54 protein-coding genes, 2 tRNA genes and 1 pseudogene (2 of these 57 cut by a window edge) are annotated in these 56,461 nt (G+C 61.1%); 39 read left to right on the top strand and 18 right to left on the bottom strand.

Annotation, left to right across the window (positions count from 1 at the left end):
• The 5 genes from LRC39_RS20945 to nirK form a co-directional block, all read right to left on the bottom strand.
• On the bottom strand, nt 1–1,269 hold the 5' portion of the coding sequence (locus LRC39_RS20945; protein WP_346295527.1) for an MBL fold metallo-hydrolase. Its footprint begins 372 nt before the window's first position; 1,269 of the gene's 1,641 nt are visible here — the first part of the coding sequence; its start codon is at nt 1,267–1,269; its stop codon lies beyond the left edge, outside the window.
• Entirely contained in the window at nt 1,266–2,177 is a 912-nt protein-coding gene (locus tag LRC39_RS20940; protein WP_346295526.1) for a ribose-phosphate pyrophosphokinase, read from the bottom strand. Before LRC39_RS20940 ends, LRC39_RS20945 begins: the two co-directional genes overlap by 4 nt.
• A complete protein-coding gene (locus LRC39_RS20935) occupies nt 2,174–3,718 on the bottom strand; it encodes a thymidine phosphorylase family protein (protein WP_346295525.1) in 1,545 nt (514 codons plus the stop codon). Before LRC39_RS20935 ends, LRC39_RS20940 begins: the two co-directional genes overlap by 4 nt.
• A 149-nt stretch (nt 3,719–3,867) precedes the next feature.
• Nucleotides 3,868–4,749, bottom strand: a complete 882-nt coding sequence (locus LRC39_RS20930) for an SUMF1/EgtB/PvdO family nonheme iron enzyme (protein WP_346295524.1) — start codon at nt 4,747–4,749, stop codon at nt 3,868–3,870.
• Between the two features lie 151 nt (nt 4,750–4,900).
• Entirely contained in the window at nt 4,901–6,013 is a 1,113-nt protein-coding gene (gene nirK / locus LRC39_RS20925) for a copper-containing nitrite reductase (protein WP_346295523.1), read from the bottom strand.
• A gap of 237 nt (nt 6,014–6,250) precedes the next feature.
• Here nirK and LRC39_RS20920 point away from each other — a divergent pair, with 237 nt between their 5' ends.
• Entirely contained in the window at nt 6,251–6,475 is a 225-nt protein-coding gene (locus tag LRC39_RS20920) for a DUF1858 domain-containing protein (RefSeq protein ID WP_164573251.1), read from the top strand.
• On the opposite strand, the gene LRC39_RS20915 is transcribed toward LRC39_RS20920, so the two are convergent.
• The 4 genes and pseudogenes from LRC39_RS20915 to LRC39_RS20900 all read right to left on the bottom strand — a co-directional run bounded on the left by LRC39_RS20915 (nt 6,448) and on the right by LRC39_RS20900 (nt 11,805).
• Nucleotides 6,448–7,158 (bottom strand): Crp/Fnr family transcriptional regulator, encoded by a 711-nt coding sequence (locus LRC39_RS20915; protein WP_107356749.1) that lies wholly within the window; start codon nt 7,156–7,158, stop codon nt 6,448–6,450. The two genes, LRC39_RS20920 and LRC39_RS20915, sit on opposite strands and share 28 nt — an antisense overlap.
• A gap of 83 nt (nt 7,159–7,241) precedes the next feature.
• Nucleotides 7,242–7,645 (bottom strand): annotated as a pseudogene (locus tag LRC39_RS20910) (type II toxin-antitoxin system VapC family toxin).
• Entirely contained in the window at nt 7,642–7,893 is a 252-nt protein-coding gene (locus tag LRC39_RS20905) for a type II toxin-antitoxin system VapB family antitoxin (RefSeq protein ID WP_011159676.1), read from the bottom strand. Before LRC39_RS20905 ends, LRC39_RS20910 begins: the two are co-directional and overlap by 4 nt.
• Nucleotides 7,894–8,217: 324 nt before the next feature.
• A complete protein-coding gene (locus tag LRC39_RS20900; protein WP_346295522.1) occupies nt 8,218–11,805 on the bottom strand; it encodes a PAS domain-containing protein in 3,588 nt (1,195 codons plus the stop codon).
• A 324-nt stretch (nt 11,806–12,129) separates the two neighbouring features.
• Between LRC39_RS20900 and LRC39_RS20895 the strand changes: the two genes are divergently transcribed.
• From LRC39_RS20895 to LRC39_RS20860, 8 genes are all read left to right on the top strand, one after another.
• Nucleotides 12,130–12,513 carry a phasin gene (locus LRC39_RS20895; protein WP_107345756.1) on the top strand — a complete coding sequence of 128 codons (384 nt, stop codon included), beginning with the start codon at nt 12,130–12,132 and terminating at the stop codon, nt 12,511–12,513.
• Nucleotides 12,514–12,737: 224 nt separating this feature from the next.
• Nucleotides 12,738–13,169, top strand: a complete 432-nt coding sequence (locus LRC39_RS20890) for a phasin (protein WP_011159672.1) — start codon at nt 12,738–12,740, stop codon at nt 13,167–13,169.
• 175 nt (nt 13,170–13,344) lie between these two features.
• Nucleotides 13,345–13,421, top strand: a tRNA-His gene (locus tag LRC39_RS20885).
• Between the two features lie 235 nt (nt 13,422–13,656).
• Entirely contained in the window at nt 13,657–14,469 is an 813-nt protein-coding gene (gene cpaB, locus LRC39_RS20880) for a Flp pilus assembly protein CpaB (RefSeq protein WP_346295521.1), read from the top strand.
• Between the two features lie 222 nt (nt 14,470–14,691).
• Complete coding sequence (locus tag LRC39_RS20875; RefSeq protein ID WP_107356741.1) at nt 14,692–14,922, top strand: hypothetical protein; 231 nt, start codon at nt 14,692–14,694, stop codon at nt 14,920–14,922.
• Nucleotides 14,923–15,077: 155 nt separating this feature from the next.
• Nucleotides 15,078–15,410, top strand: coding sequence for a hypothetical protein (locus LRC39_RS20870; RefSeq protein WP_346295520.1), 333 nt, complete (start codon nt 15,078–15,080; stop codon nt 15,408–15,410).
• Nucleotides 15,411–15,503: 93 nt separating this feature from the next.
• On the top strand, nt 15,504–15,881 hold the full coding sequence (locus LRC39_RS20865; RefSeq protein WP_346295519.1) for a hypothetical protein: 378 nt from the start codon (nt 15,504–15,506) through the stop codon (nt 15,879–15,881).
• Nucleotides 15,882–16,091: 210 nt separating this feature from the next.
• Nucleotides 16,092–16,766: a ParA family protein gene (locus LRC39_RS20860; protein ID WP_107356738.1), complete on the top strand. Its 675-nt coding sequence runs from the start codon at nt 16,092–16,094 to the stop codon at nt 16,764–16,766.
• Between the two features lie 316 nt (nt 16,767–17,082).
• Here LRC39_RS20860 and LRC39_RS20855 read toward each other — a convergent pair whose 3' ends face one another.
• Both LRC39_RS20855 and trxB read right to left on the bottom strand, forming a co-directional pair.
• Complete coding sequence (locus tag LRC39_RS20855; protein WP_012497402.1) at nt 17,083–18,006, bottom strand: LysR family transcriptional regulator; 924 nt, start codon at nt 18,004–18,006, stop codon at nt 17,083–17,085.
• Between the two features lie 8 nt (nt 18,007–18,014).
• A complete protein-coding gene (gene trxB / locus LRC39_RS20850; RefSeq protein ID WP_107356737.1) occupies nt 18,015–18,980 on the bottom strand; it encodes a thioredoxin-disulfide reductase in 966 nt (321 codons plus the stop codon).
• Between the two features lie 256 nt (nt 18,981–19,236).
• Here trxB and LRC39_RS20845 point away from each other — a divergent pair, with 256 nt between their 5' ends.
• The gene (locus LRC39_RS20845; RefSeq protein WP_011159609.1) at nt 19,237–19,719 is read left to right on the top strand and encodes an Lrp/AsnC family transcriptional regulator; all 483 of its coding nucleotides are present in this window, start codon (nt 19,237–19,239) and stop codon (nt 19,717–19,719) included.
• 36 nt (nt 19,720–19,755) lie between these two features.
• On the opposite strand, the gene LRC39_RS20840 is transcribed toward LRC39_RS20845, so the two are convergent.
• The 4 genes from LRC39_RS20840 to LRC39_RS20825 all read right to left on the bottom strand — a co-directional run bounded on the left by LRC39_RS20840 (nt 19,756) and on the right by LRC39_RS20825 (nt 24,627).
• Nucleotides 19,756–20,166, bottom strand: coding sequence for a DoxX family protein (locus LRC39_RS20840; protein WP_346295518.1), 411 nt, complete (start codon nt 20,164–20,166; stop codon nt 19,756–19,758).
• 181 nt (nt 20,167–20,347) lie between these two features.
• Nucleotides 20,348–20,824 carry a transcription elongation factor GreA gene (gene greA, locus LRC39_RS20835; RefSeq protein WP_011159607.1) on the bottom strand — a complete coding sequence of 159 codons (477 nt, stop codon included), beginning with the start codon at nt 20,822–20,824 and terminating at the stop codon, nt 20,348–20,350.
• A gap of 223 nt (nt 20,825–21,047) precedes the next feature.
• Nucleotides 21,048–24,377 (bottom strand): carbamoyl-phosphate synthase large subunit, encoded by a 3,330-nt coding sequence (gene carB / locus LRC39_RS20830; protein ID WP_346295517.1) that lies wholly within the window; start codon nt 24,375–24,377, stop codon nt 21,048–21,050.
• Nucleotides 24,378–24,552: 175 nt separating this feature from the next.
• Nucleotides 24,553–24,627 (bottom strand) — tRNA-OTHER (locus LRC39_RS20825).
• Between the two features lie 298 nt (nt 24,628–24,925).
• Between LRC39_RS20825 and msrA the strand changes: the two genes are divergently transcribed.
• The 3 genes from msrA to LRC39_RS20810 all read left to right on the top strand — a co-directional run bounded on the left by msrA (nt 24,926) and on the right by LRC39_RS20810 (nt 26,559).
• Nucleotides 24,926–25,636 (top strand): peptide-methionine (S)-S-oxide reductase MsrA, encoded by a 711-nt coding sequence (gene msrA / locus LRC39_RS20820; RefSeq protein ID WP_346295516.1) that lies wholly within the window; start codon nt 24,926–24,928, stop codon nt 25,634–25,636.
• A gap of 29 nt (nt 25,637–25,665) precedes the next feature.
• Nucleotides 25,666–26,082, top strand: a complete 417-nt coding sequence (gene msrB / locus LRC39_RS20815) for a peptide-methionine (R)-S-oxide reductase MsrB (RefSeq protein WP_346295515.1) — start codon at nt 25,666–25,668, stop codon at nt 26,080–26,082.
• A gap of 231 nt (nt 26,083–26,313) precedes the next feature.
• Nucleotides 26,314–26,559: a hypothetical protein gene (locus LRC39_RS20810; RefSeq protein ID WP_107345744.1), complete on the top strand. Its 246-nt coding sequence runs from the start codon at nt 26,314–26,316 to the stop codon at nt 26,557–26,559.
• A 33-nt stretch (nt 26,560–26,592) separates the two neighbouring features.
• Here LRC39_RS20810 and LRC39_RS20805 read toward each other — a convergent pair whose 3' ends face one another.
• Entirely contained in the window at nt 26,593–26,916 is a 324-nt protein-coding gene (locus LRC39_RS20805) for a hypothetical protein (RefSeq protein WP_346295514.1), read from the bottom strand.
• 285 nt (nt 26,917–27,201) lie between these two features.
• Here LRC39_RS20805 and LRC39_RS20800 point away from each other — a divergent pair, with 285 nt between their 5' ends.
• The 26 genes from LRC39_RS20800 (at nt 27,202) to LRC39_RS20675 (ending at nt 54,255) form a co-directional block, all read left to right on the top strand.
• Nucleotides 27,202–28,206: a GDP-mannose 4,6-dehydratase gene (locus LRC39_RS20800; RefSeq protein ID WP_346295513.1), complete on the top strand. Its 1,005-nt coding sequence runs from the start codon at nt 27,202–27,204 to the stop codon at nt 28,204–28,206.
• 194 nt (nt 28,207–28,400) lie between these two features.
• Entirely contained in the window at nt 28,401–29,543 is a 1,143-nt protein-coding gene (locus LRC39_RS20795; RefSeq protein WP_430624906.1) for a glycosyltransferase, read from the top strand.
• 185 nt (nt 29,544–29,728) lie between these two features.
• Nucleotides 29,729–30,619: an NAD-dependent epimerase/dehydratase family protein gene (locus tag LRC39_RS20790; RefSeq protein WP_346295512.1), complete on the top strand. Its 891-nt coding sequence runs from the start codon at nt 29,729–29,731 to the stop codon at nt 30,617–30,619.
• 7 nt (nt 30,620–30,626) lie between these two features.
• Entirely contained in the window at nt 30,627–31,454 is an 828-nt protein-coding gene (locus tag LRC39_RS20785; protein WP_346295511.1) for an ABC transporter permease, read from the top strand.
• Nucleotides 31,454–32,776: an ABC transporter ATP-binding protein gene (locus tag LRC39_RS20780; protein ID WP_346295510.1), complete on the top strand. Its 1,323-nt coding sequence runs from the start codon at nt 31,454–31,456 to the stop codon at nt 32,774–32,776. Before LRC39_RS20785 ends, LRC39_RS20780 begins: the two co-directional genes overlap by 1 nt.
• Nucleotides 32,773–33,903 (top strand): FkbM family methyltransferase, encoded by a 1,131-nt coding sequence (locus tag LRC39_RS20775; RefSeq protein WP_346295509.1) that lies wholly within the window; start codon nt 32,773–32,775, stop codon nt 33,901–33,903. The genes LRC39_RS20780 and LRC39_RS20775 overlap by 4 nt, the downstream gene beginning before the upstream one ends.
• Nucleotides 33,903–34,802 carry a glycosyltransferase family 2 protein gene (locus LRC39_RS20770; RefSeq protein WP_346295508.1) on the top strand — a complete coding sequence of 300 codons (900 nt, stop codon included), beginning with the start codon at nt 33,903–33,905 and terminating at the stop codon, nt 34,800–34,802. Before LRC39_RS20775 ends, LRC39_RS20770 begins: the two co-directional genes overlap by 1 nt.
• 28 nt (nt 34,803–34,830) lie before the next feature.
• Nucleotides 34,831–36,735 carry an asparagine synthase (glutamine-hydrolyzing) gene (gene asnB / locus LRC39_RS20765; RefSeq protein ID WP_346295507.1) on the top strand — a complete coding sequence of 635 codons (1,905 nt, stop codon included), beginning with the start codon at nt 34,831–34,833 and terminating at the stop codon, nt 36,733–36,735.
• A 40-nt stretch (nt 36,736–36,775) separates the two neighbouring features.
• Nucleotides 36,776–38,347 carry a hypothetical protein gene (locus LRC39_RS20760; protein ID WP_346295506.1) on the top strand — a complete coding sequence of 524 codons (1,572 nt, stop codon included), beginning with the start codon at nt 36,776–36,778 and terminating at the stop codon, nt 38,345–38,347.
• 299 nt (nt 38,348–38,646) lie between these two features.
• Nucleotides 38,647–39,396 carry a class I SAM-dependent methyltransferase gene (locus LRC39_RS20755; RefSeq protein ID WP_346295505.1) on the top strand — a complete coding sequence of 250 codons (750 nt, stop codon included), beginning with the start codon at nt 38,647–38,649 and terminating at the stop codon, nt 39,394–39,396.
• 9 nt (nt 39,397–39,405) lie between these two features.
• A complete protein-coding gene (locus LRC39_RS20750; protein WP_346295504.1) occupies nt 39,406–40,083 on the top strand; it encodes an acetyltransferase in 678 nt (225 codons plus the stop codon).
• Nucleotides 40,084–40,088: 5 nt separating this feature from the next.
• Nucleotides 40,089–41,015, top strand: coding sequence for a glucosyl hydrolase (locus LRC39_RS20745; RefSeq protein ID WP_346295503.1), 927 nt, complete (start codon nt 40,089–40,091; stop codon nt 41,013–41,015).
• Complete coding sequence (locus tag LRC39_RS20740) at nt 41,012–41,971, top strand: GNAT family N-acetyltransferase (protein WP_346295502.1); 960 nt, start codon at nt 41,012–41,014, stop codon at nt 41,969–41,971. The genes LRC39_RS20745 and LRC39_RS20740 overlap by 4 nt, the downstream gene beginning before the upstream one ends.
• Nucleotides 41,968–42,894 (top strand): glycosyltransferase family 2 protein, encoded by a 927-nt coding sequence (locus LRC39_RS20735; protein WP_164570948.1) that lies wholly within the window; start codon nt 41,968–41,970, stop codon nt 42,892–42,894. Before LRC39_RS20740 ends, LRC39_RS20735 begins: the two co-directional genes overlap by 4 nt.
• On the top strand, nt 42,881–43,273 hold the full coding sequence (locus tag LRC39_RS20730) for a GtrA family protein (RefSeq protein ID WP_346295501.1): 393 nt from the start codon (nt 42,881–42,883) through the stop codon (nt 43,271–43,273). The genes LRC39_RS20735 and LRC39_RS20730 overlap by 14 nt, the downstream gene beginning before the upstream one ends.
• On the top strand, nt 43,260–43,682 hold the full coding sequence (locus LRC39_RS20725; RefSeq protein ID WP_346295500.1) for a sugar 3,4-ketoisomerase: 423 nt from the start codon (nt 43,260–43,262) through the stop codon (nt 43,680–43,682). Before LRC39_RS20730 ends, LRC39_RS20725 begins: the two co-directional genes overlap by 14 nt.
• Entirely contained in the window at nt 43,679–44,776 is a 1,098-nt protein-coding gene (locus LRC39_RS20720; RefSeq protein ID WP_346295499.1) for a DegT/DnrJ/EryC1/StrS family aminotransferase, read from the top strand. Before LRC39_RS20725 ends, LRC39_RS20720 begins: the two co-directional genes overlap by 4 nt.
• Complete coding sequence (locus LRC39_RS20715) at nt 44,763–45,779, top strand: FkbM family methyltransferase (RefSeq protein WP_164570944.1); 1,017 nt, start codon at nt 44,763–44,765, stop codon at nt 45,777–45,779. Before LRC39_RS20720 ends, LRC39_RS20715 begins: the two co-directional genes overlap by 14 nt.
• Before the next feature lie 11 nt (nt 45,780–45,790).
• Entirely contained in the window at nt 45,791–46,735 is a 945-nt protein-coding gene (locus tag LRC39_RS20710; RefSeq protein WP_346295498.1) for a glycosyltransferase, read from the top strand.
• Nucleotides 46,732–47,949, top strand: coding sequence for a hypothetical protein (locus tag LRC39_RS20705; RefSeq protein ID WP_346295497.1), 1,218 nt, complete (start codon nt 46,732–46,734; stop codon nt 47,947–47,949). The genes LRC39_RS20710 and LRC39_RS20705 overlap by 4 nt, the downstream gene beginning before the upstream one ends.
• Nucleotides 47,950–48,050: 101 nt before the next feature.
• Nucleotides 48,051–48,821, top strand: coding sequence for a glucose-1-phosphate cytidylyltransferase (rfbF, locus tag LRC39_RS20700; RefSeq protein ID WP_346295496.1), 771 nt, complete (start codon nt 48,051–48,053; stop codon nt 48,819–48,821).
• Nucleotides 48,818–49,894 (top strand): CDP-glucose 4,6-dehydratase, encoded by a 1,077-nt coding sequence (gene rfbG / locus LRC39_RS20695; RefSeq protein ID WP_430624905.1) that lies wholly within the window; start codon nt 48,818–48,820, stop codon nt 49,892–49,894. Before rfbF ends, rfbG begins: the two co-directional genes overlap by 4 nt.
• Nucleotides 49,895–49,899: 5 nt before the next feature.
• On the top strand, nt 49,900–51,255 hold the full coding sequence (gene rfbH, locus LRC39_RS20690; protein ID WP_346295495.1) for a lipopolysaccharide biosynthesis protein RfbH: 1,356 nt from the start codon (nt 49,900–49,902) through the stop codon (nt 51,253–51,255).
• 107 nt (nt 51,256–51,362) lie between these two features.
• Nucleotides 51,363–52,445 carry a GDP-mannose 4,6-dehydratase gene (gene gmd, locus LRC39_RS20685; protein ID WP_430624950.1) on the top strand — a complete coding sequence of 361 codons (1,083 nt, stop codon included), beginning with the start codon at nt 51,363–51,365 and terminating at the stop codon, nt 52,443–52,445.
• Between the two features lie 4 nt (nt 52,446–52,449).
• The gene (locus LRC39_RS20680; protein ID WP_346295493.1) at nt 52,450–53,421 is read left to right on the top strand and encodes a GDP-L-fucose synthase family protein; all 972 of its coding nucleotides are present in this window, start codon (nt 52,450–52,452) and stop codon (nt 53,419–53,421) included.
• A 72-nt stretch (nt 53,422–53,493) separates the two neighbouring features.
• Nucleotides 53,494–54,255: a glycosyltransferase family 2 protein gene (locus LRC39_RS20675; protein WP_346295492.1), complete on the top strand. Its 762-nt coding sequence runs from the start codon at nt 53,494–53,496 to the stop codon at nt 54,253–54,255.
• Between the two features lie 48 nt (nt 54,256–54,303).
• Here the strand turns inward: LRC39_RS20675 and LRC39_RS20670 are convergent, their stop codons facing one another.
• Both LRC39_RS20670 and LRC39_RS20665 read right to left on the bottom strand, forming a co-directional pair.
• Nucleotides 54,304–55,146 (bottom strand): ABC transporter ATP-binding protein, encoded by an 843-nt coding sequence (locus tag LRC39_RS20670; protein WP_346295491.1) that lies wholly within the window; start codon nt 55,144–55,146, stop codon nt 54,304–54,306.
• A 254-nt stretch (nt 55,147–55,400) separates the two neighbouring features.
• A protein-coding gene (locus tag LRC39_RS20665; protein ID WP_346295490.1) for an ABC transporter substrate-binding protein crosses the window boundary here: on the bottom strand, nt 55,401–56,461 show its 3' portion. 220 nt of this gene lie beyond the right edge of the window; only the last 1,061 of its 1,281 coding nucleotides appear in the window; the start codon falls outside the window, past its right edge; it ends in the stop codon at nt 55,401–55,403.

The raw sequence follows: 56,461 nt of genomic DNA, 5'->3' as shown, positions 1-56,461 counted from the left end.
TCGCCGTTCGGTGATCCAGCGCGTCAGCTCGCCGGCGTCGGCGTGGCCGGAGTAATCATCGATGCGGCGGATCTTGGCCTTGACGCGGACTTCCTCGCCCATGATCCGCACCGCCTTGGCGCCTTCTTCGAGGAAGCGGCCGAGCGTGCCGTTGGCCTGATAACCGACCAGCAGCACGGTGCCGGTGGAGCGGCACAGCCAGCGCTTGAGATGATGGCGGATGCGGCCGGCGTCGCACATGCCGCTGGCGGCGATGATGATGTGGAAGCCGTTCAGCTTGGCGATCGACTTGCTCTCTTCCACCGTCTCGGTGAAGCGCAGATGCGGCGAGGCCAGCAGCCGCTCCACATCGACGTCTTCGTCGAGATCGGCAGCGTGGCGGCGGAACACTTCGGTGGCGCGGATCGCCAGCGGCGAATCCAGGAAGATCGGCGCGCTCGGGATCGTTCCCTTTTCCATCAGGTCGATCAGATCGACGATCAGCTCCTGGGTGCGCTCGACCGCGAATGCCGGAATCACCAGCGCGCCGCGCGCCGCCGCGGCGGCGTTGACTTCAGCAGCCAGGCGCTCGTGGCGGAGCTTCGGCGAGGTCGGCTCGCGCACGCGGTCGCCATAGGTCGACTCGCAGATCACGTAGTCGAAATGCGCCGGCGCTTCCGGATCGGGCTGCAGCAGCTTGCCGTCGGGGCCGATATCGCCGGAGGCGAGCAGCCGCAGCGCTGATGACGAGCGGCCTTCGCCGTCGATCTCGATTTCGATCGAGGCCGAGCCGAGCAGGTGACCGGCGTTCCAGAACCGCGCGCGCACACCGGGGAGGACGGTGATCCAGCTCTGATAATCGACCGGATAGAACGACGACAGCGTCGCGATCGCGTCGGCTTGGGTGTAGATCGGGCTGACTTCGGGCTTGCCGCGCGCGGCGTTGCGGCGGTTCAGCATGATCACTTCGGACTCCTGGATGCTGCCGGCGTCGGGCAGCATGTAGGAGCACAGATCGATGGTGCCGCGGGTCGCAAGGATTCGTCCCTTGAAGCCCTCGCGCACCAGCTTCGGCAGCAGGCCGCAGTGATCGATATGGGCGTGCGTCAGCAACACCGCGTCGATCTCCGACGGGCGGAACGGAAACGCGCCGTAGTTCAGCTCCTTCAGCGTCTTGTGGCCCTGGAACAGGCCGCAATCGACCAGGAAGCGTTTGCCATTGGTCTCGAACAGATAGCAGGAGCCGGTGACGGTTCGCGCAGCGCCGCAGAATCGGATGGTAACGCTCATGCGCGGGTCTCCTGATTGGTCGTGCCGATCTCGGCTCGCAGCGCCTCGACGAACAGATCGTCGAGCGTGATTGCGTTGGTCGGGTGCGGCACGGTGTGGGTGGAGCGGATGGTGCGGATGCCGGCGGCGGCGAAGTCGCGCAGCATCGCCGGGGGAAACAGCGCGTGGGTGATCACCGCGTCGACAGACGTTGCGCCGGCGCCGAGCAGCGCGCGGGTGCAGGCGATCAGCGTGCCGCCGGAGGAGACGATGTCATCGACCAGCAGTGCCGGCCGACCCGCTATGGAGCTTGCATCAGGGAACGTGATCTCGACAGATCGGTCGCCGTGCCGGATCTTCTGCGCCACCGCGGATCGTGTGCCGATCAGCTTGGCGAGCGCATCGACCCATTGTTGCGACTCGGAATCCGGTCCGACCACCACGGTGTCAGGATCGAGCGTGCCGCGCAGCGCTGCGGCAATCGCCGGCATCGCCGACAGCTCGTCCGCGGCGATGCCGGGGAAGACGTCGCCGAGCCGCGGCGTGCGATGCAGATGCGGATCGACGGTGATGACGCGGTCGACCAGCCCTGCGAGCAGCCGCCCCATCGCCGTCTGGCTGATCGCGTCGCCGGGATGGAATGCCACGTCCTGGCGCATGTAGCAGAGATACGGCGCCAGCAGCACCAGCCGTCTGCAGCCTTCGCGGCGCAGCGCTTCGGCGGCGAACAGGATGGTCACCAGCTTATCGTTGGGCAGGTCGAGCGGCAGATACAGGATCGTGGTCGCCGCCTCCGGGCCAACATTGACGGCGATCTCGCCGTCCGGAAAGCGGTGCTGCGTGATCAGATGCGCCGGCACGCCGAGCCGCGCCGCGAGCCGAATGGCATCGTCCGCCGCCGAGTCCAGATAGCGCAGGGCGACGCTCACGATACCAGGTCCACGTCGGCCGGGGTGTGGTGGTTGATCGCGAAGCCGGACTCCGCCTGTGCGGCGGCCAGCGCCAGATCGAATTCGGCGCGGTCGGACGCATACACGCGATACAGCGGTTCGCCCTTTTCGACCCGGTCGCCGATCTTCTTGAACAGATCGATGCCGGCGCCCTTGGCGACCGGCGCGCCGGCGCTGCGGGCGAGACGATTGATCCGCAGACAGTCGATGCCGTTGACCACGCCATCAGCGGCCGCCAGCACGTCGGCAGCATAGCTGCCGAGTTCGGCCGGACACGGCGAAGGCCCCTGCGCGTCGATGATCTGCTGCATCTTCTTCAGCGCCGCTCCGCTGTCGAGCAGCTCCTTGGCGCGGGCATAGCCGGCGCCGCCGCGCAGCTTCGGATCGTACTCCAAAAGATGCGCGGCGAGCCGCAGCGATTTCTCGCGCAGGTCGGCCGGTGCGCCGGGCTCGTTGCCGAGCACCGCCATGACGTCGCGGGCTTCCAGCACGGGACCGATGCCGCGGCCGATCGGCTGACGGCCGTCGGTGGTGACCACCTCGACGCCGATCCCGAAATGATCGCCGACGAATTCGAACAGCTTGCGCAGCCGCATCGCCTCGTTGGCGCTGGCGACCTTGGCGGAGGGGCCGACCGGGAAGTCGATCAGTAGCCGGGTCGAGCCGGCGGCGAGCTTCTTCGACATGATCGAGGCGACCATCTGCTCGGGCGTGTCGAGGCTGAGCGGACGTTCGACTGAGATCAGGATGTCGTCGGCCGGCGACAGGTTGACGTGGCCGCCCCACACCAGGCAGCCGCCGCAGGAATGCACCACCTCTTTCATCTGCTCGACGTCGAGATCGACCCTTGCCAGCAGCTCCATGGTGTCGGCGGTGCCGGCCGGCGAGGTGATGGCGCGCGACGAGGTCTTCGGAATCATCAGCCCGTGCGCGGCGACGATCGGCACCACGATCATGGTGGTGCGGTTGCCGGGAATGCCGCCGATGCAGTGCTTGTCGACGACGATTGGATTGTCCCATTTCAGCTTCGTGCCGACCGACGCCATCGCGCCGACCAGCGCCAGCAGCTCGTCGGTCGAGGTGAAGCGCGCGGCGCTGATCAGGAACGCGGCGATCTCCATGTCGGAGTAACGGAAGTGCGCGAGGTCGTCGACGATCGCGGTGATCTCGGCGGCCGATAGCGTGTGGCCCTGGATCTTGGCGCGCACCGCATCGAGGCTGGCGGGCGACCGTGCCGGCGTCACCGACACCGCACTGCCGACCGGCTCATTGAAGCGGCGGAACGCAGGCTCCGACAGGCCGAGTTCGTCGGGGCCGATCATCGCGTCGTCGTCGGTGATCATCAGCGTCGCCAGCAGCACCTTGGAGTTGATGCGCAGTTCGACGCGGCTGAAGCCGCGAAACACTTCGGGGCGCAGGGCGCGCGAGCGGCGGGAAAGCACCGCGACGTTTTCGCGGCCGGTATCGAGGCTGATCCGCCGGATGGTCAGCGGCGGGCGGGAGAGATCGGGAGCATTCAAAATAGCGCAACTCCGCGCATCGGCCGGGCGGCCTTCAGGAGCGCGTGGCGAAGCGGCGGGCGCCGGGACACGCGATGGCCGAGGCTAGAAGCTCGGCCCGCGGGTCTATTTGATGCGTATCAATGTCCTGCGCGGCCTTGGGTCGCGGTTCAAATCCCGGCCGATGCCATCGCGCGGCCCAGGTGCTCGCGCAGCCGCGCCAGCGGTCCATCCTGTTCGCGCACCAGGCGAAAACCGAGGTGGATCGGTGGCAGGCCGGCCGAGCAGCCGCCGGCTTTGGCGTCGCGAATGAAATCGGAGACGTAGGCGCGGTGCAGCCCTTCGGCGATCCGCACGCCGCAATTGGCGGTCTGCGCCTGCGGCCGGCCGGCGGCGTCGATCGCGGTGCGATCGAAACAGGTGGTTGTCCATTCCCAGACGTTGCCGGACAGATCAAGCAGTCCGCGCTCGTTGGCGCCGAAGCCACCAAAGCTGCGCAAGCTGGCCGACAGATCGTCACGATCGGATTCGCGCTCATAGCGCGCGATCCACCGTACCGACGGATCGTCGCTGTCCGAGGCCAGCCCGTCATCCTTGAACTTGCTGCCGGCCGCAAACGCCCATTCGGCGTCGGTCGGCAGCCGGTAGTGTGCGCCGGTCTTGCGCGACAGCCAGTCGGCGTAGGTGGTGGCGTCCTGCCAGGATACCTGCACGGCAGGCCGGTCGGCGCGAACCGCGGTGTTGGCCCGCATCGGATGGCAGGCGCCATCGTCGACGCAGAGTTGATAGTCCACCGTGCTGACCTGATGCAGCATGATCGACAGCGGACGATCGAACTGCAGCTTGGTCTGCGGCGCCTCGATCTGCCGGCCATCGCGGGTGAATTCGCCGGGCAGCCGGTAGTCCATCGCGCCCGGAGCGATCTCGACCATCGCCTGCTGTCCGTCGAGCGCCGCGTCGCCGTGGCCGATCACCAGCGGCGTCACCGCCAACGGCGTGGCGAAGCCGGCGAGGGCAGCGAGGGCGATCTGGGCTTTGAAGGCGAGCAGCATGGCAGCAACCAGGTCATCTGTCCGTCATTGCGAGGAGCGAAGCGACGAAGCAATCCAGCTCCGATCGCTGGACTGGATTGCTCGCTTCGCTCGCAATGACGGGTGGGACGAGAGGGACCCGCGCGGACGCGGATCCCGGGGGCGGAGGTGATTAGTTCGTCGGACCGCCCGGGATCGGGCCGGGTGCGCTGACCTGCTTCATCAGGTCGTCGTTCCACTTGCCGTCGACCTTGAAATGCGCGGTGGCGCCGAGCTCGATCGCTTCGATCAGGTTGTGGTTGAGGTAGGCGTAAACGCCCGGCTGCTTGAAGGTGTAGAGCGCAGCACCGGCGGAACCGCCGCGAATGAACCAGGTCTCCAGGTTGGTCTCCGGCGGATTGGCGAACTTGCCGGTCTCCCAGACGTAGTCGCCGTGACCGCCGATCAGGTGCGGGCGGGTGTCGCGGTTGGCCTGCGAATGCACGATCAGCACGGTCTCGCCGACCTTGGCGGGCATCGCGTTCTTGCCGGTCAGCGCTCCGACCTTGCCGTTGAACACCACGTGGGTCGGGATCAGCTTGCGCATCACCTCGGCGGTGTCGATGTAGGATTCGGCCGGCGACGCATAGGCCTTGTATTTGCCGTTCTGGTCCTTCGGCACGTACATGTCCTGCTCGCCGATGTAATAGACCCGGTCGTAGCGCAGCGGCTTGCCGTTCCGATCCTTCAGGCCGTCACGCGGCAGCACCATGATGGCGCCGTTCATGCCGGAAACGACGTGCCACGGGATCATGTTGCCGCCGGGGGCGCAGTGATACACGAATACGCCGGAGCGATCGGCCTTGAAGCGCAGCACCACCTGTTCGCCGGGATTGATCAGCGTCAGCGCGCCGCCGCCGAGTGCGCCGGTCGAGGCGTGGAAGTCGATGTTGTGCGGCATGGTGTTGCTGGCGGGATTGACCAGCGTCAGTTCGACATAGTCGCCCTCATGCACCACCATCAACGGTCCGGGCATCGAACCGTTGAAGGTCATCGCCTGGAATTTGGTGCCGTCTTCGTCGATCACCACTTCTTTTTCCTGCACCACCATCTTGAACTCGACGACCTTGGGTCCATCCTTGGTGGCCTGCTGATGCGCGTGCACGAACGGCGGTGCGACCAGTTCGACCTTCTGGCGCGGCAGCTTCGAGACATCGTCTTCAGCGGCGGCCGCTGCCACGGTCGGCGCGCTGAGTAACAGTGCGGTGACGGCGGCGCTCAGCAGAGTATCTCGGCGGGTCATCATGGTAGAGGTCCTTGCGGCTGGATTGAAACTCGGCTGGCGCAACCATGCTCCTGCCGCGCCACCGCTGTTTGTCCCAGCACAAGCTCGCAGATGAATACCTTTCAACTACGGGCTCACCCGCATCCGTCATTCGTCGGATGTGACAACTACGAGGTGTAGGAACCCGCCGAAACGTTGTTGCGCGACAAAGAACGCCGCCGCCCCGGGCCTCAGCATGGCGGGTCAACGGAGACGACAATGTCGATTGACCGCACCCTCGTAGTCGAAGACGTGATGCGCCGATGGCCGGCGACGATCCGGGTGTTCCTGGATTTCAAGCTCGCCTGCGTCGGCTGCCCGATCGCGACGTTTCACACGATCGAGGATTCCTGCCACGAGCATGGCATCGCCGAGGCGCCGTTTCTCGCGGCGCTGCGCGAAGCGGTGGCGCAGTCTCAGGAGGTCTTGTCGTCGGGCGCCTGATCGGCCAGCACCACGAGCTGATGTGGCTCGCGCAGCACGATCTTCTGCCGGCCGCTTTCGATCAGGCCCTTTTGCTCCCAGCCCGACAACAGCCGGCTGACGGTGTGCAGCGTGGTGCCGGTCATCTGTGCGATGTCCTGCCGGCTGATCGGGAAGTCGATCTGCACCCCGTTTTCGACCTTGCGGCCGCTCTGCTTGGCGAGCCGCAGCAGCGCATGGGCGACGCGCTGCTCGACCTGCTGGGTCGACATCTCCACCACCCGGGAATGCGTCTCCTGCAGCCGGCCGCCGACGGTGCGCAGCGTGTTGGTGGCGAGCGCCGGATACTGCTCGACCAGCCGCGGCCAGGCCGCGGTCGGCCAGGCCAGCACGATCGAATCGTCGACCGCGGTGGCGGTCGCCGGATAGCGGTTGAGCCCGATCGCCATCGCCACGCCCAGCGTCTCGCCGGGCGCGACATAGCGCACCACGATCTGCTCGCCGGCCGGCGTCACCTTGCTGGCGCGGACGTGGCCGTGCAGCAGCACGAAGAACGAATGGGCGTCCTCGCCCTGCTCGAACACGTGGCCGTTCTTGGGAACCCGGATCGACCGCGCCTCGAGCAGCACGGCGTCGAGCTCCGCCGGGCTCAGCCCTGCAAACAGCGGCAGTTTCGCAACCACGGAAGTGTCGATCGTCGCCATCGAGGCTCTCGCGCCAGGGTTCGGTCCGCGCCAGCTAAATCGCGATTGACGGCGGGGGGCAAGGGGGAAGTCCAGGGAGAGATCTACGCGACAAGCGGAATATCGGTCAGCGGAAAGTCGTTGCCCTTGCACAGCAGGGGGCATTCAAAGCTTTGGCCAGCGCATAGGCGAAGCAATCTCCGTAGTTGAGAGCTGCTTTGTGGCCGGTCCCTTTCCCGAACCGCACATGCGCCGAACGCGCGTATCCGGCCTGCTCGGTGGTCACGGGCTCGATCCGGATGCGGGCCGCCGCGATGAAGTCATCAAGCCATCGTTCGGCTTTGGCCGGCTGAATGTCCTTTAGTCCACGAAGAACGATCGCGGCCTCCAGCAAATTGCCCGAGGATAGAACCGGTTGGTCGTCGGCGGCGATGAGCCGCGCAAACTGGGCTGCCTCTGGTTCCTCGCGAAAGATCGCAATGATCGCCGACGTGTCGATGACGATCACGTGGGCAATCCGTTCTCATCGTAGCCGAGAATCTCGTCTGGAGTTCTCCCGGTGTCAGGCAATGCGGCGTACCGGCCTCCGATTTTCAGCAGTCGTTGCGCGATCTGGTCGGTTTGGCGGCGACGATGCTCGCGTGCGAGCTGTTCGCGCAGCGCATTGGTCACCGCCGCAGTGAGGCTCTCCCCGGTCATGCGGGCCAGCTCTGTCGCTAACTGATGAGCCTCGTCGTTCTTGATGTTGAGATGCATGCGATCTCCGACTGGTAGAAAAATAGCATTTGTCTACCGCGCCCTGTAATTTGGTCTGGCGGGAGGCGCTTGACAAGGGGGGTGTCTAAGGGACGATATTCCTAATGCCGCATCCCGCGTCGAAAGGCGTTCCACGACGGTTCTCTCCGGCGATCCGGCGAGGACGGCCGCGGCCACTGATACCAAGGTCGCGCCTTTCGGCGCTCCGCCGCCCTCGGCCTGGTTGCCGCCGGGAGGTCCCCAGACCCGGTCACTCACGCAATCATTTGCGGGTAACGCTTCCGCATGCCCGGAGCGATCCTCCGCGCGCGACGTCAAATCAGCTCACACCGCCGCAGGCGTGTGGGCGAACACCACTTCGATCAGCGTGCCGGATTGCGGCGCGCTCTTGATGTGGAAGGTGGCGCGGTTGGCTTCGACCAGCGCCTTGGTCAGCGACAGGCTGACGCCGGCGGCTTCGGTACGGTCGCTCGGCGTGCGGAACGGCTGCAATGCGGCGGCGAGTTCGTCGTCGTTGAGACGGCTGCCGGTGTCGCGGACGCGCAGCACCACCTCGCCGGCATCGCTGAGCGCGGTCGAGACGATCACCTGTCCGCCGGCATTGGCCAGATGGATCGAGGTACTGATCAGGTTCATGACGATCTGGCGCAGCGCCTGTGCGTCGGCCACCACCGTCGGCAGCGAATGCGCCAGCGAGGTCCGGATGATGATGCGCTCGCGGTTGGCGCGCGGCTGCATCACCGCGACGCTCTGTTCGACCAGCTCATTGAGGTTGATGCTGGCGAAGGCGAGATCGAGCTTGCCGGTCTCGATCCGCGACAAATCGAGCAGATCGTCGACGATGCCGATGACGCGTTCGCCCGAAGCGCGGATGTCCTTCAGGTAATCGACGTAGCGCTCGTTGCCGAGCGGGCCGAACCGCTCCTCGATCATCACTTCGGCAAAGCCGATAATGGCGTTGAGCGGCGCCCGTATCTCGTGGCTGAGCCGCGCCAGCACATCCGCCTTGGCGCCGGCGGCGCGTTCGGCGAGCCGCTTGGCCTGGCTCAGTTCGGTCTCGGTGCGCTGCACCTGCGACAGATCGCGGAACACGGCGAAGAAATTCGGCCCGTCGGCGCGGGTCCGGCCGATCGTCATGGTGAGCGGAAACAGCCCGCCTTCGCGCACCTGGCCGAGCGCTTCGAGCCCGTGGTCGAGCACGCTCTGGGCGCGGCCGCTCTTGATGCTGTCCAAGTAATCGAGCACGGCGGCGCGGCTTTCCGGCGCGAACAGCTCGATCAGATTGTGCTGCGCCAGCGCGTCACCGTCGTAGCCGAACAGCGCTTCGGCGCTGCGGTTGGCGGCGCTGATCTGGCCGGCTTCGTCGAACATCAGCACGCCTTCGGCGGTGGTGTCGAGAATCGCGCCGAGTTCTTCGGCGTTCGCGGCGCCGACCACCGAGGGCGCATCCTCGAGGGCAGTCGCCGGCGCGAACGGCAATTCGGGCACCGCGGTCGGTGCAGGGGCGGGCGAGCAGATCAGCGCCAGCGCCTGATCGCCGTCCCAGGCGATCGTGAACAGTCGCGCTTCGGTCGGGGCTGCGTCACCACCTTGTGCGGCGGTGATGGTGATCGGTGTGCCGGTCTCCGAACTGCTGCTGGAATCGCCGACACCGGAGTCGACATACAGCGCATCGAGGCCGCCGGCCTCTTCGAGCGCGGCGACGCTCGGAAAGCCCATCCGCGTCAGGAATGCGGAGTTTGCATAGAGCAGACGGTCGAGCCGATAGATCAGCACGCCGACCGGCATCAGATCGAGCAGCAGGCGGTCGCGCGCGCTGACGCCGCTCGCCGGCGTGGGTGCCGGCGCGAGCCACTCGGCGCGCGGGGCCTCCGGCGTTTCGGCCGGTGCTGCTTCCTGTTCTGGCGCAACTTCGTCGTCGGCAATCGATGGAGCATCGGCGGTCGGCGGAGTCTCGCTTGCGAGCCGGGCTGCCAGTTGCTGCGCCAGTTCGTGGAAGGCGCTGTTCTCGCCCGGGGTCAGCGACGGCGCACGCGCGTCGTTGGCGGCGCGGAACGGCAGGACGTTTTTCGGGGTATCCACGGGCGTGTCCAAGGGGTTCAGGAGCGGGTCCAGAGCAGGGGCTTGGTCTGAAGCGGGGGTGTGCGGCGCGCGATCGGCCGACAGCGGCTGCGGCCGCGGCGGCGGTTCGTTCGAGCCGTGCCGGCGGAGCGCCGCGAGATAATCGAGCGCGGCGAGATCGCGGCAGACGCCGAAGCCGCGATAGCCGGCAAAGGCGCCGCCCTGATCTTGCACCGGCAGACCGGACATTTCGATCGGCAGCCGCAGCGCGGCGCCGTCAGCCGGCCATTGCAGCGTGATGCCGCTCCAGGTGTGGCGGGTGGCAAGTGCGGCCGCGACGAGACCTTCCGGATCGAGCCTGAGCCGGTCCGCGACTTCGCTCCAGCGCTCCCCGAGATTGGCGGCGGTATGCGGGCCGATCAGGCGGAGAAATTCGTCGGAGGCGATCGCCAGCCGGTCGGCCAGATCGATCTGCCAGACGAAGCGCAGCGGATGCCGGCGCGGCGCAGGCAGTTCGGGCGGCGTGTCGATGGCGGGTGCAGCGTCGGTTGCCGCCGGCTCTGCAGCGGCCTGCTCGGGTGCCGCGGATTGTTCGGTGGCCGGCTGCTGGTCGGTCTCGACGACGTCCGGTTCTGCCGGCTCGTCGGCGACGGCCTCGATGTAAGGCGAGGGCTCATGCGTCGTTGCAGGCGCGACAGGCTCTTCGACCGGGACCACCTCGGCGGCGGGCTGTTCGACAGGAGCAGCCGGCGGCGGCGGCGAAGGCGGCGCGTTGCTATCGACACTGTCCACCTGCGGTTGGGGTGCTGCAGGCTGCGCCTCGGCAGCAGGTGCGACGTCGTCGAGCAGCGTGAATTCGGCAGGCGCTTCGCTCAGGATCGCGAAGGTCTCGTAGTCGGGCTCAACCGCTGCCGCCGCGGTTTCGGCCGGCTGCTGATCCGATGCGGGTTCTGGAATACTCTCCTGTTCGACGGGCGGCTGCGACGCGCTGGACTCGTCGTTTGCTTCCGGCGCAACCGCGATCGGCTTTGCCACAGGCTCAGCAGCCTGCGGAGCTTCGACAGTCGGCTCCGTCTGCGTGGCCGGCTCAACCGGCGCCTCAACGGCCGTCGGATGCCGGGCTTCAAGCTGCGGTTCTGAATCAGGCCGAGGCTGCGGTTCTGAAGAATGAGCTTTCTGCTGCGGAGCAGGCTCCGTGATGGTGCCCGGCGCCAGCAGCGCAATCAGGCCAACATCCGCGCCGCTGCCGACCCGCTGCAGCACCAGATGGCCAAATCCGATCGGCGTCTCGGCGCGGCCGAGCCGCAGCGCGTCGGCGCGCGCCTGGTCGAGACCAGCCTCACTCAGATTGCGGAAGCCGAGCAACGTGCGCGCGGCGGCGCTGGAGCCGACGAACAGGCCGTCGCTGGCAAAAGCTGCGATCGGGGTATCGACGCCTTCGACCAGGCCGCGCAGCCGGTCGATCAGCGGCATCGGGCGGCCGATTGATTCTGCCGCGGCGATCAGAACGCCGGCGCTGCCATCGGCGAAAAAGAGCCGGGTGCAGGCGCAGGTCACCAGCGCGCCGAGCGGGGCGCCGAAGCCGCGCAGTCGTTCGAGCCGCGTCGCGCCGTTCTGCGGCAGCTTGGCGGCGAGCTGCGCGACCTGACGGCGATGCGGATCGGCGGGACGGAAGCTGCGGCCGGCGAGCTCGGCGGCATTGGCCGCGCCGAACAGCCGGGCGGCGACTGGGTTCGCCCAGAGCACGCGGCTGCCGTCGGTCGACCACAGCCACGCCGGCAACGTCCGGGTCGCGTGCACCGCGAGCCGGGGATCGTCGACCCCTCGCAATTGAAAGTCCCAGTTCGTCATCGCTACTCGTACGCTCGGCTCGCCAGCGGTTGCGCCTGTGGCCGACAGAGCGCGGGGCCTGAGAACCTTAACAATTCATTATCGCCAGCGGCTCCCGTTAGGTCCACGTTTGCGATGAAGCTATCCCGTCTTAAGCGCCGATAACCTTAATTTGGCCACGCCTGAGGACCTGGAAAGCCCTGATCGCGTTGGAAGGTTGCAAAACCATGACGATCGGTCACGATGCGCTAGTCGACATCCGCCGGTCACACCGGCGATGCGATAGGTCGGTAAGGTCTTCGGCGCCGGGTCGAGCAGCGGCGTAACAGGCGGAAGGAGCTGACGATGGATCAGGAAGAGCGTGATCGGTTCGAGATTCCCAAGGAAATGCGCTCGATGGCCGAGGCCGGGTTCGATCAGGCCCGCAAGGCGTTCGAGCACATGCTGTCCAGCGCCCAGCAGACTGCCGCCACCATCGAAGATCGCGGCGCCGCCGCCCGAGCCAATGCCAAAGAGATCACCGGCCGCGCCGTCAGCTTCGCCGAGCGCAACGTTCATGCGGCGCTCGACTACGCCCAGCAGCTCGTCCACGCCAAGGACCTTGGCGACGTGATGCGGGTGCACACCGAATACGTTCAGTCGCAGATGAAAGCGCTCGCCGAGCAGGCCAGCGAGCTCGGCCAAGTCGTCACCAAGGCGGCTCAGGACGTGGCCAAGCCGAAGAGCTGAGCCTTTACGTCCTAATCGGCCCGGCGGGGCACCGGCCCCGCCCACCACGCCCATGGCGCGAAATGTGGCAGTGCAATGCAATTCTATGTTGCATTGCACAATTTCTGTGGTATTTTGTAACGAATGGACGGCCTCGGTCGTCCCGGCTCGGCGTCCAGCCTGAAGATTGCGCAGGCCGCTCGCGCGGGTCACTTCGATTTGCCCCACCAGCGAAGGATGCCCCTATGGCCGACTCGAGCGATCCGTTTTCCACCGTGCTGCCGTTCCAGCTTCCGGAGCAGGTCCGCGCCTTCGCCGAAAAGGGCGTGTCGCAGGCCCGCGAAAGCTACGCCAAGCTGAAGGACGTCGCCGAGACCCAGAACGGCACCATCGAGGCGGTTTTCACCTCGGCCAGCAAGGGCGCGACCGATTATTCGACCAAGGTGTTCGACTTCGTGAAGACCAACACCAGCGCCAGCTTCGACTTCGCGCAGAGCCTGATCGGCGCCAAGACCCTGCCGGACGTGATGGAATTGTGGACCTCCCACGCCAAGAAGCAGATCGAGACGCTGACCGCGCAGACCAAAGAACTCACCGAGCTGACCCAGAAGGTCGCCGCCGAGACGGTCGAGCCGATCAAGGCCAACGCTTCGAAGATCTTCAAGCCGGCCGCCTGATCCGGCCCGGTTTTCAACGTTTTCAGGGCCCGGGCCATGCGCCCGGGCTTTGTCGTTGGAAGGTTGTTGTCGACAGCACCCCCGACATTGGTTTTGCAGCCGATCACGGACTTGCCAAAGCGCGGCGTTGCACCTAGTTTCCGCCCGTTCGCGGGCCACCTCGGCCGCGCCGGATGCAGTTGTAGCTCAGTTGGTTAGAGCGCCTGTCTGTGGAACAGGAGGTCGGTGGTTCGAGCCCACCCAACTGTACCACTCCTAAAATCTCTCTTTTCAGATCGATCAGCCGAACAGCCGCCGAAAAATCGTCGAGCGGGCCCAACGCGCTTGGCGCCTGCGTCCAAGACGGCGTGTGCAGGCCCGCGGCTGTGCGCGCACTCCCATAATACCGTTTCGGGGAGATTCTTCGTATTCACCTTAACTCTATCTTGATGCGCCTCGACCTAAGATTGCGACAAGTTGCGTTGAGTTTAGTAACCGGAGTTTGCGGATGCGCCTGAGTAAGCCGCGCATTGTCGTTTTGGGCATTGCTCTCGCCGCCGGCGCTGCTGCCGCGTTCCTGGCGAGCAGTTCGGACTCGGAGCGACCCCGCCAGGTCGCGGAGCCGACTCCCCAGCTGCAGACCGTCGATGTTCTCGTCGCGAAATCGAATATCGCGCTTGGACAGCTCGTCACCCCTTCGGATGTCCGCTGGCAGAGCTGGCCGGCCGACAGCGCCAGCGAGCACTTTCTCCGCCGCGACAAGATGCCCAACACCGAAGCCTTTCTGGCCGGGACAATCGCGCGCTCGCCCTTCGTTGCCGGCGAGCCGATCCGCGAAGTCAAACTGGTGAAGCCTAATGGCTCCGGCTTCATGGCGGCGATCCTGCCGACCGGCATGCGCGCCGTCTCGACGGAGATTTCGCCGGAAACCAGCGCCGGCGGCTTCATTCTTCCCAACGACAAAGTCGACGTGATCCTGACCAAGCGTGACAAGAGCTCCGACATTCCCGGCGCCAAGGACACGGTGACGTCGACGACGATCCTGACCAATGTGCGCGTGCTCGCGATCGACCAGCTGCCCAAGGAGCGGGAAGGGCAGAATAACGTGATCGGCAAGACGGCGACCCTCGAGCTCACAGGCGATCAAGCCGAGGTGCTGACACGGGCCCGGCAGTCCGGCACGCTGTCGCTCGCGCTGCGCAGCATGGCGGATGCCCGGCTTGTGGCCGAGGCATCGGATCAAGGCGACAAGCAGATCACCGTGTACAAAGGCACGGACAAAGAGCTCTACAGCTGCGCGCCTCTCTGCGAACGCCGGTGAGCCTTCCAAGAACCTCCACGAGGCGGTGAGCCTACCAAGGTGGACCGTCCCGCCTTGCCGGCGCTGCGCGGCGACTGAATTAGCCCAAAACCACCTGCCGAGATCGTCCCCCGGCCGGCCGCTTGCTGAGCGGGCGGTCGCCATCGCGTTGCGGTCTTCTGTTCGGAACGGAATGGCGGACGGTCACGTTGCTTGAAGCGAAACAAAGCGCGGGGAGCCGGCATGACCGACCGGGAATTGAGCGATCAGGCGATCGCCGTGTTGGTGGATGTGGCCCGGACAGCCGGCCGCGACCTCAATGCAGGCCAGCGGCTCGAACTCGACCGGCTGGTTTCGGATGGCCTGGTGGCCGTCAGTCATTCCGGCGATCCGGCCGGGCAGCGTCATTATCGTCTCACCGTGGCGGGGCAAACCGCTTTGGACCAACGCGGCGTCGGCGCCAACGAAGCTTAGCGTCCAGCCTCTTAGCGTCCGGCCTTGTCGCGCAGAGCCGGCTCGCGCGCTGCTTGCGAATTCCTCGCGTCTCACGCACACTCCGCCAATCAGCCAAATAACAACAAGGCGGCCGAACGCCTGCGGGGGAACGTCAGCACAGCAGGGGGCCGTCCATGATCTCGACCCATTCGATCTCGCCGCGCGTTCGACGTCATGGTCTTGTACTGGCCGCCAGCTTTGGTCTGTCATTGATTGCAGGTGCGGCGCTGGCCTACACCGCCGAGCAGCAGCAGGCGTGTACGGGCGACGCGATGCGGTTGTGCGGTGCGTTCGTTCCGGACGTCGACCGGATCACCGTCTGCATGGTGCAGAACAAAGCGCAGCTCACACCCGCCTGCCGCGCACAGTTCGGGCCGACGCCGGTGGCGATGCAGACAAACGAGGCCGTGCGCCGCAAACCAACCAGCCTCAAGCCCCGCAAACCTCACAAGCGCGAGCGGCAGTAACTGACAAAGCCTCCGCGGTTCCGGGATCTGCGCGACAGCTTGCCGCGTTGGTGCCGAAATCGACGCGCATATCTCGCGCCTGAGGAGAGCTTTGTGACAGACATCGATCACCGCGCCGAACTCGACCGCCATCTGCAGTGGTTCGAGTCCAAGCTACCACCCCGGCCGGCGCATTTCGTCGGTTGGCTGCGGCGGCCGTCATCAAAGTACGTTCGGCTGCCCCTCGGCGTCGCCCTGGTTGGCGGCGGCATGCTGAGCTTCCTGCCTGTTCTGGGGCTATGGATGCTGCCGCTCGGCATGGTGCTGATCGCCCAGGATGTGCCGGCGCTGGAGAAGCCGACCGCACGGACGCTGAACTGGATCGAGCGCAAATGGCTGGAGCGGCAACGCGGCCGCGGTGCGGATACTAAGCCGTTCGATGCTGATCAGCACGCGGCGGGCTCTGATACATCCGCCAAGAAAGCGGCCTGATCAGCAGCGTTGTCATCAAGCCGCTATTCAAAAACCGTCTTCGGGACTCAATGAGAGCCTGTGCGCTGCGTCAATCCCGGAACTGGTGTGACTCAAAAACCAGCCGATCGCTACAATCTGGCGAGGCGATGATCACTGCCTGCAATTTTATCTTTCACGAATCAACGAGCTGATTCACTTTGCCGCCAAGGTCAATCGGGAGGCCAGGGTATGAACGTCATCGTTTTTGCTTCGCGTAAAGGCGGCTCGGGAAAAAGTACCCTGGCTGCTCACTTGGCTGCACAGGTCCATAAAGCCTCGCGTCCGTGTCTGCTGATCGATGCCGATCCGCAGGGCTCGCTGACGCTGTGGCACAAGCTTCGCGGTACCAACGAGCCGCCGCTGCGGACCGCAACGCGGTCGATCACCGATATCGTGGCCGCCGCCAAGCGCGATGGCATCGAATGGATATTCGTTGATACGCCGCCGAACCTGTCCGCCGTGGTCGACGATGCGATCCGCAACGCCACGATGGTGATCATTCCGGCGCGGCCCGGCGTGTTCGACGTCAACGCGGTGCAGGATACGATCCAGACCTGCCGCTCGCACCGCAAGCCCTACGCGGTGGTGCTCAACGGCGCCCCGGCGCTGCGTGACGAGGTCGAAAGCCGGATCGTCACCATCGCGCGCGATGCGCTGGCCAAGTTCAAGGCTCCGGTCTGGGGCGGGCAGATCACCAATCGTGCCGATCTTCTGATGGCGCTCGGTGAAGGCCAGGGCGCCCGCGAATACGCCGCCGAAGGCCGCGCGGCTTACGAGATCAACCGGCTCTGGGCGGCGATCGAACGCTCGGTGAAGGCAATCCGCGGGGCCGGAAATTCCGGCATGCACAAGCAAGCGGCCTGATCGCAGACCAACACGACTGCAGCGCGCGGCCACCCGCGCGTTTTTTCATGAGGCGTTGCGACCGATCGCCGCGTGCGCGCGGAGAGATGATTGCGCAGAAAAAAACCGGGCCCACGAAGAGCCCGGTCTAAGGTCTTTGGCCTGATAGGCCGACACAATCACCTTCCAAGAGGGATAGCTGAGCCGCCGCGCCACTGGAGGAGGGGGACTTGATGCAGCGCGACCCCTCAACGTGAGAACGATTTGATCCGCGATCCGACGGCCCGGCAAGCGGGCCCCCCGCATGTCAGACATGCGGAGCCCCGGGAGCGACAAATCAGCCCGGCCAGCGTTGCGCCTTGTTGACCACGAAGTCGCGGAACACCTGCACCCGTGCCACCGTCTTCAATTCTTCCGGATAGACGAAGTACGTGTCGAGCTGGATTGAATCTTCCTCGCCGAACAACTGCACCAGACGGTTGGTGTCCTCGATCAGGTAATCCGGCAGCGCTGCGATGCCGAGACCCTGCTGGCAGGCGCGCACCAGGCCGAGGATGTTGTTGACCTTGAAGTAGGGCTCGCGCGGACCCATGCCGTTGCGTCCGGCTTCGATCAGCCAACTCCGGTTTTGCAGATGCGGCGGCACCTGGCTGTCGCTCAGCATGATCAGCCGGTGATTGTCGAGATCCTCCAGCGTCCGCGGCGTGCCGAAGTTCTTGATGTATTCCGGCGAGCAATAGGCGTGGAAGCCGATCGAGAACAGCTTGCGCTGGATCAGGTCGGGTTGGGTCGGCTTGCGGGTGCGGATCGCGACGTCGGCCTCGCGCATCGACAGGTCGAGCTCTTCGTCGGTGACGATCAGCGAGATCCGGATCTCGGGGTACAGCGCGGTGAATTCGCCGAGCCGCGGTACCAGCCAGTGAATGCCGAGCCCGGGCGTCGTGGTGACCTTGAGGTCGCCACTCGGCCGCTCGCGGCTGTCGGTGAGCTTGGCGCGTGCCGCCTGCAGCTGCATGAACACGTCATGCGCGGTGCGGAACAGCAGATCGCCCTGTTCGGTGAGGATCAGGCCGCGGGCGTGGCGGTGAAACAGCGACACCGAGAGCTCCTGCTCCAGCGCGCTGACCTGCCGCGACACCGCCGACTGCGACAGCCCGAGCTGCTCGCCGGCATGGGTGAAACTCCCCGCTTCGGCAGCGGCGTGAAAGACCTTCAGCTTATCCCAGTCCATATCGGTGAACCCGTCGCGGTGTCGCGCCATCCAGAGAGTTATTCGGCCGCTTGGCGGTCGCCGGCGCGCAGCGCCAGGAAGCGTTCGGCTTCGAGAGCCGCCATGCAGCCCATTCCGGCTGCGGTGACGGCTTGGCGGTAGGTCTCGTCGGCGACGTCGCCGGCGGCGAACACGCCAGGTACCGAGGTTGCGGTCGAATTCGCCGCGACCTCGACATAACCGGACGGTTTGAGCTTGATCTGGTCTTTGAACAGCTCCGTCGCCGGCGCATGACCGATCGCGATGAACACGCCGTCGGCCTTGACCTCGCTGGTCGTGCCGCTCTTGACGTTCTTCAGGCGCACATGGGTGACCTTGGTGGGGTTCTCGGCGCCGCAGATCTCGTCGACCGCGACGTCCCAGATCACCTTGATCTTCGGATGCTTGAACAGCCGGTCCTGCAGGATGCGTTCGGCACGGAAGTGGTCGCGCCGGTGCACGATGGTGACGCTGGCGGCGAAGTTGGTCAGGAACAGCGCTTCCTCGACCGCGGTGTTGCCGCCGCCGATCACCACGACATCCTTGCCGCGATAGAAGAAGCCGTCGCAGGTGGCGCAGGCCGAGACGCCGAAGCCCTTGTAGGTCTGTTCAGACGGAATACCGAGCCAGCGCGCCTGAGCGCCGGTGGCGAGGATCAGCGTGTCGGCCAGATAGACGTCGCCGCTGTCGCAGGTCAGCCGGAACGGCCGCTGGCTGAGGTCGAGATCGACCACAAGGTCGGTCTTGATCCGGGTGCCGACATGCAGCGCCTGCTTCTCCATCTGCTCCATCAGCCACGGGCCTTGGATCACATCGGCGAAGCCGGGGTAGTTTTCGACGTCGGTGGTGATGGTGAGCTGACCGCCGGGCTGCATGCCCTGGATCAAGATTGGCTCCAGCATCGCGCGAGAGGCGTAGATCGCGGCGGTATAACCGGCGGGCCCGGATCCAATGATCACGACCTTGGCTTGAACCGGACTCGGCATGAATCAGTCCCCGAAACTGAGGGCGGCGCGACGCAGGGAAAGGCCTGGCTGGGGCATCGCCAATGGGCGGAAGATCAGACAGAAGTCTATGTTATTTGGCGAGCTATGCAAGATTTGCAATACCTCCGTGCAGGATTTCCCACCAAGATTGGAAAACGAGCTGTGAGCATCGCGAAATAAAATTACCCAAATTTCGCGGGGTGCGCTAAGAGAGGCTGTTTCTAAGCCGAATCCGCCTTGCGGGAATAGCACCAGCGTGACCAAGAGCCTCGACCAGATCGACCTCAAGATCCTGCAGGAAATTCAGGACGACGGCCGAATCACCAATGTCGAACTGGCCAAACGGGTCGGGATTTCGCCGCCGCCGTGTCTGCGGCGGGTGCGGACGCTGGAGGAAGAGGGCTACATCCTCGGCTATCGCGGGCTGCTCGATCCGGCGCATCTCGGTTTCGACGTCACGGTGTTCGCCTCGGTGCATTTGTCGAGCCAGGCCGAGGCCGACCTGCGCGGGTTTGAGGAATTCGTCCGCAACGAGCCGCTGGTACGCGAGTGCTGGATGCTGTCGGGCGAAGTCGACTTCATCCTGAAATGCGTCGCGCCCGACATGGCGACGTTCCAGAATTTTGTCGCCCATCTCACCGCCGCCCCGCACGTCCGCAACGTCCGCACCTCCCTGGTGCTGCGCAATTCGAAATACGCCGCCGCGGTGCCGCTGGAGCTAAAGGCGGCGACGACCTGAGGCCGCCGCCGCGATCGTTTCAGCGCTGCTGCAGTGTCAGCGATCGCGCCGCAGGATACGATCGAGGCTGATCGGTCCGCCGCCCGTCGTGGCCAAGTACAAGCACGTGAAGCACATCGCGATCGCCAGGCTGCCGCCGTTCAGGAGAGGCAGCCAGACCGGCGTTGCGCCCTTGAAGACGTGGCCGAGGAAATACGCGAACGCCATCTCGCCCGACAGGATGAAGGCGACAGGGCGAGTGAACAGGCCGAGCATCAGCAGCGCGCCGAGGATCAGCTCCAGGCTGCCCGCCGCGCCATACAGCGAAAACAGCTCGACCTTGGCGAACATCGGCACAGCGGGAAATTTGAACAGCTTGGCCACGCCGTATTGAAACAGCAGCAAACCGGTGATGAAGCGGAGCAGGCTCAGGGCAAACGGCTGCAAGCGCGCGAACGACTGATTCATGGACGATCCTGATTTTCGAGGTGCGGCAGTCGCGGCCGAGCAACAATGCCGCCGATCGTCCAGAACCTTGCCGCAACACCATGGCACCAGCGACTGAATTAACCGTGAGCCGCGGGAGTTCGGGCAACAAAAAAGCCGCGGCAAAGCGCGGCTTTTTCGTTTCGTTGGCGGTGTGCGCTGGTCAGCGCCACTCGACCTTGGCGATCTCGTAAGCCTTGGCGCCGCCGGGGGCGACCACTTCGACCGAGGAGCCAGCTTTCTTGCCGATCAGCGCCCGCGCCAGCGGCGAGGTGATCGAGATCTTGCCCTTCTTGGCGTCGGCTTCGGCCTCACCGACGATCTGCCACACCGCCTTCTTCTCGGTGTCCTCGTCGATCAAGGTGACGGTGGCGCCGAACTTGACGGTGTCGCCCGACAGTTTGCTGACGTCGATGATGTCCGCGCGCGCCAGCTTGTCCTCGAGTTCGTTGATCCGGCCCTCGTTATGGGACTGCTCTTCCTTGGCCGCGTGATATTCGGCGTTTTCCGAGAGGTCGCCATGGGAGCGCGCTTCGGCGATATGCTCGATGATGCGCGGACGGTCCACCGACTGGCGATGCTTCAACTCGTCCGAAAGTGCGGCGTACCCGCTCGCAGTCATCGGTATCTTTTCGACCATCGTCTCTTCATCCTTCAAGAATACGTTGCGGATCGCCGAACCCTGCTCGCCCGCAACGTCGTCGGGTGTTTACGGCGGCGCCGCGCCTGTGCGGCGTCCGAAGTCGGTTCAAAACGGCACCAGAGCTGTCCGGCAAACGCCGGAGAGAACAATTCCAATGCGGGCGGGTTCCCCGGCCTGACGGCCTGTCAGTCGATAGCCGGCCGCTCGGGCCGGGCGACGATCAGCTTTCGGAAAAGTAGCTCTGCAGGGTCCGGACCTCAAGGTCCCCATCCAAATAGGCCCGGATGCCCTTTGCGGCGGCCACCGCGCCCGAAAGAGTGGTGTAATAGGGAACTTTATGCAAGAGGGCAGCGCGCCGCAGCGACCGGCTGTCGGCCAGCGCCTGCGGCCCCTCGGTGGTGTTGAACACCAGTTGCACTTCGCCGTTCATGATGGCGTCGACGATGTGCGGACGGCCTTCCAGCACCTTGTTGATCTTCTCCGCCGGCACGCCGTGATCCGCCAGATAGCGCTGGGTCCCGGAGGTGGCGATCACCCTGAAGCCGACCGAGTGCAGCAGCTTCACGGCGTCGAGGATCCGCGCCTTGTCGCTTTCGCGGACCGACACGAAGACGGTGCCCTTGCGCGGCACGCGGGTGCCCCCGCCGAGCTGGCTCTTGGCGAAGGCAACCTCGAATGAACGATCGAGCCCCATCACTTCGCCGGTCGAGCGCATCTCCGGGCCGAGCACGGTGTCGACACCTGGGAAGCGCGCGAACGGGAACACCGATTCCTTGACGCCGACATGGTCAAGCGTGCGCTTCTTCAGGCCGAGGTCGGCGATCTTCTCGCCGGCCATGATTCGCGCCGCGAGCTTGGCGACCGGCATGCCGATCACCTTGGCGACGAACGGCACGGTACGGGATGCGCGCGGATTGACCTCCAGCACGTAGATCTCGCCGTCCTTGATGGCGTACTGCACATTCATCAGGCCGACGACGTCGAGGCCCAGCGCCAGCTCACGGGTCTGGCGTTCCAGCTCGGCGATGGTTTCGGCGCTGAGCGAGTGCGGCGGCAGCGAGCAGGCGGAGTCGCCGGAGTGAATGCCGGCCTCTTCGATGTGCTCCATGATGCCGACGATGAAGGTGTCTTTGCCGTCCGACAGGCAGTCCACGTCGACTTCCGTTGCGTCCGACAGATAGCGGTCGAACAGCAGTGGGTTAGTGCCGAGCACGGTGTTGATCTGCCCGGTCTTGTCGTTCGGATAGCGTGCCTTGACGTCGCCCGGCACCAGCTCGGGCAGGGTGCCGAGCAGATAGTCGCTGAGCTGATTGTCCTCGCGGATGATCTGCATGGCGCGGCCGCCGAGCACGTAAGACGGACGCACTACCAGCGGCAGGCCGAGTTCGGCCGCGACCAGGCGAGCCTGTTCGACCGAGTAGGCGATGCCGTTCTTCGGCTGCTTCAGCCGCAGCTTGTCGAGGATGCGCTTGAAGCGATCGCGATCCTCGGCGAGGTCGATCGCGTCCGGGGAGGTGCCGAGGATCGGCACGTCGGCCGCTTCAAGGGCGCGCGCCAGCTTCAGCGGCGTCTGGCCGCCGAACTGTACGATCACGCCGCGCAGCGTGCCGTTGGAGCGCTCGGTGTCGATGATCTCGAGCACGTCTTCGGCCGTCAGCGGCTCGAAATAGAGTCGGTCCGCGGTGTCATAGTCGGTCGACACCGTTTCCGGGTTGCAGTTGACCATGATCGATTCGTAGCCGGCGTCATGCAGCGCGAAGCAGGCATGGCAGCAGCAGTAATCGAACTCGATGCCCTGGCCGATCCGGTTCGGACCGCCGCCGAGGATGATCACCTTCTGTTTGTCCGACGGCCGGCTTTCGTCCGACGCGGGGCCGGCGAACGGCGCCTCGTAGGTCGAATACATGTAGGCGGTCGGCGAGGCGAACTCCGCCGCGCAGGTGTCGATGCGCTTGAACACCGGGCGGACGCCGAGCGCACGGCGCTTGTCCTTGACCTCGGCCTCGGTGGTGTTGGCCAGCACGGCGAGGCGGGCGTCGGAGAAGCCCATCGCCTTCAGGGTGCGCATGCCGAATGAGTGATCCGGCAGGCCCGCGTCGCGGACCCGGGCCTCCATGTCGACGATGCCGCGGAGCTGCGCCAGGAACCAGGGGTCGATCTTGCAGGAGTTGAAGATTTCTTCGTCCGACCAGCCGAGGCGCATCGCCTGCGCGACCTGCAGCAGCCGGCTCGGCGTCGGGGTGCCGAGCGCCGCGCGAATCGCGTTCTTGTCGTCGCCGCGGCCGAGACCTTCGATCTCGATCTCGTCGAGACCGGTGAGGCCGCTCTCGAGGCCGCGGAGCGCCTTCTGCAGGCTCTCCTGGAAGGTGCGGCCGATCGCCATCACCTCGCCGACCGACTTCATCGCGGTGGTCAGGTTGGCGGAGGCGCCGGGGAATTTCTCGAAGGCGAACCGCGGAATCTTGGTGACGACATAGTCGATCGTCGGCTCGAACGACGCCGGCGTTGCGCCGCCGGTGATGTCGTTGGCGATCTCGTCGAGCGAATAGCCGACCGCCAGCTTGGCGGCGACCTTGGCGATCGGGAAGCCGGTGGCTTTCGACGCCAGCGCCGACGAACGCGACACCCGCGGGTTCATTTCGATCACGACCAGCCGGCCGTCATCCGGGTTGACCGCGAACTGCACGTTGGAGCCGCCGGTCTCCACCCCAATCTCGCGCAGCACCGCCAGCGAGGCGTCGCGCATGATCTGGTATTCTTTGTCGGTCAGGGTCAGCGCCGGCGCCACGGTGATCGAATCGCCGGTGTGCACGCCCATCGGGTCGAGATTCTCGATCGAGCAGACGATGATGCAGTTGTCGTGCTTATCGCGCACGACCTCCATCTCGTATTCCTTCCAGCCGAGGATCGATTCTTCGATCAGAACCTCGTTGGTCGGGGAGGCGTCGATACCGCGCTCGACGATCTCGATGAACTCGGCTTTGGTGTAGGCGATGCCGCCGCCGGTGCCGCCCATCGTGAACGATGGCCGGATCAGCGCCGGGAAGCCGATCTCGTCGAGCGCGCGCAGCGCGTCGGGTAGGCTCTTCACCTGGCGCGAGTTCGGGGTTTCGAGCCCGATCTTGGTCATCGCCTCGCGGAACCGCTCGCGGTCCTCGGCCTTGTCGATGGCGTCGGCGGTGGCGCCGATCATCTCGACGTCGAATTTCTCCAGCGTCCCGAGCTTGCGCAACGACAGCGCGCAGTTCAGCGCGGTCTGGCCGCCCATCGTCGGCAGCAGCGCGAAGCCGCCGGGGATGACGTAGCGCTCCTTTTCGATGATCTTGGCGACGATCTCAGGGGTGATCGGCTCGATATAGGTCGCGTCCGCCAGCTCCGGATCGGTCATGATCGTCGCCGGATTGGAGTTGACCAGGACGACCCGATAGCCCTCCTGCTTCAGCGCCTTGACCGCCTGCGTGCCGGAATAGTCGAATTCGCAGGCCTGGCCGATCACGATGGGACCGGCCCCGATGATGAGGATGGTGGAGATGTCGGTTCGTTTGGGCATCAAATCTCGCTGACGCGGGCGGAAATCGCGGGCACAAAAAAAGGGCGCGCAGCCGCGCGTCCCTCAGGTCTTCAAGCGCCGGGCCGTCCCAGGCGCGCGGGAGGTGTCTTAGACCAGTTTCCCGGGCGGCGAAAGGCCTTCGAGTCGCCCGTCAACCGGCAATTTCGGCAAGATCTGGAGGCCCAGCCTGGACTTGAACCAGGAAAAAGAGCGTTGCACCGCCCCCGCGTTAATCTTCCGCCACCGGGCCGAGCGCATCTTGGCACTTCACGAAGGGGTGATCCAGCCCGGAGCGCGGCTATCCTTAATGCAATGCGGCCTTTGGGCTTCGGTCATTTAGGATTGGCGGCGGGCATTCGCCGTTGCGGGCGGCGGCGCGGTGCAAAAATACCGAACTGTCGCGGGCTCGCGGCGTCGCGGCCTTCCCTTCTGGTGCGGGCTGGCAGTCACGAACTCGTGTCCGTGCCTGCGTAACAGGCCGGCGCCAGCCCCGTATCTTGAGCGCAACAGCCAGGCCGGCTTCGGCCTCAACCTCGCGAGGACAGCTCATGCGCGCTTCATTTGGTCGTCTTACTCTCTGCGCCGCCGCTGTGGGGGCGCTGGCGTGGTCCGCTCTCGGACCGTCTCGGGCGGCCGAGGAGCCGGTGGTGATTCCGCCGCCGCAGCTCGACGCCAAAGAGGGCGGCGGGATTCAGACCGCCGTATTCGCCGGCGGCTGCTTCTGGGGCGTGCAGGGCGTGTTCCAGCACACGGCGGGCGTGGTCAATGCGCTGTCGGGCTATGCCGGCGGTAGCAAGGCGAGCGCGAGCTATCCGCTGGTCTCGACCGGTACGACGGGGCATGCGGAGGCAGTCGAGGTCAAATATGATCCGAAGCGGATCTCCTACGGCAAGCTGCTGCAGATCTATTTCTCGGTCGCGCATGATCCGACGCAGCTCGATCGCCAGGGCCCCGACACCGGGCCGCAATATCGCTCGGCGATCTTCACCACCAGCGACGAGCAGAAGCGGATTGCCGACGCCTATATTGCGCAGCTCGACGCCGCCAAGGTGTACGGCGCGCCGATCGTCACCAAGGTCGGGCCGCTGAAGGGATTTTATGCCGCGGAGGCCTACCACCAGGACTACCTGACGCTGCACCCCAGCCAGCCCTATATTGCCTACAACGACCTGCCGAAGATCGAGGCCCTGAAGAAGCTGTTTCCGACGGAGTATCTCGACAAGCCGACGCTGGTGAGCAGCGTCAAGGCCACTAACTGACGGCGGGGTTCGACGGTTCAGGAGGAACGATGTCCGACACCAAGACCACCACGCTCGGCAAGGTTCAGAAAAGCGAAGCCGAGTGGCGCAAGGAGCTGACGCCGATGCAGTACGCCGTGCTGCGCGAGAAGGCGACCGAGCGGCCGTACACCGGAGAGTATGAATACGAGACGCGCCCTGGCACCTATGTGTGCGCCGGCTGCGGTCAGACGCTGTTCGAGTCCGATACCAAGTTCGATTCCGGCTGCGGCTGGCCGAGCTTCACTGCGCCGGCGGCGACGGGCGTGATCGACGAGGAGCGCGACGTGAGCCACGGCATGATCCGCACCGAGGTGCTGTGCTCACGCTGCAGCGGCCATCTCGGCCACGTATTTCCCGACGGCCCCGGGCCGACCGGGCTGCGCTACTGCATCAATTCGGCGGCTCTGAAGCTCCAGCCGAAATAGCGGGTCGCAATTGCGTACGATCATCAGCGAAGCGGGCGTCCTTGGCGCCCGCTTCTTGTTTGTGCAGTTCACAAAAGCGAAGCGAATTCATTCGGATAGCGCAATCGTGGCGACCTTGAGTCGCAAATCCGCGCATCGTGCCTATATGAAGGGGGTCGGAATTGAAGCCGCCGGTGCCGATCAAGATCGCTTCCGTGTGGCCATCACCCTATTCAGGAGGCCACTTCCACCATGGCGTTCAGCTACGATACCGCCGCCGAACTGTTTCCCGCAGCGATCCGCAAGAAACGCCGGACCGGCGTTGCCTATCGCCGCTTCAGCAGGGCGGCCGAAGCGGTGCGCTACGCGATCGAGGAGTTGCCGGCGGATTGCCTGAACGGCGCCTATCTGCAGGTCGACGAAGCCCGCTTCGACCACAAGGGCATCCGCACGCTTTACGAGAGCGACGAATATCCGCTGCAGCGCCGGGCGTCGTGATCGCAACAGGTCCGCGACAGCACCGGACCTGGTCTAGAACGCCCTGAAGCTCTGCGTGTCGCAGCGATCGACGATGGCGGCAAACCGATAGGTCTCGAGCTTGCCGCTCTTGTAAAACAGCGCGTAGGTTTGCCGCGCCTGATCCGGTGCCTTGCTGCGCAGGCAGACGATCCACGGCGTGACGGTGACCGGATCGGCCTCGATCGGACCGGCGATCTCCCAAGGCTGCGGCAGCTTGGCTTCATCGCCGACCTTCTTCAGATCAACCGCCATCACCGCCGCCTTCGGCGCCTTGTCGCCGCCATCCGGCAACGCCTCGAGAATCGAGGAGCAGCCGGTGAGGGCGAGACTAGTCACCCCAGCGATGAATGGCATTAGGAGGTTATGATACCGAATGACTCTGTCTCCTTGCGGGGCATTATAATTAATGCCCCTGCGGTGCTCGCCGCTAGCGACGCCAGGCGCTCGATTCTCTCTGGCATACGCCAGCCGGGATTGTCGAGGTCGCTTGTCCGATGGGAGGAGACGTCGCGCAGCGCGACCTCTGTTTCCTTCGCAAGCAAGCTTCCTAAGCTATCGCCGGGGAGGGTTCCTGCAAGCGGATATCTATTCTAAAAGGGCGATTCTGCTCCAGATGCGGGGGTGGATCTCTGCAACCTCAGTGGTCTTGTACTTATGAAAAGGGCGTTGATTTTCGGGATATCCGGCCAAGATGGCTCGCTTCTCGCCCGGCACTTGATTGAGCTGGGGTACGAGGTGCTAGGGACTTCCCGTGACAAGGAAGTGACTTCCTTCAGGAATCTTGTTGCACTAGGAATTCGCGATAAGGTGAAATTGTACTCGGCAAGTTTGACGGATTTTCGCAGTATCCTGCAAGTTGTGTCGGAGTGCCTGCCAGACGAAATCTACAATCTGGCGGGCCAATCATCGGTGGGGCTGTCCTTCGATCAACCTGTCGAAACTCTTGATTCATCGATCTTCGGACCGCTGAACATCCTGGAAACAATCCGGATACTGAAACTCGGTTCGCGCCTCTACAATGCTTGCTCCAGCGAGTGCTTTGGTAACACTGTCGCTCACGCTAATGAATTGACACCGTTCAATCCTCGTAGCCCCTACGGAGTAGGGAAGGCTGCCGCCTTCTGGACAGTCGCTAATTATCGCCAAGCCTATAACCTATTTGCCTGCTCAGGGATTCTTTTCAATCATGACTCGGCATTGAGGCCCCGTCGCTTTGTCACGCGGAAGATTATCGCTGGGGCTGCGGACATTGCTGAAAGAAAGATCGATTGCTTGCGTCTGGGCAATCTGGCTGTCACTCGTGATTTTGGCTGGGCTGCTGAGTACATCGAAGCGATGCACCTAATGCTGCAAGCAGACACTCCTGATGACTATGTGATCGCCACCGGGCAGACCAATACTTTGGAAAGTTTTGTTTGCGAGGCATTTGCTTATTTTGGGCTGGATTGGCGGCAATACGTCGAAATTGATCAGTCCCTCTTCCGACCCAATGAAATCACGCATAGCGCGGGAGACCCCAGTAAGGCTGCATCCAACCTCCGGTGGAAAGCTCGGGTCTTGATGGCGGATGGAATTCGGCGTCTCGCTGACAGCGAGCTGCAATCGAGGCATCTCGAACGCAAATAGACTGTCCCTGGTGGATGCCTCGCCTAAATGATTGCAGCCTGTAGTTTTCCGCTCCCTGGCATGGCAACCTCGCCTCTACAGAGAAGACTCTCGCAACGGCAAATGCCACCCCATACACGGTTGATGCTGGACCGAGATCCAAGAAGTCTCACCGGTGCCAATTCTATACCGTCCACGTGTTAAGGAGCCTAGGTTTGCTCTCTTCGTCCAGACTGAGGATACTCCACGTTTACAAGACTTATCTGCCCGACAATTGCACGGGGGTTCCGCGGGTCATCTATGAAATTGCTGAGCAACTACAGGGAAGCGGTGTAGATACCCAAGTCCTCTGCCTGTCGGATACACCCGGCGACCGCCCGATACTTACTGGGAGCCACATCACCCACCAAGCGAAACAGGATTTGTTCATTGCATCAACGGGACTGTCCCTGTCAGTCTTCAGTCGCTTCAATGCACTGATTAAGGATGTCGATCTTGTTCACTATCACTTTCCATGGCCTGTGGCCGACCTGCTGCATCTGACAGCGACGCGCAGAGCGCCCACGATCGTTACCTATCACTCAGATGTCGTCAAACAGCGAGTTCTGGGATGGCTCTATAAGCCGCTTCAACAGCGTTTCTTGAACTCGGTCGACAGGATTGTTGCAACGTCGCCGCAATACGCCTCAACCAGCATCGCGCTCCGGAAATTTGCGCACAAAACCATGGTCATTCCGATCGGGGTCGCCGACCGAGTGCCGCCGGACGCGTCTTTGATCCGATCCTGGCGCGATCGGGTTGGTGAGGATTTTTTCCTATTTGTGGGCGCGCTTCGTTATTATAAAGGGCTGCCATTTCTCATGGAAGCAGCGCGAATAAGTGGTTTACCTGTCGTGGTGGTCGGTGGCGGCGAGAGCCGCTTGACTGATGTTCCGCCGAACGTGGTGTTCGTCGGCGCGGTGAGTGATGAAGACAAAGAGGCGCTGTTGTCGTTGAGCCGGGCTCTGGTCCTTCCGTCCCATTTGCGCTCTGAGGCCTTTGGCATCGCGTTGATCGAGGCGGCGCGTGCCGGAAAGCCCATGATCTCGTGCGAAATTGGAACTGGGACAACGTTTGTGAACATTCACAAGGAAACTGGCTTGGTGGCTCCCCCAGCTCATCCGGCCGCGCTGGCGGAGGCTATGGGGCGTCTCGGTGTGGCGCCCGAGCTCGCCTATCAAATGGGAGAAAAGGCTCGACGGCGTTACGAACAATTGTTCACCGCGCGTGAGATGGCTCAGGCTTACAAGGCGCTCTACGAGGAGGTGGTCGGTGGTTTTCGCGGACCTGCCGATGGATCTGCATCTTCCAGCACGTGATCGAGGCCGTGGCTTGCTGTAGAATTTCGCCTTCGCCGGATCCCGATTGCGGAATGAAATTTACAGCCCGGCAAACCGTTCCGTGCGCAGAAGCACTCGATCGTCTCGTTGTGTTCAGCGTCCTGCTGCTGTAGATGGCATCTTCGCGGGCTGCGAAGCTCTACCAACTATTGTGTCACTTCTAAATGAAACGTGCACTCGTCACCGGCGCCTCAGGGTTCATCGGATCGCGGCTCGTCGCAAGGCTCCTGGCAGACGACTGGGATGTCCACGTCGTATTGCGTCCGCAGTCCTCCTTGGCCTTGCTGTCGGACGTTGAAACGAGGATTTCCGTTCAGTGGTACAGTGGGGCAACGCAGCAGATGCTAGACATCCTCGCGGCGTCGCGGCCCGACGTCGTTTTTCATCTGGCGGCTCAAGCTTCTGCCGATCATCAGGCGCTCGATATCGAGCAAATGATTGCCAGCAATGTCCTGCTGTCGACTCAGTTGGCCGAAGCGATGGTGCGGAGTGGCGTGACGAGGCTCGTGACCACTGAGACTTTCTGGCAGCATCGTTCAGGGACCGAAGAATATCAGCCGGTTTGCCTTTACGCGGCGACCAAACAGGCGGCGCGCGACATGCTCCGCTATTACGTCGACGTAGGTTCGATCAATGTAATCTCTCTCGTGTTGTTCGATACCTACGGGCCGGACGATCCACGCAAGAAGCTTATCAATTTGCTGAAAGAGGTTGCGCGTGACGGTCGACCGATCGAGATGACACCGGGCGAGCAGATTGTCGACCTGGTTCATGTCGATGACGTCACATCGGCCTATCTCAGAGCCGCCGATCTGCTACTTGAATCGGTAGGGGCAGGGCTTCAGACCTACGCCGTCAGTTCGGGCGAAAGAATGAGTTTGCGTGACCTCGTTGGGTTGATTGAACGTGTGTGCGATTTGTCATTTTCGATCAAGTGGGGCGGCAAACCCTACAGACTAAACGAAGTATTCAATCCGTGGCTCGGTGAGACATTGCCGGGATGGAGGCCCAAAAACGGCCTCGCCGCGGGGCTTCGCGACGTGTTCGGAGGATGACGACGAAATGGCGATCCAAAAGGTCCTCCGGCTGGTGCAGATAACGCGAGCTTTCCTTGCTGATCTGGCCAGCAAACGCGACTTGATCTTCAGTCTTTCCGTTAGAAATTTCAAAAGCGCGTATTTCGGCTCGCTCTTCGGGATGACTTGGGTCATCGTCGAGCCGCTCATCTACGTTTTTTTGCTCTGGTTCTTTTTTACCAAGGCGATCAAATTTCAGCCTCCCGAGGGTTACCCTTACGTGCCGTGGCTTATGACCGCGATGGCGCTCTGGAATTTCATTTCGCTTACTTTGACGTCATCAGCGAGCACCTTCAGGAGTCACGCTTTTCTGTTAAAGCGCCCTGAGTTCAACATGTCACTGCTGCCGGTCGTCAATATTCTGACCGGTCTCTACATTCACGGGATATTCTTAGTGATCCTGGTCGCTATCCTTCTGCTAAGCGGCATACCGTTTACGCTGTACTGGTTCCAGGCTGGATACTATCTGCTGGCTACGGCGATCCTGCTGTTGGGGGTCGCCTGGATTGCTGCTTCACTCAGCCTCTTTATCAAGGATGTTACCAACATCATCGGGATCATCATCCAGATCGGTTTCTGGACCTCACCAATATTCTGGTCGCTAAACACCTTTCCTGCCAACTTTCGGGTTTTGCTTCAGCTCAACCCGCTGAGCTACGTGATGGAAGGTTACCGAAAGAGCTTTCTGTATGCTCAGCCGTTCTGGAATGACCCGATCGGCTTTGCCTACTTTTGGTCGTTTACTTTGATCGTTCTGCTGATCGGTGTGGTGACTTACAAGACGTTGCGGCCGCACTTTGGAGATGTGGTCTGATGTCACAAGCCGTCATCAAAGTTCAAAACGTCAGCAAATTTTTCCGGATTTACGACCGTCCCAGCGATAGGCTTAAAGAGGCATTCTCTTTTGCGAGAAAGCAGTACCATACCAACTATCCAGCACTTCGAGACGTTAGCTTCGAGGTGAGGAAGGGCGATTTCCTCGGAATTGTGGGGCGAAATGGCGCGGGAAAGTCGACGCTGCTGAAGATCCTCTCCAGGGAGCTGTCGCCGACGCAAGGCACGGTTCATATCACGGGAAAGGTGTCCCTGCTGCAACTTGGCGTCGGCTTTGATCCGGAACTCACTGGTGTGGACAACGCTCGGTTTGCGAGCAAGTTGCTGGGTTATAATGATCGCGAGATCGATGCCAAACTGGAAGAAATCATTGCGTTTGCCGATATCGGAGAGTTCATCTACCACCCAGTGAAGACGTACTCGAGCGGTATGTACTCGCGTCTGTCGTTCGCGGTCGGGATCAATATCGATCCCGATATTCTCATTGCGGATGAAGTACTTTCGGTCGGCGATATGCGCTTTTCTCAGAAATGTCTCCGCAAAATGCGGGAGTTCAAAGAGCGCGGCAAAACGGTGATTTTCGTATCGCACGATATGCAAAGCGTTAGTGCGTTTTGCGATACGGCCATGTGGATCAAAGACGGCTCAATATTCATGAGTGGTGACGCAAAGCACGTCACGACGAGCTTCCAGAACTACATGCTGTATGACAAGTTACCGGAGCAATATGAAGGTGTTGCGGAGGTCGAGAGTCCGCAATTGTCCGCACCCGCGGCCTCGCCGGCCGTGGCTGCGGACGATTTCGGAGAGGTTGACTGGATTGATCTAAAAGGGGTCGCCAGCGTCGGAGACGGACGGGCGGAGATATCCAGAATGGCGCTCGTTCTGGCCGACGGGGGGCGGTCGGCACGATCGCTCCGCGGCAATGAAGACGTCGTTCTGTTGATGGACATCCGCGTCAAAGCCGACATGGTTGCGCCGCAGATCGGCTTTGTCGTCTATAATCGACAAGGTCTGCCGGCTCTACATACGAACAATGAAATCTGTGGATTCGAAGTGGCCTCGCTTACCGAAGGGCAGTCGGTACGCGCTGTCTTCCGCCTCAAGCTGCCGGGGCTGGCAAACGGCGACTACATTTTTTCGATCGGAATTCAGACAGGTCTCGATATGGCGCATAAGATCGATGACATCTGCGAATTCAACGTCAAAAGGCTCGACCTGAAGGGGACGCAGTGCGGCTACGCGATCATTGAGCAGGAGCGTTTCGAACTGCATGGCGCGGACCAGGAAAAAATGCTGTGACGTTGTTCAAAACTCTTGTTCTGCATCTGTTCAATCGCACATTCTCGACCTCTGTGACTGTCGAGGACGTGCCGGGATTGTTGCGCTTGTCTGGCAACAGGGTGGTCGTTCCGAAGCCTGGCTCCGAAGTGGCGCCGCCGCGGGTGATTGAGCCGAGTCCGGTCGCTTCCGATACCGAGGCCGATGCCAAGCAAGCCCTTCCGAACGAGAGCGCTCAAGCTCTTGAGGGGCAACCAAAACAGGCAAGTGTTGCGACAGGTGACGTCAAGGTGCCGTCGAGTACCATAGCTCCCGAGGTCGTCCACGCGGACGTGGCAACCACCGACATTGCCTCGGAGGTGGCGGGGGAGGAACTGCGGGACGATGAAACCCACTGTGCTCAGCTCTTGTATGGGCAGGGATCCCCTCTCATCGGCCGGCTTCGGGGAGACGTGCTGCGACACCTCGAAAACGTAGTTCTTCTGCATCGCCTGGGTGACATCGAGGATCTTGGCGAGGGCGTCCAACTCAGCTACGCCCAAGAGGGCGAGTCGCTCATTCTGAATCGGTTTTTTGGTCCTCGTGAAGATGGGTTTTTCGTAGATATTGGCGCGCACCATCCCAAACGGTTCTCCAACACCTACTCTTTTTACAAGTCAGGTTGGAGGGGCATCAATGTCGAGCCCACGCCGGGGGCCAAGGAGTTGTTCGATCGTCTTCGGCCAGAAGATATCAATCTCGCTGTGGCGGTCGCAGAAACAGACGGGAAGCAGGACTTTTACATGTTCAGCGAACCCGCACTCAACACTTTCAGTGCCGAGCTCGCCAGTGAGTATAGGAATGCGGGCTGCGACCTTGTGGAGATCCAGTCGATAGAAACTCGGAGGCTCGACAGCCTTCTGCATGAATGCAACGTCGATCGGCCGATCGATTTCATGTCGATCGATGTCGAGGGGTATGAACTGCCCGTACTGCAATCGAACAACTGGTCGCGGTATCGGCCTAAGGTGCTGGTCGTCGAGATCCTCGATTTCGATCTCAAGCGCGCCAGTGAGTACCCGGTCCATCAGTTCATTATCGATGAGGGTTACGAGTTGTTCGCGAAGACATACAACACATCCTTCTACAAAGACGTTCGGTCGTCGTAATGGCCTCGGCTGGCGACGATCATCCGACCGTCTATGTGTTGCTGCCGGTGCATAACCGACGCACCATCACGCTGTCGTTCGTCGAATTCTTCAAGAAACAAGATTACGACAACGCTCGCCTGGTTCTGATCGACGACGGCTCGACGGACGGAACTGCCGAGGCCGTGGGGGACCTCGTCGAAGACGTCATCGTTCTGCGTGGCGAGGGAAACTGGTGGTGGGCCGGCTCTCTTCATCAGGGGTATCTCTGGCTGCGCCGGAATCGAATCCCTGGCGATGACGTCGTTCTCATTATGAATGACGACACCGAGTTCTCCGCGGATTTCATCTCGGTCGGGCTGCGCATCCTGCGTCAGCATCCCGGGGCGCTGCTGACTGCTACGGGCTACAACCTCAAGACCGGCAAGCCACAGGATTCCGGCGGCTACATCATGGATTGGAGCACGCTGGGATTCTCGGAGACCCATGAGAATGCCCGCATCAACTGTGCTTCGACGCGCGGGCTGATGGTCCGGGTCTCCGACTTCCTCGACGTCAAGGGATTTCATCCCCGCCTGATCCCGCACTATCTGTCGGATCTGGAGTTCACGATGCGTGCCCAGAAGAAGGGCAAGACCCTGATGATTCATCCGGATTTTCGCATCGGCATCGACTTCGAGACGACTGGCCATCGCGAATTGGGAGGCGAGACGTTCCGGCAGTACATCAAGAAGGTGTTTTCCATCCGCGCAGCGATGAATCCGATCCATTGGAGCAACTTCATCATTCTGCATTCCGATTGGCGCTACAAACTTCCGAATTTGTCGCGTATCTGGGGCGGAGTTTATCTGAATGGCATCCGGCAACGCCTGTTGCCTGAGCTGAAGGCCTCGCTGCTGAAGAAGCGGTCGGGCTCGTAGTGTCACACCTGTCTGCGGGTATTGAACGATGTGCGGGATAGCCGGAATACTCTCGAAGACCGGTGTGGGGGATGATGCCGATCTCCTTGACAGGATGCTTGGCGCGATGGTGCACCGCGGCCCGGACGGACAGGGGACGTATCTTGGCGATCGCGCGGCGATCGGAATGCGCCGACTCAGCATCATCGATCTGACCGGTGGTTGGCAGCCGCTCTACAACGAGGATAAGTCGCTCGCCTTGGTGGCGAACGGTGAGATCTACAATTTTGTCGAACTGACCCAGGAGCTGATTGCTCGCGGCCATCGCTTTTCCACACACAGCGACTGCGAGGTCATTCTTCATCTCTACGAGGAGGAGCAGGAAAACTGCCTTCGGCACTTGCGCGGCATGTTTGCCTTCGCGCTGGTCGACATCAAGCGTGGCACTGTCTTCATCGCCCGGGACCGGATGGGCGAGAAGCCCCTCTATCTACACGAGACCCAGGATTCGCTTCTTTTTGCGTCCGAAATGAAGTCGCTGCTGAGTTCCGGGCGGGTTCCGTTCGAGCTCGATCCCGGTTCGGTGAACGACTATTTCCACTATCAGTACGTGCCGGAGCCGCGCACGCCGCTCAGGGCGGTGCGGAAGCTCCCCCGTGCGCATTATCTGAAGGTCGATCTCGCCTCCTGGAAAGTCGAGCAGCACAAATACTGGGACATGGAGGATGCGCCGCCGGTCGAAGGCGATCCATCTGAGTTGGTTCGCGCCGAGCTGGAAAAGATCAGCGAGCTTTTGATCCGCGCCGATGTTCCGGTCGGAGTCGCGCTGAGCGGCGGTTTGGATTCCAGCGCAATTGCGGCCCTTGCGGCCCGAAAGTATCCGGGGACGATGCATGCGTTCAGCGTCGGCTATCCGGGGCGTCCGCCGAACGACGAGCGCAACAACGCGAAAGCGCTCGCCGACTTGCTCGGAATGCCGTTCCACGAGATCGAACTGACCACGCCAGAGCTGGTCGCTCACTTCGAGCAGATGAACTTCGAACGTGACGATCCCATCGCCGACATTTCCGGTTTCGGCTATTACTCCGTCAATAAGGCCGCGCGCGCCCAAGGAATTCCGGTGCTTCTGCAAGGCCAGGGCGGTGACGAGATCTTTTGGGGCTATGAGTGGGTCAAGGACGCGGCCCTTGCCACCGACAACATGCAGAATCCCGGCAGCCAGCGTCGGGAGCCGTTCAATCTCAAGCGGTTCGTGAAAACATCGCTCCGCCGGCTTTCTGGCGCGCATCGGCCGGCGCCTGCGTCGGTCCCGAAGGCCGCGGGCCACCGCCCGATCTTCCACGAGCTTGCACCGGATTTTCGGATGGCTCTGACGGACCTCCGATCAAACTTTACAGGTCGCTTTATCGAGCAGCTCGGCAGTGCATCGGCCTACGACTTCTTCACTTTCGACAAGCCGTGGAAGCAGTCGGACATTCTGATCACGCGGTTGATCAGTGACACCTATCTGCTCGAGAACGGCATCGCGCAGGGCGATAGGCTCAGCATGACCAACTCGGTCGAGTTGCGGTTGCCTTTCGTCGATTACAAGCTGGTCGAGTTGGTGATCGGTCTCCGCAAGACCCACGCGTCGGATCCGGACTATCTGCGCTTTCCGAAGCCTTGGCTGCGCGGCGCAATGCAGGGTATTCTGCCGGAGTTCATCATCGATCGCCCGAAGCAAGGATTCGCTCCGCCTCTGATGGAGTGGCACAACGCCCTCTTCAAGGCGTATGGCCACTATCTCGACGGCGGGTATCTGGTTCAATCGGGTGTCCTGACCGAGCAGGCCGGTGCCGAGCTGTCCGCCGGTCCGTTCCCCCGGGGGGCGATCGCGCCGATCTCGTTCAAGGCGCTCGTCTTGGAGATCTGGTGTCGCGAGATGACCAAACTCGTCACACCTTCGGTCGGGTAATTCGATGCGCCCCTTAGTCCAGACTGTGCGAGCAGTGCCATTGCAGTGGCTGATCGTATATCTTGGCTCGCTGGTCTACCTCTGTGGACTAGTCCCGTTTGCCACGATGGGTGCGGCGGATAAGAATATGCTCTCGGTGTTCAACATCGATGAGTTTCTCGTCTACAACGTCGTCGATACCATGCTTAAAGCGGATCTTCGTCATTTTTTGGATCCGATCCAGCAAGTTTATGGCTATCTATATCACTTTCTGAATGCTGTGGCTTTGATGCTGACGCGCCCGATCAATGGTCTGGTTGGGTTGAGTCCGGCGCGGTTTGACGTGTTAGTTCTCAGGGAACTGACGGCAATCTATTATCTCGCTGCAGTGATCCTGTTCTTGCGAACGATCTTCGCGGAGGCCCCCGCTTGGTCCGTGGTGTTTGCGTGGATAGCATTGATTACGCTGCCTGTGACCTTTTCTGCCAGCAACCTCCTGCACCCAGACAATTTGGCGTTTCTGTTGATGGTTGGCAGCCTCGTTCTGTTAGTGCGAGATCGAAATAAGTTTGGACGGAAATTCTGGATTGCAGCGAGCGTTTGGGGATTGGCTATCAATACGAAGATGTACGGCATCTTCCTGTTCCCAATGTTTGCTTTTTACTGCGGGCGTTCCGCTTTTCTTGGAGAAGCCACTTGGCGTGCTTCGGCATTTAGATTGGGGTTTGCTGGATTAGTCGCCGTTGTGATCTTTCTCCTCACGATGCCTTTCCTGATCTTCGGTGACAATCTGCGGGATTTTGTCCGTGCCTTGTTCAGTTATTCGGCGACTTATGTCACCGGAACGCGCAATGTAGTCTCAGAGCCGACGCCCCTGGTGTGGTATCGCACCGTGATCGAAAGGTTCTATTTTCACTGGAGTTTCCTAATCTGTATTGCGGTGGGGCTTGTATGTCTTGCTCGAAGCTCCGGACGAGATTGCGCGCTGCTGCTCGTCGCATTTCTTCCAATGTTGCTGCATTTCGTCTTGAACGTGAGTTGGGCCTGGTTTTGGTATCTAATTCCCACGCTAGTTCCATTGGTCGCTTGTGCGTTCTTTGTGCCAACTAAATTGTCTCTCCGTTCTTGGCAGCTTTGGCTGTTCCTTGCGGTCTCCCCCATTGCGATTTGGCAGATATGGCACAATTCTAATGTGACCCTCGCTGCTGCACAGGCCCGACTACAAAGTGAGGCGACCGACCCATCGATTTCCTTGTATCGGAAGGTCGAAAGCTTGCTCGGCTCCCGCTCGACCAAGGTTCGCTCTGTTTTTCGTGATCCGTTCGCTTATGTGCCGGACACCGATGGCGTGCGCGTATCGATGAAGTGGGGGTTGGCGACTTACGACAATCTGATTGTTGAACGCGGCAGTAATGAGGGGCTGGTCGACCTGGTCGTCTTGCAAAAGGAGTATATCGGTCGATGCTCCAGCGAAGACAGCTTGAGGCGCTATATGGACTACATGAAGCAGAGCTTTGAAGAGAATCGTCCATGCATCAGTTTCTATTCGGATGCTGCTGCGCACAAGCTGAAGGGCTTTGTTTTCTTGACCGAAACGGACTTCGGTGTGGCCTTCATTCGACAGGGGTTATAATTATCGTACCTGCCCTCCATCGGGGGGGCTTGGAGAATCCGGTTTGACACCGGGATGCGTGCGTGAATCCCCGAAATTCGCACTTGGGATCTTCATTGAAGCGTGTCTCTTGGGAATAGTTTGCAGGTCGTGCTTGATGCGGATTTGCAAGAGATTGCCCAAGAGGTCTTCAGGAAGAGTGTGGAGCGTCTGACGCCAAGCTTGCTGCTGCCAATTTGGCTGCTGGAAAGATGTCGACTGCGGATGATCTGCTAGGTTAGTCGCCTGAGTAAAGTGAGCCTGTCGATGATCGTGACGTCATGAGCGACAACAATCCGTTCGCCAATCTCAACTATGAAGACTTCAAGCGTCTGGCTCGAGATCAGGCGCTGTCGAAGTATGAGCGTATCGGTTTTCCGGACGCCTATCGGAAGGGCGCAGAAGAGGCGATCTTTGCCGACATCTGCGCGAAACTTTCTTCGCTGAATCAGTCCGGCAAGGTCGTGCTGGATATCGGTCCGGGCTGCAGTGACCTGCCGCTGATGCTGATTGAACTGTGCCGTGCCCACGGACATGTGCTGCATCTGGTCGATAGCGAGGAGATGCTGGCGCTTCTGCCTGACGCACCGTTCGTGACGAAGGCTGCTGGGCTGTTTCCCAACTGTGCCGAAGTGAACGAGTCGCTCAGGTCGCGCGTCGACGTCATCCTGTGCTACAGCGTTCTGCACTACGTTTTGATCGATACGGCGTTTTTCCGTTTCCTCGATACCGCCCTGTCTCTGCTCGCCCCAGGCGGCCAGATGCTGATCGGCGATATCCCGAATATCTCGAAGCGGAAGCGGTTCTTCGCCAGTGAAAATGGCGTGCGCTTCCACCAGGCATTCATGAACACCAGCGAACGTCCCGAAGTGGCGTTCAATCGGATCGAACACGACCAGATCGATGATTCGGTGGTGTTCTCCTTGCTTCAGCGCGCGCGAGCGCAGGGGTTCGATGCGTATGTGTTGCCGCAGTCAGCCGAGCTGCCGATGGCAAACCGGCGCGAGGATATTCTGATCGTGCGTCCGTGAGGGATGGCAATGGATAAGACGAAGAAGTTGGTCATCGTAGGCGACAGCGCGTTCGCCGAGATCGCTCGCGAGTATTTCGAGGTCGACACCGAATATGAAGTGGTCGGTTTCTCGGTCGAGCGCGACTACCTGAAGAAGCCGGATCTTCACGGGCTGCCAGTGGTCGCTTTCGAAGATCTGGAAACGGTGTTCGATCCATCGGCGCACGAGGTCTATGTCGCGACCGTTTACACGCAGCTCAATCGCCTGCGCGCGCGGCTGGCAAATGCCGCCAAAGCCAAGGGCTATCGGCTTGCGTCCTACATCAGTCCGCGCGCCTTCGTCTGGCGAAACGTTCAGCTCGGAGAGCATTGTTTCGTGTTCGAGGACAACACGGTGCAGCCGTTCGTGAAGATCGGCGACAACGTCGTGCTGTGGAGCGGCAACCACATTGGTCATCACTCGACGATCGGCAACAACTGCTTCGTCTCGTCGCACGTCGTCATATCCGGCTTCTGCGAAATCGGGGAAAACAGCTTCCTCGGCGTCAATGCGTCGGTGGCGAACAACATCACAATCGGCAAAGACAACTGGGTTGGGCCGAACGTGCCGATCATGAAGGATACGGATGCCGGGGCGTTGTTCCGCGCCGAGCAGCCGGAGCCGGCAAAGATCTCTGCCCCTAGGTTCTTCAAGGTCCGGGAATGAGGAAAATGCGCTGGCGAAAGCTCGGGCTTGTTTACGGGCCGGATGGGTCGCTGCCGTGGGCGAAATCTCATGCGATGATCCCGACGCCGGTGCGACTGAACCATGATGTCATCCGTGTTTACGTGACCTTCTGTGACGAAGGCGGCTTGGGTCGCCCCGGCTTTGTCGACGTTGCGGCCGACGATCCGACGCAGGTTCTGAAAGTGTCGCAGCGGCCGCTTCTCGATTTGGGGCTGCCGGGCACGTTCGATGAAAACGGCGTGTTGTTGTGCTCTGTGGTGCCGGGCGACGACGGCCAAGTTTTTATGTATTACGTCGGCTTCGAGCTCGGCACCAGAATCCGCTACCGGTTGCTGACCGGTCTTGCGATTAGTGAAGACAATGGCGATACATTTCAGCGGTATCGTCCAACCCCGGTCTTAGAGCGGACGTCCTCGGAGCTCTATTTCCGTTGTGGCCCGTATTGTGTTCGAAGGGGGCACGAGTTCCGGCTCTGGTACATCGCGGGTAGCGAGTGGACCGAGATCGACGGAAAGGCGATGCCGGTGTATGACCTCCGCTACATGGAATCTGCAGACGGCATCGATTGGCCGGATCAGGGTGAGGTCTTGATTGCCGTTGCTGACCCGGACGAGCATGGCTTCGGGCGCCCGTGTGTGATTGAGAAGCCAGCGGGCGGCTACCGAATGTTCTACTCGGTCCGCCGCCGTTCTTATGCGGCATACCGTCTTGGTTATGCCGAGTCGGAGGATGGCTTCAGTTGGGTGCGAATGGATCGCAAACTCAATCTGGATGTGACGCCGGGAAGCTTCGACTCACAGGCCATCATGTACGCAGCGCCGATCGCCGTCGGGGATGATCTCTACGTATTTTACAACGGCAATGATTTTGGCCGCGACGGATTTGCGGTGGCGGTATTGGAGGCAGAGTGACCATTGCGGTTCGCGCATTCCGGGCGGAAGATGCGGACGCTTGGGACGCATTCTGCGCCGGCTGTCTCCAATCGACCCTCCTGCACACGCGTCGATTCTTGTCGTATCACGGCGACCGCTTCGTCGATCAGTCCCTGATCATCGAGGAGGACGGGGTCGGGGTCGGCTTGTTCCCCGCTGCGGAAAGTCCCCAAGACCAGACCGTGATCGTTTCGCATCCGGGCGTGACGTATGGCGGAGTCCTGCATCAAGGAAGGCTCCAGGGCGCACGGTTGCTCACGGCCTTCGAGATGATTGCCGCGCACTACGCTTCCCGATCCCGCATCAAGCTGCTGTACAAAGCGGTTCCTGCCTTCTACCAGCGCGTTCCGGCGCAAGACGACCTGTATGCGTTGTTTCGCCTCGGCGCGCAGAGGGTTCGCTGCGATCTGAGCAGCACCATCGACCTCCATACCCGGCTGCCCGCCAGCCAGCGCCGTCGCCGAAGTCTCAAGAAGGCCGCTAAAGCCGGCGTTTCGATCATTGAGGGGCGACAGAACCTCGAGCGCCTCTGGCAGGTTCTGGCCGACAATCTTGCACGCAAGCACGGGGTCGAGCCGGTCCATTCGCTGGCTGAGATCGAATTGCTGGCCGACCGCTTTCCCGGCGAGATCCGATGCATTTGCGCGGCGCTTAACCAACAGGTGGTCGCGGGAACCGTGTTGTTCGTAACTCCCACGGCGTTTCACGCCCAGTATATTGCGGCCAGCGAAGTGGGATATGATGTATCCGCGCTCGATGCGGTTTTTGAGCATTGCATTGCAGTGGCTACGCAGCAGGGAAGACGCTGGTTCGACTTCGGGATCAGCACCGAAAAGGGCGGTACCGTGTTGAATGACGGCCTATACGGCTTCAAGTCCGAGTTCGGCGGCGGTGGAATGGTGCACGAATTCTACGAGCTAGATTTAAGCAAATGAGCGAGACCCTATCGATTGTCGTTCCGGTCTACTTCAATGCTGGGTCGTTGCCGCCGCTGTTCGTCCGGATGCAGAAGGTGGAGGAACAACTCGCATCGATCGGGATGCGGCTCGAATTGATTTTTGTCGATGACGGCTCTGGAGACGAGTCGCTCGCAGAATTGCTTCGCATCAAGCAGCAGCGGCCCGCGACGAAGGTCGTCAAGCTGACCCGGAATTTCGGTGCGGTGCACGCGTCGAAATGCGGCTTTCAGTTCGTCACCGGCGATTGCTTCATGATTCTCGCCGCCGATCTCCAGGATCCGCCCGAGCTCATCATGCAGATGGTGGAGAAGTGGCGGGGAGGCTCCAAGTTTACAATCTGCGAGCGGATCAGCAGGGACGACCCCGCGCTATCGAAGATCTACGCGGCCGCCTTCTATTGGCTGCTGCATCGCTTGGTAATGAGCAACTATCCGGATGGCGGCTATGACATGGCGCTGATGGATCGAGCGATGTTGCCGCACATTTTGAACAGCTCGAAGAATCTCTATACGCCGCTCCTGGCCTATTGGCTGGGGTTCAAGCCTGAGGTGATCCGTTATCACCGCGCCAAGCGCGAGCATGGTAAGTCGCGCTGGACGTTCAAGAAGAAGTTCAAGGCGTTTCTCGACGTGATGCTTGGCTTCTCTGTGACGCCGATCCGCCTGATCTCGGGTTTCGGCGTTGTGGTGGCGATAGTCAGTTTTCTGTACGGCGTGTCCGTCGTCGTCAATGCGATTTTGGGCAACGTTCCTGTCGCCGGATTCGCATCGCTCGCCGCCCTGATTACGTTCCTGCAGGGGTTGGTGATCATCATGCTCGGTGTGATCGGCGAATATCTTTGGCGCGTGTTCGATGAGGTGAACAAACGGCCCGAGGTCGTCATTGATGAAGTCTATTAGAGGCGAAAGCCTCCGCTTCATTGTGGCAGGCGGAGCCAATACAGTTCTGACCTACCTTGTTTATCTGCTGATGTTGAACTGGGTGTCGTATCCGGTCGCATTCACCGTGTCGTTTGTAACGGGAGTCCTTTTCGCTTTCGCGGTATATTCTTTGTTCGTTTTCAGGATCGCCCTCGACTGGCGCAGAATGTTGCCGTATCCGTTGTTGTACGGTCTTCAATACGTTGCCGGACTGGCATTGCTGGCACTTCTGATTGGCCAATTTGCGCTGGACGAGCGGATTGCGCCGATCGTCAATGTTGTCGTCCTGACGCCGGTCACGTTTGTGCTGAATAGATGGTATTTGACCAGGGGAGGGCGGAGTGATGGTGAGGCGTAGCGTCGACGAATGCCGCATCCTGGACCTTCCAAAGATCTGTGACCCCCGTGGAAACCTCACCTTTATCGAGGGCGAGCGTCATATTCCGTTCGATATTCGGCGGGTTTACTACTTGTACGATGTCCCGGGTGGCTCCGATCGTGGTTCGCACGCACATCGGGACCTGCATCAATTCGTCGTTGCGATGTCCGGCAGCTTCGATGTCGAACTCGATGACGGTCGTTCGAAGAAGCGGTTTCATCTGAACAGGTCCTATTACGGACTGTATATCTGTCCGATGATGTGGCGGCAGCTCGACAATTTTTCCTCGGGCGCCGTGTGCATGGTTCTGGCATCCGAATTGTATTCGGAGAATGATTACGTGCGGGACTACAAAGCGTTTCTGGATCTGGTGGGGCGACAGGAGTGAAGGTCCCCTTCCTCGATCTGAAATCGATCAACGATCGATCTCGCAGCGAATTCCATGCCGCGCTTGATCGTGTCCTCGACTCCGGCTGGCTCGTCTTGGGGCAGGAGGTCGACGCGTTCGAACGTGAGTTCGCGGCCTACTGCGACACCGGGTACTGCGTGGGAGTCGGCAATGGTCTGGAGGCATTGCACCTCGTATTGAGGGCGTGGGGCATTACGGCCGGCGACGAGGTCATCGTGCCCTCGAATACCTACATCGCGACCTGGCTTGCGGCCAGCTACACGGGGGCGGTACCCGTCGCGGTTGAGCCGGATTCATCGACCTTCAATCTCGATCCCGCGCGCATCGAAGCGGCGATTACGCAGAGGACGCGCGCCATCATTCCGGTCCATCTGTATGGTCAGCCGGCCGACATGGACCCGATCATGGAGATCGCCGACCGGAATGGATTGAAGGTGCTGGAAGATGCCGCGCAAGCCCACGGTGCGCGGTACAAGGGGCGCCGGGTCGGGGGCCTCGGCCACGCTGCAGGTTTCAGCTTTTACCCCGGCAAAAATCTGGGGGCACTTGGAGACGCCGGTGCAGTTACGACCAACGACTCCCAACTCGCTGATCGTATCAGGGTGCTGCGAAACTACGGGTCGCGGGTTAAATATTACAATGAGGTGATTGGCTTCAATTCACGCCTGGACGAGCTGCAAGCAGCCTTCCTGCGCGCCAAGCTGCCAGAACTGGATCGCGACAATGCAAGGCGGCGTGAGATCGCTGGTCTCTACCAGCAAGGACTGGCTGAATTGGGGGTGACGCTGCCCCGGGTTCCGATCTGGGCGGACCCAGTATGGCATCTGTATGTCGTTCGCAGCAGTAACCGCGAGGCGTTGCGGCAAAACCTCGACGCGCGAGGAATCGGTACCCTGCTGCATTATCCGGTTCCCCCCGCCCGGCAGACGGCCTATGAAGCCCTCGGGTCGGAAAACAGTTGCCCGGTGGCTGAAGCCATGTCCAATGAAGTCTTCAGCCTGCCGATGGGGCCGCACCTGGAAGATGCCCAGGTGCAGGCTGTCGTTCAGGCCCTCAAGAATGCATCGAGCTGAGAGCGGGCAGCCAATGATCTCCGGTTTTCTTCACGACATCCAAAATTCAGGGATCACGCTGGTCGATATCGGCAGTAGTGGTTCACTCGATGCCAAATGGACGCCGATCAAGGATCTGATCGACCTCGTCGGATTTGATCCGAACGAAGAAGAGTGTCGGCGGCAGAACAATCTGCCGTCTCAATACCGGAGTTCGGTGTTTTTGCCGTACGCGGTCCACGGCAAGGATGGCGTCGAGACTCTCTACAAGACGCGGAGCATCTATTGCTACTCGCTTCTGAAGCCGAATAAGCAGTGGCTGGACCGCTTCGCGTTCCATGATCTATTCGATGTCAAGGAAGAGTGCCCGATCTCCGTGCGGGCCATCGATCAGATTGAAGAATTGAAGAGCTATTCCCCGGATGTCATTAAAATCGACGTTCAAGGGCTGGAGTTGCCGATTCTGAGCAAAGCCGGACGCTATCTTGATAGTGCGTTCTACGTCGAGACCGAGACGGGCTTCACCGCCAACTATGAAGGCGAAACGACCTTCGCCGAGCTTGATCGATTTATGCAAGCCAACGGCTTTCTGATGTTTGATATCAATCCTGATCATCGCATTTCGCGGAACAATCAGCTCAAGAACAAGCCCACCGGCCGGGAGCAGATTCTGTGGGCCGAAGCGGTTTGGCTGAAGGACTACGTGGCCCTCGATCGCCAAGGTAAATTCGACGAGTTGGGGGTTGATCAGATCAAGGCCAAAAAGGTGCTTGTTCTGTGTGCGCTTCAACGATGCTACGACTTCGGTTTCGAGTTGGCTGAATTCTTCGCGCGGAAGGGGTTGATTTCCGCTCGCGAACTGGCCGGCCTCGAGACCGCAGATGGGTGGGATCTCACCAGGGCGTATCCCGCCGACGAACCGGTCGCCGCCCCGAGAAGCGGCAAGATGGCGATGCTGGCCGATCTGCTTGGCCTGCTGCCGGATCGTCTGCGCGATGCGATCCATCGGGCCTCGGCGCGATGATGGCCAATGCAATGACGCTCGCTCCGATCGTTCTGTTTGTGTTCAATCGGCCTGTCCACACTCGAACGACCCTTGAGTCGCTGAAAGCCAATGCGCTTGCGAGCCAATCCGAGTTGTTCGTGTATTCGGATGGCTCGCGTGGCGCAAAAGACGATGCGGATGTCGCGGCGGTCAGGGCGATCGTCGACAACATCGAGGGTTTCAAGAGCGTCACGGTCTTCAAGCAATCGAATAACCGCGGTCTTGCCGCGTCGGTGATCGCTGGCGTCTCCGCCACTATCGAGAGGTACGGCAAGGTCATCGTCGTGGAAGACGATTTGCAGTTTTCGCCGCTCTTCTTGAACTACATGAACGATGCGCTTGCGGCTTGTGAAAAGGATTCGCGGGTCTTCTCCATTGGAGGTTACAGTCCCCCGCTGGAAATGCCGGCAAACTACGACGAGGACTCCTATCTGTCGTACAGGTGCTGCACCTGGGGCTGGGCGACTTGGCGCGATCGCTGGGGCAAGGTCGACTGGGACGTCCGTGAGTTCGATGAATTCTGCAAGGATGAGACTGCTATCGCGCGTTTCAATCGCGGTGGCGACGACATGTTTCACATTCTCAAGCTTCAGATGGCTGGCAAGATCAGTTCCTGGGGTATCCGGTGGGACTACGCTCACTACAAAAATGAAGCTTATTGTTTCAGGCCGTCTCGTTCGATCGTCGGCAACATTGGCAACGATGGAACAGGCGTGCATTGCGGAGTAACCGATAAGTTCGATGTCGACATCAACATGCAGTCGTCGTTCTCATTTCCGCCGCCGGGCCAATTGCAGTTGAGCGATGAGATCAACCGCCGGTTCGCGACATTTTATGACGGTCGGCCGCGCGAGGGAACCGAGGGAGTGCCGACGGCAAAGGTCTCGCTCGTTGGGCGCGTGATGAGCCGAGCGCGCAGATGGATGACTCGATGAGCGGCACGGTCGGCTCCGAGTTGCCGCCCCGGCTGGCAATCGTCTCGGGAATACCGGCAGGTGACAGCGGTACCGGTCGATTTGTTGCGCACCTCGCGTCGCGCATTGCCCAACTCGGGCAAGGACGAATCAAGATCGTGGCCAAACCGGAACGGCCCGCGCGCTGGCAGTTTCAGCTTTGGCTGAAAAGCAAGAATTACGGGCGTATTGCGCGAGAGGCGGTCCGCTACGCACAATTGATTTCGCGTTTCTGGATCGAAGCCGGCTTGGTGCTGGCAAATCCCAAGCGTCAGCTCATTCTGCTGCATCCGCAGAACCTCGGCTACGATCTTGCACTTCGTCTGCTGGAATCGAGATCCTCTCCGTCGTTGCTGTACTTGCTCGACAGCTCATTTTTCTGCGTGGCGAGTTACAATCATCTGAAGGGCGAGGCAGGCCCCTGTCTGCGCTGCCTTGAGTTGGGCTTCGAACAAGTTGCCGCGCAGGGCTGCCGCCCCTTTCCACGGCCGGACCCTGCGGGGCTCGATTTTGCACCGCGTCTGCGGCAGTTGACGACATCGGGCAAGGTCAAGATTGCCGCCCAGAACCAACGACAAGCTGCATTGGCGCAGCGCCAGTTCGGGTTGGCTCTGACGCCTCCGGTCGTAGGTTTGTGGACCAGCGATTGGGATGACATTTTCGGCGGTGCCAGTGCAGCAGAGGGCGCCCCGACGGCTGCGCCGAACTTCGCGTGGGACGTGGTCTTTCACGGCTATGGCGTCGACGCAAAAGGCGCGAACTGGACAGTCCAGCTTGCCGAGCAGTGCCCGGAACTGCGCTTCATGTTTCCCTTCGCCAAGCCGGTTTCCATGGCTGCTCCTGACAATTGCTCGTTTCTGCCGTGTTCGTGGGAAACCGGACTGAGCGAGGAGTTGTCGAGGGCCAGGTTCGTAGCAGTTCCTTCGCTATGGTCCGCACCTATCGAAGGAGCGTTGATCAAGAGCATTGCGGCTGCCCGAGCCACGCTCGTGGTGGATAACGCCACCAGCTACTGCGACGAGTTGCCCGCGGGGTTGGTTCTGAAGCTGCCTCCAGATCCCGCGACAGCGGCAATGCGGTTGCGGCAGGCGATTGAAGAGGATTGGGTTCCCGATCCGGACGTCAAGGCGGCCTGGAAGACCGCATTTTCAGCAATCAAGGCCAGATTTGTTCCGGATTTGTTGGCAACGGTATAATTGCGACAACTCCGCTTGTGGCGTGTTCCCGTGTATAAAGATCGGCGCGGCGCAGAGTCGGGGCTGCCTGAAGTCAGTTAGGGCTGTCGAGGTTCAAGAAAATGAAAGCGGTTATTCTTGCAGGCGGGCTGGGTACCCGGATCGCCGAGGAAACGTCCTTGCGACCAAAACCGATGGTCGAGATCGGCGGGCGGCCGATCCTCTGGCACATCATGAAGATCTATTCCGCTTATGGAATCAATGACTTCATTGTCTGCCTCGGCTACAAGGGCTACGTCATCAAAGAATATTTCGCGAATTACTCGCTTCATATGTCGGACGTTACGTTCGACATGGCGAAGAACGAGACGGTGATCCATCAAAATAATGCAGAACCTTGGCGTGTCACCCTGGTGGACACAGGCGATGCAACCATGACTGGTGGCCGCCTGAAGCGTATCCGGAAGTATTTGGGGGATGACGATTTCTGCTGTACCTATGGAGATGGTGTCGGCGATGTAAACATCAGTGAGCTCATCGCGTTTCACCGCGCTCAGGGTAAGCTTGCAACTCTGACGGGCGTTCAGCCTCCTGGTCGGTTCGGTGCTCTGAATCTGGATGGGCCGATCGTGACCAGCTTCGAGGAAAAGCCACATGGTGATGGCGGCTGGATCAATGGAGGCTTCTTCGTGCTATCGCCAGCGGTCACCGACTACGTGGAAGGTGATTCAACCGTTTGGGAGCGCGAACCGATGGAGCGCCTCGCGCGGGACGGTCAGTTGTCCGCCTATCTGCATCACGGATTTTGGCAACCGATGGATACGCTGCGAGACAAACAGCATCTCGAGGCGCTCTGGCAGAGCGGCAATGCTGCCTGGAAGGTTTGGACGTGACGCCCGAGTTCTGGCGCGGTAAGCGCGTTTTCCTCACCGGGCACACCGGCTTCAAGGGCAGCTGGCTCTCGCTTTGGCTGCAGAGCATGGGCGCCGAGCTGACAGGCTATGCGCTGCAGCCGCCGACGACACCCAGCCTATTCGAGCAGGCGCGGGTCGGCGACGGAATGACGTCTATTACTGCCGATATCGCGGATCTGGAGCAGCTCGTCCGAGTCATGCGGCAAGCGAGACCCGAGATCGTCATTCACATGGCGGCTCAATCTCTGGTGCGCTACTCTTACGATCATCCGGTCGAAACCTACCTCACGAACGTTATGGGGACGGTTCATCTACTCGATGCCGTGCGGCAGACCGCCGGTGTTAAAGCCGTTATCAATGTCACCTCTGACAAGTGCTACGACAATCGCGAATGGGTGTGGGGGTATCGCGAGGTCGATGCGATGGGTGGCTACGATCCCTATAGTAATAGCAAGGGATGTGCGGAACTGGTCAGTTCCTCCTATCGGCAGTCCTTTTTCAATCCCCGGGACTACGCTGTCCACGGTGTTGCACTTGCGACCGCCCGAGCCGGCAATGTTATCGGTGGCGGGGACTGGGCGCGGGATCGCCTTGTTCCGGACATCGTAGCGGCGTTTGGAAAAGGCCAGCCGGTCCACATTCGAAATCCTCATGCTATCCGTCCTTGGCAGCATGTTCTCGAGCCGCTGAGTGGGTATCTCGAATTAGCAGAGCGCGTCTTCAACGACGGGCCTGCATGTGCTGAGGCTTGGAATTTCGGGCCTTCTGACGATGACGCCAGGCCCGTCGCCTGGATCGTCGAGCAGATGGCGGGTCTGTGGGGAGAAGGTGCGGGGTGGCGAGTCGACGACGGCGTGCACCCTCATGAAGCGGGGTATTTGAAGTTGGATGTATCGAAGGCGCGTGGTCGCCTGAATTGGCACCCTATGCTACCCCTCGGAGAAGCGCTTAAGCTGGTGGTGGATTGGGCCAAACGACGTGAGGCTGGCGCGGACGCCCGTGAGCTGACGCTTGAGCAGATCATGTCCTATCAAATGGTAAGGTCGAGTTGACTTCTATGCAGAATGATCAGGCGAAGGCAATTCGGGCGCAGATCGCCAAGTTGGTGGAAGACTATGCTGCCATCGCGCTCAAGCCGTCGACATTCCGTCCCGGCGCCAGCGTTGTGCCGCCTTCAGGAAAGCTGATCGGCGCTGAAGAGCTGAAGCTCATGGTTGAGGCATCGTTGGACGGGTGGCTCACCACGGGCCGTTTCAACGATGAGTTCGAGCAGAAGCTCGCTGAATTCCTCGGTGTAAAACTACTCATCACAGTCAATTCCGGTTCTTCGGCCAATCTGATCGCTTTCAATACGCTGACCTCGCCGCGGCTCGGAGAGCGGGCGATCAAGCCGGGTGACGAGGTTATCGGCGTTGCGGCCGGGTTTCCGACGACCGTGAATCCGATCCTTCAGTTCGGTGCAGTACCCGTATTCGTTGATGTCGAGCTCGGCACCTACAATATCGACGCGGGAAAGATCGAAGCTGCCATCAGCCCGAAGACCAAGGCTATCATGCTCGCTCACACGCTCGGTAATCCCTATAATCTGAGTGTCGTCAATGCGTTGTGTAAGAAGTACAATCTTTGGCTGATCGAAGATTGCTGCGATGCGCTCGGCTCGACCTACAATGGACAGATGGTCGGCACTTTCGGCGACATTGGAACGCTGAGTTTCTACCCCGCGCACCACATCACCATGGGTGAGGGTGGGGCAGTGTTTACTAACAGCATCAGACTGAAAAGAATCGCCGAAAGCTTCCGCGACTGGGGGCGGGACTGTTATTGCCCGCCGGGCAAGGACAATACCTGTAATCAGCGTTTCGGATGGAAGCTCGGGGATTTGCCGGAAGGCTACGATCATAAATACACCTACAGCCATCTCGGTTATAATTTGAAGATTACCGATATGCAGGCCGCGTGCGGTTTGGCGCAGCTCGAAAAGGCTCCCGCATTCATTCAGAAGCGCCGCGAGAACTTCCAGCTTCTACGGCAACTGCTTTCTGGCTGCGAGGATGAACTGATCCTACCTGAAGCCACTGCCAATTCGAATCCATCTTGGTTCGGATTCCCGATCACGATCCGGGAGAGCGCCAAGATCAGCCGTGTCGATCTGCTGCGTTATCTCGACGAGCAGAAGATCGGAACGCGTCTACTTTTTGCGGGCAATTTGACCAAGCAACCCTACATGGTTGGACGGCAATTCCGCGTAAGCGGCGAGTTGAGCAACACCGATACGGTGATGAACCAGACGTTCTGGATTGGAGTTCAGCCGGCTTTGAGTGCCGACATGCTGGCCTTCTCGGCAGACAGCATCAGAGCGTTCTTGGGTAAAGTGCCACAGCCGCTCGCTGCGCCGGAGTCTATGACGTCCTAGGCGCCGCCGAAACTCGTGCCGAACGGCTGAGGTCGTTGTTTTTCCGAGAGCGTCGATGAGGTCTTCAATTGGTCGAAGCCACGACGGGTCCAGAAGGTCTAATGAAGATGAAGCGTGCCTTGATCACTGGCGTTACCGGCCAAGATGGAGCCTATCTGGCCGAGTTTCTCCTGCAAAAGGGGTATGAAGTTCACGGAATTAAGCGCCGCACTTCGTTGTTCAACACCGATCGCATCGACCATCTCTATCAGGATCCGCACGAGAAGGATGTTCATTTCATCCTGCATCATGGTGATCTGACGGATTCCTCAAGCCTGGTGCGTATCATTCAACAGGTGCAGCCGGACGAAATCTACAATCTCGCTGCGCAAAGCCATGTTGCGGTAAGTTTCGAGGAGCCTGAATATACCGCTAATTCGGATGCTCTCGGTGCGCTACGTATTCTCGAAGCGCTGCGCATTCTTGGATTGAAGAAGTCAACGCGCTTCTATCAGGCGTCGACCTCAGAGTTGTACGGGTTGGTGCAGGAGATTCCTCAAAAGGAAACGACCCCATTCTATCCGCGTAGCCCATACGCTGTGGCGAAGCTGTATGCTTACTGGATCACGGTCAATTATCGTGAGGCGTATGGCATCTATGCCTGTAATGGCATCTTGTTCAATCACGAGTCGCCGATCCGCGGTGAAACCTTTGTCACACGCAAGATCACCCGGGCGATGGCGCGCATCAAGCTCGGTCTCCAAGATTGCCTCTACCTCGGCAACTTAAATGCCAAGCGCGATTGGGGGCATGCCCGTGACTATGTCGAAATGCAGTGGTTGATGCTGCAGCAGGACGAGCCGGAAGATTACGTTATTGCGACTGGCGTTCAACACAGCGTTCGCGATTTTGTCGATGCGGCTGCTCGAGAGCTCGGGATGGAGATCGATTGGAAGGGAGAGGGGGCTGAGGAGAAGGGGTACGATCACCTTGGGCGCTGTGTCGTCGCCGTCGATCCCCGTTATTTCCGGCCCACCGAGGTCGAAACCTTGCTTGGTGACGCCAGTAAGGCAAGGCAGCGGCTTGGTTGGAGTCCGCGTGTGACCTTCGATCAACTGGTCAGCGAAATGGTTCGCGAGGACCTCAAGGCAGCTGAGCGTGACGAATTGGTTAAAAAGCATGGCTACAAGGCCATGAATTACCACGAGTAGGGCCATGGACAAGGATTGCAAGATTTATGTGGCGGGCCACCGCGGCCTCGTCGGATCCGCCATAGTTCGCAATCTTCAACGGCGTGGCTACCGTAACATCGTTACTCGCTCCCGTGCTGACCTCGACCTAACCAAACAGGCAGACGTTGAGTACTTCTTTGCGGCCGAGCGGCCTGACTACGTGTTCCTGGCGGCTGCTAAGGTCGGTGGCATTCACGCGAACAATACCCAGCGCGCCGACTTTATCTACCAGAACCTCGTGATCGAAACGAATGTGGTTCAGGCAGCCCGGAACGTCGGTGTGGATCGATTGCTGTTTCTCGGCTCAAGTTGCATCTATCCCCGCGATTGCCCACAGCCAATCCGCGAAGAGTATCTTTTGACAGGGCCGCTCGAGCCGACGAATGAGCCATATGCGATCGCCAAGATCGCCGGAATTAAGCTCTGCGAAAGCTTCAACCATCAGTTCGGCACGCGCTACGTATCGGTCATGCCAACAAATTTGTATGGTCCGAACGACAATTACGATCTGGCAAACAGTCATGTTCTCCCTGCTCTGATCCGCAAGGCACATGAGGCTAAAGCGCGTGGGGAGAGAGTTCTGCCGGTCTGGGGATCCGGACGACCACGGCGCGAGTTCCTTTATGTTGATGATATGGCCGATGCCTGTGTGTTTCTGATGGAGCGCGAGGACATCGTCGACGGACTTTACAACGTGGGTGTCGGTGAGGATGTCACTATTGCCGAGCTTGCCACGCTGGTCATGGAAGTGGTGGGCTTCGATGGAGTCCTGGAGTTCGATACCTCGAAGGCCGACGGCACTCCGCGTAAGCTGCTGGATGTCGAACGGTTGAGCTCCCTCGGCTGGCGTGCAGGTACCTCGTTGAAGGAGGGAATCGCACAGGCCTACGCTGATTTCCTAACAAAGCTGGAGATTGGACCGGGGCCGGAGGTGAGGTCCTCGATGAGGCTCTAGCCGTAGTTCGTCCGTCTTCTTCTCGCGCCGAGAGGACCTTGCTACTCACTCGATGTCGAAGCCATTTCAAAGATGACGGTTCCTCTGATCACTATTGTGGTACCTTCCTTTAATCAGGGAGAATTCATCGGCGAAGCGCTGCGATCCATTTTCGCGCAAGCGATTCCTGTCGAAGTTTTTGTGATGGACGGCGGATCGACCGATAGGTCCGTCGAGATCATTCGGGAGTGGGAACCAAGGCTCGCCTTCTGGCGCAGTCACGCGGACCAAGGGCAGGCGGCTGCTATCAACGAAGGCATCGCTCGGGGCACAGCGCCTTACGTGACCTGGTTGAACAGCGACGACTGGCTTCTCCCCGGAGGACTGGCCCATCTAGTGGATGCGTTGGAGGAAGTGCCCGGATCACCGATGTCTTACGGCCGGGCGTGGAATTACGTGGAACGGACGAAAACCCGTCGTCCAATTTGGGTTCAGCCCTTCAGTGAGCGGCAGCTCGCCCTTCGCTGCATCGTCTGCCAACCCGCAACGCTGATCCGACGGTCGGCCTGGGAGCAAGTGAAAGGAGTCGATCCTTCTTTGCATATGGCCATGGATTATGATCTGTGGTGGCGCTTATATCGTCGCTTTGAAGCGCCTGTGTTTGTCGATGAGTTTGTCGCCGTGAACCGCGAACACGATCTGACAAAGACCAGAAATTTTCGTCGCGCCCATTATCGCGAAGCTATGAATGTGGTGCGACGATATCATGGTAGGGTGCCGTTGAAGTGGTGGCTCGCCCAACCGTACGCCGTTTGGTTCAAGGGGCTGCAGCAGATGTTGGTACGGCGGCCTTGAGGCTTGGTGGGCGCAAGCACAAGCCGGGACCTTTGCCTGAGAAGCGCCTCACAACCACCTCTTCCTCCTCTTAAAACTCTTCAAATTCTTGAAGCTCTTGCGCTGGTCGCCGGCGCCGCCGAGGTAGAACTCTTTCACGTCTTCGTTGTCGCGCAGTTCGTCGGCGGTGCCGTCGAGGACGACTTTGCCTTGTTCCATGATGTAGCCGTGGCTGGCGACGGAGAGGGCGGCGCGGGCGTTTTGTTCGACCAGGAGGATGGTGACGCCGAGGTCGCGGTTGATCTGCTGGATGATCGAGAACACCTCCTTCACCAGGAGCGGGGAGAGGCCCATCGAAGGCTCGTCCATCAGGATCATCTTCGGGCGGGCCATCAGGGCGCGGCCGATCGCCAGCATCTGTTGTTCGCCGCCGGACAGGTAGCCGGCCAGGCCGGTGCGCTCTTTCAGCCGCGGGAAATAGTTGTAGACCATCTCAATGTCGCGGCCGACGTCGCGGTCGCTGCGGGTGAAGGCGCCGAGCCTCAGGTTCTCCAGCGACGTCATGTCGGAGACGATGCGGCGACCTTCCATCACCTGGAAGATGCCCCGGCGGACGATCTTGTCCGGATCGGTGCCGTCGATCCGCTCCCCATCGAACACGATCTCGCCGCGGGTGACCTCGCCGTCTTCGGTCTTCAGCAGGCCTGAGATTGCCTTCAGCGTCGTCGATTTGCCGGCTCCATTGGCTCCGAGCAACGCCACAATCGTGCCCTGTGGCACGTCGAGGCTCAGCCCGCGCAGCACCAGGATGACGTCGTCATAGACGACCTCGATGTTTCGGACGCTGAGCAGAGGCGCGGGCGCCGTGGAGGCGCCGGGCTGCGGAGGGTGAAGTTCGGCGGCTTCCGTCATGGTGGTCCTACGTTCTCAAACTCGCTGGACTTGATGGTGGGCAATCTGCACCCCAACCACCGCCGTAAATCGCCCGCGAAAGCGGGCGACCCAGTATTCCAGAGCGCGGATGATCGAAACGCCACGCTGCGGCGTACTGGGTCCCCCGCATGCGCGGGGGATGACGGTTGTTTGTGGTGTGGCGCGCCGCGGCTTCAGGCGGACGCGGCGCCAATGCTGGGCACAGCCGCGGCGTCCGCCACGGCCGCGTCAGCTCACCACCCGGCCCATTCCGGCTTGCGCGGCAGGTCGACGGTCTTGACCTTTTCGAGCTTGATCGTGCCCTTGGCGATCAGGTCCTTGAGGTCGCCGTCGGTCGGGCCCGACACCTTGGCGCGGTAGAGGTCGATCTTCATGGTGCCGCGGTGGTCCTTGGCGGTCCAGGTCGACGGGTTGCAGACGCCTTCCATGCCGGCCGGCACCCAGTCTGCCTTCTGGTAGAAGCCCTTGGCGACGTTCTCGCCGGTCGCGCCGCCGTTTTTGTCCGCCCACTCGATCGCCTCCTTCATGTACAGCGCCGAGCAGACTGCTGCGACGTAGTGCACCGGGCGATAGACGTTCCCCGACGGATCGGAGATCTTCGAGATTTCCTCCACCGTCTTCATGCCGGGCGCGCTGCCGCCCCAGGCAACCGCGGTGCGCAGCGGGAAGATCACGCCATTGGCAGCATCGCCGGCGGTCTTGGCGGCGTTCTCGTCCATCCCCCAGACGTTGCTCATGAACTGGACGTCGACGCCGGCCGCTTTGCAGGCCTTCATCACCGAGATGTTCGAGGCCGCGGTGTTGCCGAGATAGGCGTAGTTGGCGCCCGAGCTCTTGAGGCTGAGGCACTGCGCCGAGTAGTCGCCCGGCGCCAGTGCGAACACCAGCGGCGGCAGCACTTCGAAGCCGAGCTCCTTGGCCATCGCTTCGCCGGCGGCCTTCGGAGCGTTGGGGTAGGGATGGTTGGCGCCCATGTGGACGAATTTCGGCGCGCCGGATTTGCCCTTAGCCTTCCAGTCTTCCGCGGCCCACATCAGCTCGGCGCGCAGTGCGTCGGAATAGGACGGGCCGTAGAAGAAGTTGTAGGGAGCGGGCTTGGCCTTGCCGCTGGTGCCTTCCGGGTCGGTCAGCGCGGCCGCGTACGAGCCTGACAGGTCGGGGATCTTGTCGTTGGCGAGGAAGCCGGTGAGCGCCTCGGTGTCGGCGGTGCCCCAGCCCATGATCGCCGCGACCTTGTCGCCGCCCGACCATTTCTTGTACAGCGCGATCGCGCGCGGCACCTGGTAACCGTAGT

Source organism: Rhodopseudomonas sp. P1 (genome assembly GCF_039642825.1).
Taxonomy (GTDB): Bacteria; Pseudomonadota; Alphaproteobacteria; order Rhizobiales; family Xanthobacteraceae; genus Rhodopseudomonas; species Rhodopseudomonas palustris_H.
This window is presented reverse-complemented; position numbering and strand designations above follow the sequence as displayed.

Excerpts from the sequence above, each read along its gene's own strand:
- LRC39_RS20930 (WP_346295524.1), bottom strand. The coding sequence starts at position 4,749 with ATGCTGCTCGCCTTCAAAGCCCAGATCGCCCTCGCTGCCCTCGCCGGC.
- nirK (WP_346295523.1), bottom strand. The coding sequence starts at position 6,013 with ATGATGACCCGCCGAGATACTCTGCTGAGCGCCGCCGTCACCGCACTG.
- LRC39_RS20920 (WP_164573251.1), top strand. The coding sequence starts at position 6,251 with ATGTCGATTGACCGCACCCTCGTAGTCGAAGACGTGATGCGCCGATGG.
- LRC39_RS20915 (WP_107356749.1), bottom strand. The coding sequence starts at position 7,158 with ATGGCGACGATCGACACTTCCGTGGTTGCGAAACTGCCGCTGTTTGCA.
- LRC39_RS20905 (WP_011159676.1), bottom strand. The coding sequence starts at position 7,893 with ATGCATCTCAACATCAAGAACGACGAGGCTCATCAGTTAGCGACAGAG.
- LRC39_RS20900 (WP_346295522.1), bottom strand. The coding sequence starts at position 11,805 with ATGACGAACTGGGACTTTCAATTGCGAGGGGTCGACGATCCCCGGCTC.
- LRC39_RS20895 (WP_107345756.1), top strand. The coding sequence starts at position 12,130 with ATGGATCAGGAAGAGCGTGATCGGTTCGAGATTCCCAAGGAAATGCGC.
- LRC39_RS20890 (WP_011159672.1), top strand. The coding sequence starts at position 12,738 with ATGGCCGACTCGAGCGATCCGTTTTCCACCGTGCTGCCGTTCCAGCTT.
- cpaB (WP_346295521.1), top strand. The coding sequence starts at position 13,657 with ATGCGCCTGAGTAAGCCGCGCATTGTCGTTTTGGGCATTGCTCTCGCC.
- LRC39_RS20875 (WP_107356741.1), top strand. The coding sequence starts at position 14,692 with ATGACCGACCGGGAATTGAGCGATCAGGCGATCGCCGTGTTGGTGGAT.
- LRC39_RS20870 (WP_346295520.1), top strand. The coding sequence starts at position 15,078 with ATGATCTCGACCCATTCGATCTCGCCGCGCGTTCGACGTCATGGTCTT.
- LRC39_RS20860 (WP_107356738.1), top strand. The coding sequence starts at position 16,092 with ATGAACGTCATCGTTTTTGCTTCGCGTAAAGGCGGCTCGGGAAAAAGT.
- LRC39_RS20855 (WP_012497402.1), bottom strand. The coding sequence starts at position 18,006 with ATGGCGCGACACCGCGACGGGTTCACCGATATGGACTGGGATAAGCTG.
- trxB (WP_107356737.1), bottom strand. The coding sequence starts at position 18,980 with ATGCCGAGTCCGGTTCAAGCCAAGGTCGTGATCATTGGATCCGGGCCC.
- LRC39_RS20840 (WP_346295518.1), bottom strand. The coding sequence starts at position 20,166 with ATGAATCAGTCGTTCGCGCGCTTGCAGCCGTTTGCCCTGAGCCTGCTC.
- greA (WP_011159607.1), bottom strand. The coding sequence starts at position 20,824 with ATGGTCGAAAAGATACCGATGACTGCGAGCGGGTACGCCGCACTTTCG.
- carB (WP_346295517.1), bottom strand. The coding sequence starts at position 24,377 with ATGCCCAAACGAACCGACATCTCCACCATCCTCATCATCGGGGCCGGT.
- msrA (WP_346295516.1), top strand. The coding sequence starts at position 24,926 with ATGCGCGCTTCATTTGGTCGTCTTACTCTCTGCGCCGCCGCTGTGGGG.
- msrB (WP_346295515.1), top strand. The coding sequence starts at position 25,666 with ATGTCCGACACCAAGACCACCACGCTCGGCAAGGTTCAGAAAAGCGAA.
- LRC39_RS20810 (WP_107345744.1), top strand. The coding sequence starts at position 26,314 with ATGGCGTTCAGCTACGATACCGCCGCCGAACTGTTTCCCGCAGCGATC.
- LRC39_RS20790 (WP_346295512.1), top strand. The coding sequence starts at position 29,729 with ATGAAACGTGCACTCGTCACCGGCGCCTCAGGGTTCATCGGATCGCGG.
- LRC39_RS20785 (WP_346295511.1), top strand. The coding sequence starts at position 30,627 with ATGGCGATCCAAAAGGTCCTCCGGCTGGTGCAGATAACGCGAGCTTTC.
- LRC39_RS20780 (WP_346295510.1), top strand. The coding sequence starts at position 31,454 with ATGTCACAAGCCGTCATCAAAGTTCAAAACGTCAGCAAATTTTTCCGG.
- LRC39_RS20770 (WP_346295508.1), top strand. The coding sequence starts at position 33,903 with ATGGCCTCGGCTGGCGACGATCATCCGACCGTCTATGTGTTGCTGCCG.
- asnB (WP_346295507.1), top strand. The coding sequence starts at position 34,831 with ATGTGCGGGATAGCCGGAATACTCTCGAAGACCGGTGTGGGGGATGAT.
- LRC39_RS20755 (WP_346295505.1), top strand. The coding sequence starts at position 38,647 with ATGAGCGACAACAATCCGTTCGCCAATCTCAACTATGAAGACTTCAAG.
- LRC39_RS20750 (WP_346295504.1), top strand. The coding sequence starts at position 39,406 with ATGGATAAGACGAAGAAGTTGGTCATCGTAGGCGACAGCGCGTTCGCC.
- LRC39_RS20745 (WP_346295503.1), top strand. The coding sequence starts at position 40,089 with ATGCGCTGGCGAAAGCTCGGGCTTGTTTACGGGCCGGATGGGTCGCTG.
- LRC39_RS20735 (WP_164570948.1), top strand. The coding sequence starts at position 41,968 with ATGAGCGAGACCCTATCGATTGTCGTTCCGGTCTACTTCAATGCTGGG.
- LRC39_RS20730 (WP_346295501.1), top strand. The coding sequence starts at position 42,881 with ATGAAGTCTATTAGAGGCGAAAGCCTCCGCTTCATTGTGGCAGGCGGA.
- LRC39_RS20725 (WP_346295500.1), top strand. The coding sequence starts at position 43,260 with ATGGTGAGGCGTAGCGTCGACGAATGCCGCATCCTGGACCTTCCAAAG.
- LRC39_RS20715 (WP_164570944.1), top strand. The coding sequence starts at position 44,763 with ATGCATCGAGCTGAGAGCGGGCAGCCAATGATCTCCGGTTTTCTTCAC.
- LRC39_RS20710 (WP_346295498.1), top strand. The coding sequence starts at position 45,791 with ATGACGCTCGCTCCGATCGTTCTGTTTGTGTTCAATCGGCCTGTCCAC.
- LRC39_RS20705 (WP_346295497.1), top strand. The coding sequence starts at position 46,732 with ATGAGCGGCACGGTCGGCTCCGAGTTGCCGCCCCGGCTGGCAATCGTC.
- rfbF (WP_346295496.1), top strand. The coding sequence starts at position 48,051 with ATGAAAGCGGTTATTCTTGCAGGCGGGCTGGGTACCCGGATCGCCGAG.
- rfbH (WP_346295495.1), top strand. The coding sequence starts at position 49,900 with ATGCAGAATGATCAGGCGAAGGCAATTCGGGCGCAGATCGCCAAGTTG.
- gmd (WP_430624950.1), top strand. The coding sequence starts at position 51,363 with ATGAAGCGTGCCTTGATCACTGGCGTTACCGGCCAAGATGGAGCCTAT.
- LRC39_RS20680 (WP_346295493.1), top strand. The coding sequence starts at position 52,450 with ATGGACAAGGATTGCAAGATTTATGTGGCGGGCCACCGCGGCCTCGTC.
- LRC39_RS20675 (WP_346295492.1), top strand. The coding sequence starts at position 53,494 with ATGACGGTTCCTCTGATCACTATTGTGGTACCTTCCTTTAATCAGGGA.
- LRC39_RS20670 (WP_346295491.1), bottom strand. The coding sequence starts at position 55,146 with ATGACGGAAGCCGCCGAACTTCACCCTCCGCAGCCCGGCGCCTCCACG.